The sequence below is a fragment of the Paenirhodobacter enshiensis genome, assembly GCF_000740785.1.
GTDB lineage: Bacteria > Pseudomonadota > Alphaproteobacteria > Rhodobacterales > Rhodobacteraceae > Rhodobacter > Rhodobacter enshiensis.
The window spans coordinates 1-55,993 of sequence record NZ_JFZB01000029.1 but is presented as its reverse complement, the minus strand read 5'-3'; the positions used below and the strand labels follow the sequence as shown (position 1 = coordinate 55,993).

Here is a 55,993-nt window from a genome sequence, read left to right as displayed (position 1 = left end):
TCGTCCTGCCGGTCCCGACAGAGCGCACCAAGGGCATCGTGATCTGTCCGACCGCCTTCGGCAACGTGCTGGTCGGCCCGACCGCCGAGGAACAGGCCGACCGCATCCGCGCCACCGTCGAGACCGGGACCTTGCAGATGCTGCAGGCCCATGGCGAGAAACTGATCCCGGCGCTGCGCGGCATCCCCGTCACCGCGACCTATGCCGGCCTGCGCCCGGCGAGCGAGGAAAAGCATTACCGCGTCAGCGTCCACCCCGAGGTGCGCGCCATCGTTCTGGGCGGCATCCGCTCGACCGGGCTGAGCGCCTCTCTCGGCCTCGCGCGCCATGCGCTGCGGCTCTACGAGGGCTTCGCCGCGCCGCTCGATTCGCCCGCCACGGTGCCCGCCTGTCATGTGCCGAACCTGACCGGGACCGAGCCGCGCGACTGGCAGGCCCCCGATCATGGCGAGATCGCCTGTCATTGCGAGAGGGTCACCCGCCGCGAGATCGAGGCGACCTTCGCCAGCCCCTTGCCGCCCGGCGATTTCAACGGGTTGCGCCGGCGCACCCGGGCCTGCATGGGGCGCTGTCAGGGCTTTTGCTGCGCTGCGCGGCTGGCCGCGATGACCCGCGGCCGGATCGAGCCGCCGCTGATCGTGGCGACGGAGGACGGGAAATGACCGCAGCCGAGACCGGGATCGCGGATGTCGTCGTGGTGGGCGGCGGCCCGGCTGGCGTGGCGGCGGCGCTTGAATTGCGCCGCGCCGGGATCGGGCGGGTGGTGCTCCTCGACCGCGAGGGAGCGCTCGGCGGCGCGACGCGGCATTGCACGCATTCGCCCTTCGGGATGCGCGAATTCGGCCGGGTCTGTCTCGGCGGGGCCTATGGCCGGCGACTGGCGCGCGAGGCGCAGCGCGCCGGGGTCGAGGTCCGGCTGAACTGCTCTGTCACCGATCTCGGTCAGGACGGAACCCTCGCGCTGAGCACGCCCGAGGGCGCCGGGCGATCCGGGCCAAGCGCGTCCTCGTCGCCACCGGCACCCGCGAGATGAGCCGCGCGCAGCGGATGCTGCCGGGCGATCGCCCGCTTGGCGTGCTGACCACCGGCACCTTGCAGGCCCCTGTCGCCTTCCATGGCACGATGCCGTTTCGACGCCCGGTGATCCTCGGCTCGGAACTGGTGTCGCAATCGGCGGCGCTGACCTGCCTGAGCCACGGCGCGCGCCCCGTCGCGATGATCGAGACCGGGCCGGACCCTCTCGCCCGCGCGCCGTTTCGCTGGTTCCCGCGCCTTGCCGGGATCGAGATGCTGTGCGGCGCGCGCATCCTCGACATTCGCGGCGCGACGACCGGCGCCGTTGCCGGCCGGGTCGAGGCGATCCGGATCGAACACCGCGGCATCCAGCGCGAGATCGCCTGCGACGGCGTGCTGCTGAGCGGTCATTACACCCCCGATGCGACGCTGTTGCGGATGTCGGGTCACAGCCTCGCGCAGGGGGGCAGGGGGCGCGCTCGTCGATGCCGAGGGGCGCATGGAGAACCCGCTCTATTTCGCCGCGGGCAACGTGCTGCGCCCGGTCGAGACCGCCGGCTGGTCGTTTCGTGAGGGCCGCGCCGTCGGGCGTGCCATCGCCGCCGATCTTATGGCCGATGACGATGTGGGGCCGGTCTCGGCCCCGGCGGTGCGCGTCGAATTCGCCGCGCCGCTGAAGGCGGTGGTGCCGGGTCTGATGCGTCCGGGGGTGCAAGGCGCCCCCGGACGGTTCCAGCTGCGGTTCGAGAGTGCCGTCACCGGGCGCCTGTGCCTGATCGCCGACGGGCGCGAGTCTGGGCGCGGGACGGCCGGTTCCTGCCCGAACGCCGGGTTCCGCTGCCGATCCCCGAGGGGCTCGATACCGCCTCCGTGATCCGGTTCGACTTCCACCCCGCGCCGCGCGGTGCCGCCTGATGCGGGTCGCGGCCGTCGATCAGGGCACCACCTCGACCCGCTGTCTGGTCATCGTCGACGGCGGCGCGTGGCAGCTCGCGGCAAGCCGGCGTCACCGTCAGTTTCATCCCACCCCCGAGCGGGTCGAGCATGATCCCGAGGAGCTTCTGGCCTCGCTGCGCCATGTCCTCGCCGCGCCATGTCCTCGCCGCGGCGGGGCCGGTCGATGCCATCGCGCTCGCCAATCAGGGGGAAAGCTGCCTTGCCTGGGACGCGCGAAGCGGCCGGGCGCTGTCGCCGGTGATCGTGTGGCAGGATGCGCGCAGCCGGGCGGACCTCGCCGCCCTCGGCCCCGGGGCGGCGGTGCTGCCGCTCGCGGTCTGCGGTCTGCCGCTCGATCCCTATTTCTCGGCGAGCAAGCTCGGCTGGCTGCGGCGCGAGATCCCGGCGGTGGCCGAGGCCCATGCCGCGGGGCGATTGCACCTCGGCACGACGGATGCGTTCTTCCTCGACCGGCTGTGCGGGGTCTTCGCGACCGATGTCGCCACCGCCTCGCGCACCGGGTTGCTGGATCTGGCGACCGGCGGCTGGAGCGAGGCGCTGTGCGCGGTGCACGGCGTGCCGCTCGCCTCGCTGCCCGAGATCCGCGCCTGCGATGCCGGCTTCGGCCGCCTGAATGGGGTGCCGGTCCGCGCCTCGATCGTCGATCAGCAGGCGGCGCTGCTCGGCCATGGCTGCACCCGGCCGGGCGAGGCCAAGATGACCTTCGGCACCGGGGCGTTCCTGCTGGCCTGCGCGGGCAAGGCGCGGGTCCATGTCCTCGAAGGCGGGGTCTACGACGCGGGGGCGGCGCTCGAATGGGCGCGGCGGATCGGGCTGATCGACGATCCGGCGACGCTTTCTGATCACGAGGGGCCGACGGCGCTGTCGCGCGGGCTGGTGTTCGTGCCGGCGCTTTCGGGGCTTGCCGCGCCCGACTGGGACCGCACTGCTGCGCCGGTGTTCATCGGCATGGATCACGCCACCACGCGCGAGGACATGGCGCGCGCGGTGCTCGAAGGGGTGGCGATGCTGTCGGCGCGGCTGATCGCGGGGGCGGCGGCCTCGGGCCTCGCGGTGCAGAGCCTGTCGATCGACGGCGGGCTTTCGGCCAACCGCTATTTCGCCCGGCTGCTCGCCGCGGCGACCGGGCTCAGGGTCGAGATCCCGCAGATGCGCGAGCTGACCGCGCTCGGTCTTGCCGAACTCGCCGGTGTCGATACCGTCCCGATCCGCGCGCCGCGCGCCGCGCGACACCGTCGAACCCGACCCCGCGCTGATCGCCGCGTCAGACCGCGCCCGTTTCGCGGCGGCGCTGGACAAGGTGCGGGGATGGCGCGACATTTCCGCCGAAAGTTGATACCGAACATTGCTGCCGATATTCCGCCATCCCCCGGATGGCCCAAGCGATACCGACCTGTCAGGAGTTCCGATGCCCCCAGCCGTCCAGCAGATCCGGCACTTCCGCAAGATGCGCGGGCTGAGCCTGCGTGCGCTGTCCGAGCGGATCGGGGTCTCGGTCTCGCAGCTGTCGAAGATCGAATCCGGCAAGGCGCGGCTGACGGTCGAGATGGCGCTGAAACTCGCGGGCGAGCTTGAACTGCCGGCGGCGAGCTTTCTCAACGATCCCTCGCCCGCGCCGCGCGCGCGGCGCACCATCACGCGCGCGCGCGGGCACCGGCACCCGGCATCATTCGCCCGGCCTCGAACACGAGGTGCTGTGCTCGGACTTCAAGGAAAAGCAGAACCTGTTCTGGCGCATGACGGTGGCGCCCGGCGCGGTCGAGGACAATGGCGGAATGCGCCAGCATCCGGGACAGGAGTTCATCCATGTCCTGTCGGGCCGGCTGGAGCTGCACAGCGCCTATTACGATCCGCTGGTGCTCGAGACCGGCGACAGCATCCTGTTCGATTCGGATCAGCCGCATGGCTATGTCGGCCTCGACGGCCCGGCGGAATTCCTGCTGATGAACAGCTTCGTTCATCCCGACCCCGAGGCATGAGCGCCCGCTCCCCATTCGCCCGATCCGGGCTCACAGGAGAAACCGCATGATCATCGCAGTGTCGATGCTGAACCCCGAGGCGCAGGACTGGTGGTGCAAGGAGCTGTCGCGCCTGATGCCCGAGGATACCATCGTGCCGCGCGACGGGATCGAGAACCCCGAAAGTGTCGATTACGCGCTGGTCTGGCGCCCGGCGACGGGCTGGATCGCCAGCTTGCCGAACCTGCGCGCGGTGATCTCCTGCGCGGCGGGCGTCGATCATATCTTCGCCGACAGCGCGCTTCCGGCCGACATGCCGGTGATCCGCACCATCGGCGACGATCTGACCCAGCGGATGAAGGAATACGTGCTGTTGCACGTGCTGCGCCATCACCGCCGGATGCCCGACATCTGCGCCGCGCAGCGCAACCGCGAGTGGAACCAGATCGTGACCCCGGTCGCCTCGGAACGGACGGTGGCGATCCTCGGCCTCGGCAATCTCGGGGCGACGGCGGCCGGGGCGGTCTCGGCCATCGGGTTCCGCACGCTCGGCTGGTCGCGCAGCCTGAAGCGGATCGGGGGCGTCGAATGCCATGCCGGCGAAGAGGGGCTGCGCGCGGTGATCGGCGCGGCCGACATCGTGGTGAACCTGCTGCCCTTGACCGACGAGACCCGCGGGCTGATCGACGCCGCTTTTCTTGCCGCGATGAAACCCGGCGCCTCGTTCATCAATGCCGGCCGCGGCGGGCATGTGGTCGAAGCGGATCTGCTTGCCGCGCTCGATGCCGGGCAGCTGTCTCATGCGACGCTCGATGTGTTCGAGACAGAGCCCCTTCCCGATGACAGCCCGTTCTGGAGCCATCCTTCGGTCACCGTCACGCCGCATATCGCCTCGATGATCGACCCGATGACCGGGGCGCGGATCGTCGCGCGCAACATCCGCGAGCATCGCGACACCGGGCGCTCGCCCTTCGAGGTTTCGGCCGAACGCGGTTACTGATCCGGCATGTCTTCGGTTCCGGCCGGGGGCACCCCGGCGCGCTGTCGTCCGGGCATCTGAACGGCGGCTGAGGGCGTCAGCGCATCGTCTTGTCGAGAACGCGCTCGTGCCAGCCGGTCGCGGCCGGGGTGAACAGGATCGGCGTCGCGTTGGGGGCCGAGGGGCCGCCGTCGCTGCCCCCGCTCAGCAGGCGCAGGATGCGGATGACCCCGGAATGGGCGACCAGAACGGGCAGCCGGTCGCCCGCGCTTTCAAGCGCGAGGCAGGTCGCGGTCGTGACGCGGGCGAGCATTTCCTCATAGGGCTCGCCGCCCTCGGGGCAGGCATGGCGCGGCGGCAGGGTGCTGACCGGCGCGCCCTCGTGGCAGCCCCAGTCGCGTTCCCGCAGCCCCGGCAAGATCCGGGCGCTCCGGCGCGGGAAGGCGAGTGCCGCCGTGTCGCGGGCGCGGCGCTGCGGGCTCGCGAACAGGGCAAGATCCGCGGGCCAGGACCATTGTGCCAGCCGTGCGGCGGCGGCGCGTCCGGCCTCGGTCAGCATGGCTTCGGTCCGGCCGGCGATCAGCCCGGCGCGGTTGGCATCGGTCTCGCCATGGCGGATCGCGACGAAGGCGCGGCGGGGCAGGGTCACACGATCACCTTTCCGCTCAGGGCCGGCACGGCGCCGGTCCGGGTAAGGTCCGGATAGGCCTCCGGCCGGGCGCAGAACAGCGGCACGAAGCGGCGCGCGCCGATCCGGTCGAGCATCCGGATCTGGTCGCTGAGCGGCGGATGCACGTTCCAGCGCAGGAAGGTCCCGCCCTGTGCCGCGATGGCGCGGGCGGGCGCGGTCATGTGGCCGGTGAACAGCACCGCCGCATCGCGCCCGAGGCGCCCGGCCGCGCGCCATTCCCCGACGATCCGCCCCGCCATGCCGCCGTCCGCGTTCGGTGTGTCGCACAGCAGATAGCGCGCCGCGGGGTCGAACGGCCGGCCGAGCAGCGGCGCCAGCGCCTGCGCCGCGGGGGCGAGGCCGCCCGCCTCCAGCGCCGCGGCGACGGCCGCCTGACAGGCCGGATCGAGCGAGACTTCGCCCCGTCCGCGCGCGAGCAGCATCAGCGCCAGCTCTCCGGCCCGGCCCGAGGGCGGCACCGGAAACAGCACCTGTCGCGCGTCCAGCGCGTCGAGCCAGCGCCCGATCTGCGCCCGGCGTTCGGATTGCGGCACGTCGTCGGTGCCGTAGGAGGCGTCGATCAGCGCCGTCGCCGCGGCGGGCGGCGGATCGAAGGCGAACCAGTCCGATTCCTCCGACCAGTCGCCCGAGTAGAACAGCCCCTCGCCGAGGCCGAAATGCAGCCAGACCCCGCCGAGCGCATGGCCGTTCCGCCCGGTGGTGACGGTCACGCCCGCGACCTCGGTCCGGCCGTGCTCGGGCAGGATGTGGACCTGCTCCCCGGCGGGCAGGGCGCGCGCGGTCTGCCGGGTGCAGTGGATCGGCAGGCCCGCCGCCACGACCTCGGCCGCGCCGCCGATATGGTCGATGTGGTCATGGGTGATGAACACCCGCTCCGCCCCGAGGAGCCATTCGCGCCGGAACGGATCGCCCGCCTCGGGGCCGAAGCCCGCATCGAGCAGCCAGGTCCCCGCCGCGCTGCGCAGCCGCAGGCAGGCAGGCCCCTTGCGACCGAGACCGGAGAGCACCTCGACCTCGGCCTCGCGTGTCGTCAGATCACGCATCGGCCAGCACCCGTGCCATCAGCGCAGCGCTGTCCGGGTCGCGAAACGCCCAGGGGTCGCGGATCTCCACGCCGAGCGTCTCGCCCGGCCGGGCGCGGCGGGGGGACATGGCGATCAGCGTCTCGCCCGCGACCTCGATGGACAGTCGGAACCGCCCGCCGAGATAGGTCGCCTGAGTGACGATGCCGCGCATCGGGCCGGCGTCCGACAGGATCACGTTCTCCGGCCGGATGCTGACATGGCTCGGCGCGGCGCTGTCGGCGCGTGCGGCGATGCGCTGACCGAGCACCTCGACCGTCGTGCCCTGCGCCGTCGCCTCGCCGGTCGGGCGGGCCGAGACCACCGCGCCCTCGCCGACGAAGCCCGCGACGAAGCAATCGGCGGGTTGGGAATACAGCACCTCCGGGGCCGCGAACTGGCGGATCCGGCCGCCCTCCATCACCGCGATCCGGTCGGCCAGCGCCAGCGCCTCCGTCTGGTCATGGGTCACATAGACCATCGTCGCCCCGGTGCGGCGGTGGAACATGCGAAACACCTCCTGCATCGAGGCGCGCAGCGCGAGGTCGAGATTCGCGAGCGGTTCATCGAGCAGCATGGCGCGCGGCTCGAACACCAGACAGCGCGCGAGGGCGACGCGCTGGCGCTGCCCGCCCGAAAGCTGCGCGGGCATCCGCGCGGCCAGATCGCTCAGCCCGGTGAGGGCCAGCGCCTCGGCGACGCGGGCCTCGCGCTCGGCGCGCGGCAGGCGGCGCACCTCGAGCGGATAGGCGACATTGCCCGCGACGCTCATGTGCGGCCAAAGGGCGTAGGACTGGAACACGATGCCGATCTCGCGCGCCTCGGGCGGCACGAAGCGGTGTGCATCCGCCATCACCCGACCGCCGAGCGAGATGCTGCCCGCGCTCGGCCGCTCGAACCCCGCGGTCAGGCGCAGCAGCGTTGTCTTGCCGCAACCCGAGGGGCCGAGGAGCGCCACGAACTCGCCCGAGCGAATGGTCGCGCTGACGGCATCGAGGGCCGGGGTGCCGTCGAAACTCTTGCCCAGACCGGAAAAGCTCAGCTCTGCCACGGGATGACTCCTTTCGGGAAATGCCGTGCGCTGATCTGCACCGCCGCCATCAGCGCGACGATCAGCCCGACGATCGACATCGCCACGGCCGAGGCCATCACGGTCTCGCCGCTGTCCTCGAGGTTGAAGATGACGACGCCGAGGGTCTCGGTCCCCGACGACCACAGCAGCGCCGAGACGGTGAGTTCGTTCACCGCGGTGAGGAAGACGAGGATCGCGCCGGCGGCCGCGGCCGGGGCGGCGAGCGGCAACACGATGGTGCGCAGCCTGCGCCCGAGGCCCGCGCCCACGCTGGCCGCCGCCTCTTCCATCGCCGGATCGAGCTGCGCGATGCTCGACTGGATCGGGCGCAGCATGACGACGAGGAAGCGCGCGAGATAGGCGAGCAGGATGATCCAGATCGTGCCGTACAGCGTCAGTCCGGTGAACGGCAGCCGCATGAAGGCGAGGATGCAGGCGATCGACAGCACCACGCCCGGAAGGGCGTAGGGCAGTTCGACCAGCGCGTCGAGGGCGCGCGAGAGCACGCTCGGCCGGCGCTGCATCAGCCAGGCGAGCGGCAGCGCCACCGCCATCAGCACGAGCGCCGCCGCGATCGAGAGAAACAGCGAATTCGCATAGGCGCGCCGGGTCACCGGCTGGACGAACAGCGCCTCGTGCCAGGCGCGGAAGGTCAGCGTGTCGGGCGTCAGCGGCACGCCATAGGCCGGGATCAGCGAAGTCGCCAGAAGTGCGATGAGCGGCACCACCAGGATCGCGCCGATGAAGGCCCAGAGCGCGATCTCGACCGGCAGTCGCGCCCGGCCGAGCGACAGCGCGAGAGGCGCCCCCGACAGCCCGATCAGCCCGTGCCCGCCGCGTTTCAGCGCCAGCCGGCCGAGCAGCACCCCCGCGATGGCGACCGCGCCGATCAGCAGCGACAGCACCGCCACCTCGGGCAGAACGCCCGGGCCGAAGCCGACGAGGCGGCGATAGATCAGCGTCGGCAGGGTGGAATATTGCGCCGGAATCCCCAGCATGGCGGGGATGCCGAAATTGCCGAGCGCGGTGACGAAGGCCATCGCCGCCCCGGCGATCAGCGCGGGCAGCGACAGCGGCAGCACCACCTGCGCCCAGACCCGCACCGGGCCCGCGCCCGACATGCGCGCCGCCTCCACGAGATCGGCGGGGATCATCCGCAGGCCCGCACGCAGCGTCAGGAACACCAGCGACGCGTGCTGAATGCCCAGAAGAAGCACGATCCCGCCGGCCGAATACAGCGGCTGCGGGCTGCCCATCGGCGGCGCCATCCCGAGCGTCTTCAGCAGCACCGAGGACGGCCCGGTGACCTGCATCCACGCAAGCGCGGTGATCTGCGGCGGGATCATCATCGGCACCATCAGGCAAAATACCAGCGCCGCCTTGGCCCGGATGTCGGTCAGCGCGACGACGAAGGCGAAGCCCGCCCCGATCAGAACCGACAGCACCGTGCCGCCGGCCGCGGTGACCAGCGAATGGATCAGCGCGATGCGCGTGCTGTCGCGCCCGAGCACCGTGGCGACGGGCGCGAGGCTGAAGCCCGAGCCATAGCCCAGCCCCTCGGCCATCAGCCGCACCACCGGCCCGAGCGAGATCAGCGCGACCGGCAGCAGCAGCAACGGCAACAGCCGGTCGAGGGACCGGCTGCCATCCGTGCGGAACGCGAGATCGCTCATTGGATGCCGAAAATCTCGGAGAAGCGGGCCTTGTTGGCATCGGCATCGGCCAGCGCCTTCGCCGGATCGAAGGCCATCAGCTTGATGTCGGCGCGCGCCGGGAAGCCTTTGGGGCTCGCCACGCCGTTGCGCGCCGGGATGTAACCCATGTCGACGACCAGATCCTGACCGGCCTTCGACAGCAGGAAATCGACGAATTTCTCCGCCGCCGCCTTGTGCGTGCTGCCGGCGAGGATGGCGACCGGCTCGGTCACATAGGACACGCCTTCCTTCGGGAAGACGAAATCGACCGGCGCACCCTCGGCCTTGGCGCGCAGCGCCATGTAATCGACGAGCACGCCATAGGGTTTCTCGCCCGCCGCGACGGCCTTGAACACGCCGCCGTTGCCGCCCTCGGCCACGGTCTTGTTCGCCGCGAGCGCCTTGTAATAGTCCCAGCCCAGCCCCTCGGCCCCGGTCAGCGTCGCCAGATGGATCAGCGCCGCACCGGAATAAAGCGGCGAGGGCATGACCACCTTGCCCGCCATTTCGGGTTTGGCGAGATCGGCCCAGGAGGTCGGAACCTCCTTCACCGCGGTGTTGTAGACGATGCCGGTGGTGATCAGCTTGGTCGAGTAATAATAGCCCTTTGCGCTGTACAGCGCCGGATCGTAGGCCGCGGCCTCGGGCGATTTGTAGGCGGCGAGCTGACCTTGCTGCGCCATCCCCTCGAGCGTCACCGTGTCCGAGATCAGCAGCACGTCGGGCTGAACCGAACCCGCCGCGGTCTCGGCGCTCAGCCGCGCCATCAGCTTGGTGGTGCCGTCGCGCACCCAGTTCACCTCGATGCCGGGATTGGCGGCCTTGAAGGCGTCGACGGTCTTCTGCGCGTCCTCGTTCGGCTGCGAGGTGTAAAGCGTCAGGCTCTCGGCCGAGGCGAGGGTGGGCACGATCAGCGCGAGGGCGGCAAGGAACAGGGAACGCGGCATCTGGGTCTCCGTCAGGACTGTCTGGCGAAGAGGGAACCCGGATGGCGCCCTCTCGCGATGGCGCAGGGTCTAGGCGAGTCGCGTGACATGCCGGTGACAGAGGGGAGGGGGCGCGCGTCCGGCCGCGCCCCCGGTCGTCGTGCCGGCTCAGGTGCGGGGGAAGTCCGCGACGGGGAACACCTGCTCATGCGTCGCGACGAAGGCCGCGCCCTCGGGCGTGACCCAGCCGCGGAACATGCCGGGGGTGTTGTAGACGGCGGCGATCTCTCCGTGCGGGCCGAGCGCCACCACGCCCGCGCCGATCAGCCCGGTGGTGTGGCGCGATCCCGCCAGATCCTCCATCACCACATGCTCGCAGGCGGTGCCGAGATCCTCGCCCAGATAGGCGATGCGCGAGGCGATCTCGTGGCCGACGACATGGCGGATGAAGAACTCGCCCTTGCCGGTGCCCGAGACAGCGCAGACCCCGTCGCGCGCATAGGTGCCGGCGCCGATCACCGGGCTGTCGCCGACCCGCCCGGCGGGCTTGTTGTTGTAGCCTCCCGTCGAGGTCGCCGCCGCCAGATGGCCCGCACGGTCGAGCGCGACCGCCCCCACCGTGCCGTGCTTCTCGTTTTCGGTGCTTTCGGTGCTTTCGGTGCCGGCGGCGGCATGGGCCTTCATCGCGGCGAGCGCGGCAACCCGGCGCGGCGTGGTGAAATAGCTTTGCGGCTCCACCGCCAGCCCGGCGTTGCGGGCGAAGGCGTCGGCCGCTTCCCCGGTCAGAAACACCGCCCGGCCGTCGTCCATCAGCGCATGGGCCGCCCGCACCGGGTTGCGGATCGTGCGGGCCGCGCTGATCGCGCCCGCCGCCAGCGTCTCGCCGTCCATGATCGAGGCATCGAGTTCATGGATCCCGTTTTCGTTCAGCGCGGCACCGTGGCCGGCGTTGAAATGCGGGCTGTCCTCCATCGCGGCGACGGCGGCCTCGACCGCATCGACGGACCGGCCGCCGCGCGTCAGCACCGTCCAGCCCGCCGCCAGCGCCCGGCCGAGGTCGGTCCGCGCCTCGGCCCATTCGGTTTCCGTCATGCCATCGAGCGGCAGCACGCCGCAGCCGCCATGGATCGCGAGGGCGATGGTGTTCATCTTCCGGGTCTCCTTGTCAGTATGCACGAAATCAGGGGTCATCGCCCGGCGTCGTCTTCCGCCGTCCCGGCCCCGTCGATGGTCTCGGGCCAGCTTTCCGAGGCCGCCACCAGCTTGGTCAGGATATCGGACAGCATCAGCCGCTCGGACGGGTTGAGCGTTTCGAGCATCCGCCGCTCCTGCGCGATCATCTGGTCCTGCACTGCGGCGATGGCATCGCGGCCGGCCGCGGTCAGGCTGAGGGTGACGCGCCGCTGATCGGCCGGATCGACCTCGCGCGAGATCAGGTTCAGCCGGGCGAGCTTGTTCGCCGCGCGGCTGAGCGTGTTCTTCGGGAAGCCCGAGGACTGCACCACCTCGGTCAGCGTGCCGTCGCCGCCCACATGCAGCGACCACAGCACCGCGAAATCCGGCCGCTGCAGGTCGAGCCGCGCATTGATGAAGCCGTAGACCGGGTTGTTGAAATGCAGGCTGAGGTAATTCAGCCGGAACGAGAACCAGCACGGATTCGCCCACAGCTTGGCGCGCAGCATCGCCGCATCGGCAAGTTCCGGCAGCTCGGGCGGTGTCTCGCGTCCGCCCCGGCCCTCCATGAGGGCCCGGGCGTGCAATGCGCTGGCCTGCGGCCTGTCCATCTGCCTCCCCTTTGTGCAAATCACTTCCATGTGGAACTATAATATCAGATTAATTTGGAAATTACGCATTAAATTAGTTCCATAAGGAACAATATTACCGGATGCGTGCCCTGTGCACGAACCCGCGGCGCGATGCCGCTGCGGGGCTGTCCGGGGCCGCAAGGAGACGGGAAACGATGCGTATTCGCGATATGAACTGGAGCCAGGTCGAGGCCCGCGTGGCCGGCGACGACCGTTGCGTGCTGCCGATCGGCTCGGTCGAGCAACATGCTTATCTGAGCCTCGCGACGGATATGATCCTGGCCGAGAAGGTCTCGGTCGAGGCGGCGGAGCCGCTCGGCGTGCCGGTCTATCCCTGTCTGCCCTTCGGCATGGCATCGAGCTTCGCGGCCTATCCGGGCACGATCTCGATCACCTTGCGCAGTTACATCGGGGTGATCGAGGATATCCTCGACAGCCTGCATCGCGGCGGGTTCCGGCGCATCCTGATCGTCAACGGCCATGGCGGCAACACGCCGGTCAACCCGCTGTTGTCGGAATGGATGAACCGCCATCCCGACAGCTCGGTGAAGCTGCACGACTGGTGGCGGGCGCCGGCCACCATGGCGAAGGTTCTGGAGACCGACGCCCAGGCCTCGCACGCGAGCTGGATGGAGAATTTCCCCTGGACCCGCATCGAGGGCGCGCCGATCCCGAATACCGTCAAGCAGCGGATCGACTTCGCCGCCGTCGGCCGGGTCGATGCGCTGCGCAAGCGCGAGCGGATCGGCGAGGGCAACTATCACGGCCGGTTCCAGCGGCCCGATGACGAGATGGCGGCGATCTGGCAGGTCGCCGTCGAAGAAACGCGCCGGGAGATCGCCGAAGGCTGGCACTAGACCGGCCATTCTTCCGCACGCGGCCTTCTGAACCTGGGCAGCCGTCGCGCTCCGGCCGCTGCCGTCCCTTCCAACAGACCAACATGGAGACGCCCCGATGCCTAACCGTCGCAATACGTCGCTGCTCGCCCTCGCGGTGGCCGCAGTGCTGGGCCTGTCCGGCCCGGCCCCCGCCGCGGCCCAGCAAATGGGCGGCACGCTGAATTTCGGCCGCTATGCCGACAGCATGCTGCTCGATCCGGTGATGAACGAGAACAACGTCGATATCTGGATCCTGACCAATCTCTACAGCGGTCTGCTGCGGCCGACCGACGATGGCGCGGGCGTGGTGCCGGCGCTGGCCGAGTCGCGCAGCTGGGCGCCCGATCACCTGTCGGTCACCTTCACCCTGCGCCCGGGGATCAAATTCTCGGACGGTTCGCCGATCACCGCGGGGGACGTGAAATGGTCGCTCGACCGGGCGCGCAACCCAGACAACGGCGTGTGGAACTTCATGCTCGGCTCGATCGCCTCGATCGAGACCGAGGGCGCCGACAAGGTGACGCTGAAGCTGAAGAACTACGATCCGACGCTCGAGGCCGCGCTCGCCACCTTCAACGCCTCGATCATGCCCGAGGCCGCCTATGAGGCCGCCCCCGGCACCACCGAGGCCGAGAAGGCGCAGGCCTTCTCCGAACATCCGGTGACCTCGGGGCCGTTCACCCTCGCGAGCTGGACCCATGGCACCGACATGGTGCTGAAGCGCAACCCGAACTATTACGCCAAAGACGACAAGGGCAATCCGCTGCCCTATCTCGACGAGGTGCATTTCGAGGTCATCCCGGACGATGCGACCCGCATCCTCAAGCTGACCTCGGGCGAGATCGACGGCACCGAGATGGTGCCCTATTCGCGCGTCGGCGAGCTGAAGAAGAACCCCGCGCTGAACATGGAGCTGTTCCCCTCGACCAAGATCACCTTCCTGAACTTCAACTCGCGTCCGACGGTCGGCGACAAGCCCAATCCGCTGGCCGACGTGCGGGTGCGCCAGGCGCTGAACTATGCGCTGAACAAGGAAGCGCTGATCAAGATCGTGACCCATGGCGTGGCCCAGCCGATGCAGAGCTACATGGCGACGACCACGCCGCTCGCGATGAAGAACGGCCCGCTTTACGCCTATGACATGGCGAAGGCCAAGGCGCTCATCAAGGAAGCCGGCCTGCCCGCCGGGACGGAGCTGCATATCCTCAGCCTCAGCGGCAACCAGGATTTCATGCAGATCGCCACCGCGGCGCAGCAGATGTTCGCCCCGCTCGGCATCAAGCTGGTGATCGAGCAGCTCGACAAGCCGACGATCGCGGCGCGCCAGAAGGCGCATGATTTCCAGATCGTCGTCACCACCTGGACCAACGACATCGCCGATCCGAGCCAGCTGACCTCTTACATGGCCTATTATCCGCTGATCCAGTCCTATCGCGGCGGCTGGCAGAACAAGGAGGTCGATGCCCTGTTCGAGGAAAGCCAGAAGGAAGTCGATCCGGCCAGGCGCGCCGGGGAATACGCCACGATCCAGAAGATCTACACCGAGGCGGCGCCCATCGGCTTCCTCTACGAGAGCCCCTATCCGGTGGCGCTGAGCAAGAAGGTCAACGGTTTCGTCCAGATCCCGCTCGGCAACAACATCTTCGACCGGACCTGGATCGGCAAGTGATCCGCCCTGCGCTGCGCCTCCGTCCGGTTTCGTGACCGAAGGCGCGGCCCATGAGATGGCCCGGCGCGCTCGCTCCGGTCCGGCCCGCCGGGCGATCCCGTCGCCCGGCCGCCAGTCAAAGGAGTTCCCCATGCCAAGCGGCAATCTGGTTCTCAGACGGGTCGTGCAACTCGTCCCGACACTGTTCTTCGCGCTGCTGTTGCTGTTCGTGATGGTGCGTCTGCTGCCCGGCGGGCCCGCTACGGCCGCGCTCGGCGACCGCGGCACCGATGCCGATATCGCGCGGATCGAGGCCTCCTACGGGCTGAACCGCAGCATCGCCGAGCAGTTCCTGTCCTATCTGTGGCAGATCGCGCATGGCGATCTGGGGGTCTCCTATTCTCTCAAGGTGCCGGTGACCGAGCTGGTGTTGCAGCGCCTGCCGGTCACGCTGACGCTGACCGCCTGCGGCTCGGTTCTGGCGCTGGCGATCGCGGTGCCGCTCGCGGCGCTTGCCGCCTCGCGCCGTGACCGGACGACCGATCTGATCCTGCGCGGGTTGTTCCAGCTCGGTCTGTCCTCGCCGGTGTTCTACATCGGCATCCTGCTGCTGACGCTGGTCGCGGCGAAGACCGGGCTGTTTCCGGTGGGCGGCTACGGCAGCGGGTTCCTCGACAACCTGCATCATCTGGTGCTGCCCTCCTTCGCGCTGGCGCTGAACTTCGCCGCGGTGCTGTTTCGCAACCTGCGCAGCGCGATGATCGAGGCGATGGATGCCGATTACGTCACCTTCGCCATCGCGCGCGGTCTGTCGCCGCGGGTGGTGCTGTTCGGCCATGTGCTGCGCAACGCACTGATCTCGACGGTCACGCTGTTCGGTCTGAACGTCGGCTGGCTGATCGGCGGCGCGGTCATCACCGAGTCGGTCTTCGCCATTCCGGGCGTCGGGCGGCTGATGATCGACAGCATCTTCGCGCGCGACTATCCGGTGATCCAGGGGCTGTTGCTGGTGCTGGTGCTGACGGTTTCGGTGGTGTTCCTGCTGACCGACATCGTCGAGGGCCTGCTCGACCCGAGGCTGAACCGATGAGCGCCGTCGCCGCCATCGCCCGCCGGCGCGGACGCATCAGCCTGCCGTTGCTGATCGGCGCGGGGATCGTGCTGATCTGGATCGTCGTCGGGCTGTTTCCGGGGCTGTTCGCGCCCTATGACCCCGACGCCTTCGATTACGACGCGCTGTTGCAGGCGCCGGGCCTCGCCCATCCCTTCGGTACCGACAGTTTCGGGCGCGACATCCTCAGCCGGGTGATCTGGGCGGCGCGGCTGGATATCCAGATCGCGGTGTTCTCGACGATCTTCGCGCTCGGCTTCGGCACCGTCCTCGGTGCGCTGTGCGGCTTTTACGGCGGCTGGTTCGACGCCATCGTCAGCCGGGTGATCGACGTGGTGGTGATCTTTCCGTTCCTCGTCCTCATCATCGCGATCATCGCCTTCCTCGGGCCGGGGCTGTTCAACATGTATGTCGCCCTCGCGGCGATCAACTGGGTGTCCTACTGCAAGCTGATGCGCGGCGAGATCCGGTTGCAGAAGCAGCTCGATTACGCCGCGGCGGCGCAGGTGCTGGGATACCGCGACCTGCGCATCCTGTTCCGCCATCTGGTGCCGAACGCGATGACGCCCATCGTGGTGTTCTGGATGACGGACATGGCGCTCGCGGTGCTGCTGGGATCGAGCCTCGGCTATCTCGGCCTCGGCGCGCAGCCGCCGGAAGCCGAGTGGGGCGTGCTGATCGCCGACGGCAAGAATTACATCGAGACGGCGTGGTGGATGTCGGTCTGGCCGGGTGTCGCGATCATCACTCTCGGCTTCGGGCTCAGCCTGCTGGGGGACGGTCTGGTGGTGTATTTCGGCAAGAAAGAGCGCAGCTGATGGAACGGGAACGTCATGAGACCCCGCCCGCGGTGCTGAGCCTGCGCGATCTGACCGTCTCGCTTCCGGGCGGTGCGGGGCGGTTCGACATCGTGCGGGGCGTGTCGCTCGATCTGCGGCGGGGCGAGATTCTGGGGCTGGTGGGCGAATCTGGCTCCGGCAAGAGCCTGACGCTCAAGGCGATCATGCGGCTTCTGCCCGGGGCGATGCAGACCCGCGGTTCGGTGATCTGGAAGGGGCAGGACGTTCTCGCCGCCGATGCCGGCACGCTGCGCCGGTTGCGCGGCGCCGAAATGTCGATGATCTTCCAGGAGCCGATGACCGCGCTGAACCCGGTGCTCAGCATCGGCCGCCAGATCGACGAGAGCCTGAAGGCGCATACCGCGCTCGACCGCCGGGCGCGGCACCGGCGCGCGGTGGAGCTGCTGGATCTGGTCGGCATCCCCTCGGCCGAGCGGCGGTTGCGCGATTACCCGTTCCGGTTCTCGGGCGGGATGCGGCAGCGTGCGATGATCGCCATCGCGCTGGCCTGCGATCCGCAGCTGGTGCTGGCCGACGAGCCGACGACCGCACTCGATGTCACGATCCAGGACCAGATCCTGCAATTGCTGCTGCGGCTGCGCGACGAGCTGGGGCTGAGCGTGATCTTCGTCACCCACGATCTGGGCGTGGTGTCCGAGATCTGCGACCGAACCGCGATCATGTATGCCGGCGAGATCGTCGAGACCGGGGCGACGCGCACCGTGCTGTCGGCGCCGCTGCACCCTTACACGCAGGGGTTGTTGCGCAGTATGCCGGGGGCGGCCTCGGCAGACGGGCGGCTGAACGCCATTCCGGGCCAGCCGCCGCAGCCCGCCGCAAGAGCGCCGGGTTGCGCCTTCGCGCCGCGCTGCGCGATGGCAGGGCCGGCGTGTTCCGTCACCGATCCGGTGCTCGGCCCGGTGCTTGGTTCGGTCCGGGCGGGCCATGCCAGCGCCTGCCTGCGCGCCACCGATCTCATCGCCGAGGGAGGCCAGCCATGACGCCCACCGGACACCCGCCGCTGATCGAGGTTCACGGCCTCGCCAAGCGTTTCGCCGTCGAGCGCGGCCTGATCGAGCGTCTTGCGGGGCGCCCGCGCCGTCAGGCCGCGGCGCTCGACGGGGTGTCGCTGCGGCTCGAGGCGGGCGAGACGCTCGCCATCGTCGGCGAGTCCGGCTGCGGGAAATCGACGCTGGCGCGCTGCCTCGTGCGGCTCCATTCCGCCGACGAGGGCTCCATCGCCTATCTCGGCCACGATGTCGGGCTGATGCGCGGCGAGGAGCTGCGCGACTATCGCCGCCACGTCCAGATGATCTTTCAGGACCCCTACAGCTCGCTCAATCCGCGGATGACGGTCGGCCAGACGCTGAGCGAAGCCATCGTGGTCAACGGTCTGCGCCCGCGCGCCGAGGCCCCCGCCCGCGTGGCGGAGCTGCTCGATCTGGTGAACCTGCCGCCCGACGCCGCCACCCGCTACCCGCGCGAGTTCTCGGGCGGGCAGCGTCAGCGCATCGGCATCGCCCGCGCCCTCGCGCTGGAACCGAGCTGCATCATCGCCGACGAGATCCTCTCGGCGCTCGATGTCTCGGTGCAGGCGCAGATCATCAACCTGCTGATCTCGCTGCAAAAGCGCCTCGGGCTGAGCATGATCTTCGTGTCCCACGATCTGCGGGTGGTGCGGTTTCTGTCGCATCGCGTGGCGGTGATGTATCTCGGCCGCGTCGTCGAGGAGGGCGAGACCGAAGCGGTGTTCTCGGCCCCGGCGCATCCTTACACCCGCGCGCTTCTGGCCGCCGCCCCCGAGGTCGGCCTCAGCCGGGGTCGGCACGACAGCGCGATGACGGGCGAATTGCCGAGCCCGATGAACCTTCCCCCGGGCTGCGTGTTCCACCCGCGCTGCCCGCTTGCGACCGGGCTGTGCCGCACCGAGGTGCCCTGGCTGCTCGGCACGGAAACCGGGCGCTCCGTCGCCTGCCATCTGGCGCCGGGGAGGGCGCCGCGATGAGCGGCGGGGATCCGATCCTGATCTGGGGTGCGGGCGCGATCGGCGGCGTTCTGGGCGCGGTCTTCGCGCGCGCAGGGCATGAGGTCCATATGGTCGACATCGTGGCCGGGCATGTCGCGCGGATCCGCACCGAGGGGTTGCGCATCGAAGGCCCGGTCGAAACCCTCACGCAGATCCTGCCCGCCAGCACCCCCGAGGAGCTGACCGGCCGCTATCGTCGTGTCTTCCTCGCGGTCAAGGCGCATCACACGGAAGCGGCGCTTCAGGCGCTCGTTCCGCATCTCGCGGAGGACGGCTTCGTCGTCTCGGCGCAGAACGGGCTGAACGAGCGGGTCATCGCCGAGGCGGTGGGGGCGCATCGCACCATCGGCTGTTTCGTGAACTACGGCGCGGACTGGCTCGGCCCCGGTCAGATCCTGTTCGGCAATCGCGGCGGTATCGCGGTGGGAGAGCTCGACGGATCGCTGACCCCGCGGGTGCGCGATATCCACGCGCTGCTGCGGCTGGTCGAACCGGATGCGGTGCTTACGGAAAACATCTGGGGCTATCTCTGGGGCAAGATGGGCTATGGCGCGCTGCTTTACGCCACGGCGCTGACGCCGCTGTCGATGTCGGACGCGATGGAACGGCCTCAGGCGCGGGCCGCGCATGTCGCCATCGGGCACGAGATGATGGTTCTCGCCAGGCGTCTCGGGGTGACGCCGGTCGGGATCTACGGTTTCGATCCGGAGGCGTTCCTGACCCGCGATCGCGCAAGGCTCGATACCTCCTTCGCGCGGATGATCGCCAACAACCGACGCACCGCGAAGACCCACTCGGGCATCTATCGCGACCTCGCCGTGCGCCGGCGCAAGACCGAGGTCGACGCGCAGATCGGTATCGCGCCGGTTCTCGGCGCCGGGGTCGGGGTGCCGATGCCGGCGGTCTCGCGGCTGATCGAACGGATTCACGACATCGAGGAGGGGCGCTGCGTGCAGCACGAGGCGCTCGCCGACACTCTCGCGGAAGGGTTGGGAACGGAATGGAGCTGAGGTTCGACGGACAGGTTTTCGCGGTGACCGGTGCGGCGCAAGGCATCGGCGCGGCCATCGCGCGCGAGCTGACGCGCTCGGGCGCGCAGGTGGCGGCGGTCGATATCGACGCGACGGGCCTTGCCGCGCGCGCGGCCGAGGGGATGAGCATCCATCCCGCCGATCTGGGCCAGCGGGCCGGGGCGGCGGCCGCGATGGCGGAGATCGTCGCGCGCCACGGCCGGATCGACGGGCTGGTGTGCTCGGCCGGAGGGGTGCGCGGTCAGCTCGGCCGCCCGATCGAGGAAATCGCCGAGGCCGACTGGCAGGCGATCTTCGATGCCAATGTGAATGCCGCGATGTGGTGCGCGCAGGCCGTGGTGCCGGCGATGAAGGCGGCGGGGCGGGGGCGGATCGTCACCATCGCCTCGGGCGCCGGGCTGAGGCCGAGCCTGACCGGCATTCAGGCCTATGCGGCGGCGAAACATGCGCTCGTCGGGCTGACGAAGCAGCTTGCACTCGAACTCGGACCGTTCGGGATCGCTGTGAATTCGGTCGCGCCGGGCTTCGTGCGCTCGAACCCGACGACCGAGAAGCAGTGGCAGGCGATGGGGGCCGAGAAACAGGCGGCGGTGATCGGGCGGATCAACATGCGCCGCCTCGGCCGGGCCGAGGACATCGCCGACGCGGTGGCGTTCCTGGTCTCGGACCGCGCGGGCTGGATCAGCGGGCAGATCCTGTCGGTCGACGGCGGGCATCAGTGAGGGCGGGGCGCCCCGGCTTGCACCACCCCGTCCGAAACGAGACGCGGTCCGGAACGAAAAGCGGGGCCACCGATCCGGGGCCCCGCTTCGTGGTTCCTGTGCCTGCGCTCAGTTCACCCTCTCGGGGCCGGCGCTGTCTTCGCGCGGCAGGGCCCAGGGGTTGAAGCCGGTGCGACGATACTCCTCGTTCGCGACCGCATCGTCGAGATCGAGCGTCGCCAGATCGTCGGCCACCGCCTCGGCGGTGCGCTCGCGCTCGGCCGAGACGATCTTCAGATAGCCGTGGCAATGGTCGCAGCACTCGGCGCGGACCACGGCCTCGGCCGTGTCGAAGCTGAGATATTCGACATCCTTGCCGTCGCCGCAATTGCTGCACACCGCGCGCACCACGTGCCATTCGCTTTCGCACAGCGCGCAATGCAGATAGCGCAGGCCGCGCATCTCCATCCCGCCATAGACCATCGAGGCGACGGGGGCCGTGCCGCAGACCGGGCAGAAGCCGCCGTCATGCGGGCCGGCATGGACCGGCGCCGCATCTTCGGCCCGGACCGAAACCGCGACCTGTTCCGACAGCGCCGCCCACAGGATCGGCGCGATCGCCGCATCGACCTGCGAGAACCGCCCGGTGGCGAGCGCCACGCCCGCCGCCTGACGCGCCGCGCGGTCCATCGCCGCAATCGCGTCGAAGTGCGGTGCAACCGCGGCCGGGGCATTGTCCTTCAGTGCCGTCATCAGCCGGTCGAGCAGATCGAGCCAGCCCGGTTCCGACGCGGCGGTCGCCGGATCGGTCGAACCGGCGCTGACCTGATCGAGCAGCCCCGCCTGAGCATGGGTCACATCCGCGACGAAGCGCAGGTAGTCGCCGGCGGGATGATCCGCGGCCAGAGCGTTCAGACGCGCTTCCCGCGCCGCGTAAAGCGGCGCGAGGTCGGGTTTCAGAACCGGGTCGAAGTGGCGCGTGACGATCTCCGGAGGGACCGAACGCGAGACCGGAGAGACGCTCATGCCTTCGGAGCCTCTTCCGCGGCCTTGATCTCGTCATACCAGCGGTCGTGGTGGTGATGCGCCCACTTGCGGCTGACATAGCCCGTCGCCATGCCGCTGATCGAGCCGCGCACCCACAGGCCCATGTAGATATGGCCGAGGATCAGCAGGATCAGACCGATACCCGCGATGGAATGCGCGAGAATCGCCAGACGCAGCGCCCAGATCGGGAAATATTCGGCGAAATAGGCACGCCACATCATCAGACCCGACACCAGCAGCACGCAGATCGCCGCCATGATCAGCCAGAACAGCACCTTCTGACCGGCATTGTACTTGCCGATGTAAAGACGCGGTCCCTTGCGCATCATCAGCACGTTCCCGATGTTCCTGAACCAGGCGAGGTCCGTCTTCCGGAACGTGTTGTGATGGGCGAAGCGGATGAACATGAAGCACAGCGCCAGGAACACCGCGATGCCGAGGAACGGATGCAGGATCCGCGCCATCTGCGGCGTGCCGAGAACGCTGTTGAGCCAGCTCAGCGAGGGGAAGAACCACGACAGCCCCGACAGGGCGGTGAACATGAAGCAGGCGACCAGCGTCCAGTGGCAGAGCCGCTCGACGAACTTGGTGCGCAGGATGCGATCGTTCTTGTCAGTCATCTCGCGTCTCCTCACTCGGCCGCGTCGCGGTGGTTGGGACCCGCGGTGCCGTCATCGTCGTGATCGTCGTCATCGGTGGTGTTCGGGCCGACGCCGATGAAATGCGTCGCCATCGCCGCCACCGCGCCGACCGCCGCCACCGCGGCCACGGGTTTCAGAACGTCCTTCCAGCCGGTGACCACATCGCTGATCTGCGGATCCTTCGGCAGGCCGGCGTAAAGCTGCGGCTCGTCGGCGTGATGAAGCACATACATCACATGTGTGCCGCCCACGCCCTGCGGATCGTAAAGACCGGCGTTCTCGAAGCCGCGCTCCTGCAGCTCGGCGACGCGGGTCGCGGCCAGTTCCTTCATCTCTTCCTTCGAGCCGAAGCTGATCGCGCCGGTCGGGCAGGTCTTGGCGCAGGCCGGTTCCTGACCCACCGACACCCGGTCCGAGCACAGCGTGCACTTGTAGGCGCGGTTGTCGGTCTTCGAGATGCGCGGCACGTCGAACGGGCAGCCCGCCACGCAATAGCCGCAGCCGATGCAGTTGTCGGACTGGAAGTCGACGATGCCGTTTTCATACTGCACGATGGCGCCCGGCGCCGGGCAGGCCTTCAGACAGCCCGGATCCTCGCAATGCATACAGCCGTCCTTGCGGATCAGCCATTCGAGGCCGTTGTCCGAAGTCTCGACCTCGGTGAAGCGCATCAGCGTCCAGGTCTGCGCCCCGAGGTCGGCCGGGTTGTCGTAGACACCGGCGTTGGTGCCCACTTCGCCGCGCAGGTCGTTCCACTCGTTGCACGCCACCTGACAGGCCTTGCAGCCGATGCAGGTGGTGACGTCGATGAGCTTCGCCACCTCCATCTGGTGGTTGCGCCCCTTGGGCGAGGGCGTCAGGCCGTTCGTCGCCGAGGCGCGGATGATGTTTTGCGTGTTCATGCCGCGGCTCCTTGCACTTTCTCGACGTTGACCAGGAACGCCTTGTATTCCGGCGTCTGCGAGTTCGCGTCACCGATGCCAGGCGACAGCGTGTTCGCCAGGAAGCCTTTCTTGGTGGCCCCGTTGAAGCCCCAGTGCACCGGCACGCCGATCTGGTCGACGGTCTGGCCGTCGATCTCAAGGCGGCGCATCCGCTTCGTCACAACGGCCTTGCCGGTGATGAAGCCGCGCTTCGACGACACCTTGACCACATCGCCGTGGCCGATGCCCTTCGCCGCCGCCAGCCCCTCGCCGATCTCGATGAACTGTTCGGGCTGCAGCATCGCGTTCAGATACGAATGCTTGGTCCAGTGGCGGAACAGCTCGGTCACCGAATAGGTGGTGGCGACATAGGGGAATTCGCTGCGGTCGCCGAAGCGGGCCGCATCGTCGGCGAAGACACGCACGGCCGGGCTGTGCACCACCTTCGGATGCAGCGGGTTCGTGGCGATCGGGCTTTCGGTGGGCTCGTAATGCTCGGGGAAGGGACCGTCGACCATCTTGCCGCAGGAGAACAGCCGGCCCACGCCCTCGGCGTTCATGATGAACGGGGCGGCCTTCGATCCCGGCGGCAGCGCGCCGTAATCGGGCACGTCGATCCCGACCCAGGCCTTGCCGTTCCATTCGAGCACCTTGCGCTCCGGATCCCACGGCTTGCCGTCGATGTCGGCCGAGGCGCGATTATACAGGATGCGCCGGTTGGCCGGCCAGGCGAAGGTCCAGCCGGGCGTGCTGCCCAGACCGACGTCGGTGTTGTCGCGCCGCGCCATCTGGTTGCCCGCCTCGGTCCAGGAACCGGTGAAGATCCAGCAGAAGCTGGAGGTCGTGCCGTCGTCGCGCAGCTGCGCGAAGGAAGACAGCAGCGAGCCCTTCTTGGCGATCAGATTGCCCTGCGCGTCATAGAGATCCTCGAGCGCGTAGCCGTTCGATTCCTTTGCCAGTTCCTTCGGTTCCGGGTCGTGCGGGTCGTGGTAGGTCTTCTCGTCCCAGGTCAGGTTCAGAACCTGCTCGGGGCAGGCGCCGCCCTCGGCTTCATACAGCCGGCGCAGCTCCATCATGATATCGCCGAGGATCTTGCCGTCGTTGCGGGCCTGATATTTCGGCTTCTGGCCGGCCCAGTGCCACTGCATCCAGCGGCCCGAGTTGTTGACCGATCCCTCTTCCTCGGCAAAGCACGAGGACGGCAGGCGGAACACCTCGGTCTGGATGTCCTTCGGGTTGACGTCGTTGAACGGCCCCTCGTTGTGCCAGAAGTTCGAGGTCTCGGTGGCGAGCGGGTCGATCACCACCATGAACTTCAGCTTCGACAGCGCGGTCGAGACCTTCTTCACGTCGGACATCGCCGCCATCGCGTTGAAGCCCTGCACCATCAGGCCGTTGACCTTGCCGCGATACATCGCGTCGAACAGCGACAGCATATCGTAGGACTTGTCCCACTTCGGCAGCAGGTCATAGGCGAAGTCGTTCGCCGCGGTGGCGTGCTCGCCAAACATCGACTTCAGGAACGAGATGAAGAACTTCGGCGTGTTCTGCCAGTAGTTCACCTGACCGTCCTGCAGCGCGGCAGGGGTGTTCGCGTCCAGATAATCCTTCAGCGTCGCCAGCTTCTCGTTCGGCAGCGGCATGTAACCCGGCAGGTTGGTCGACAGCACGCCGAGGTCGGTGAAGCCCTGCACGTTCGAATGCCCGCGCAGCGCGTTGATGCCGCCGCCGGGCATACCGACGTTGCCGAGCAGCAGCTGGATCATCGCCGAGCCGCGGATCACCTGCGAGCCGTTGGTGTGATGCGTCCAGCCGAGCGCGTAGAGAATCGTCGCGGTGCGGTCCCTGGCCGAGCATTCGCCGAGGATCCCGGCGATCTTCTCGAAATCGGCAACCTTCACGCCGCAGATCCGCTCGACCATCTCCGGGGTGTAGCGCGAGACGTGCTCCTTGAGCAGCGACAGCACGCAGCGCGGATGGGTCATCGTCGGGTCGCTCAGCGCATGGCCGTCGGCGTCGAGCTCGTAGTTCCACGAGGTCTTGTCATAGACCTTCTTGGCCGCATCATAGCCCGAGAACAGCCCTTCGTCGAAGCTGTAATCCTCGCGCACGATCAGCGGCGCGTTGGTATAGGCGCGCACATAGTCGTGCTGGATCTTGTCATGCGTCAGCAGCCAGTTGACCATGCCCATCAGGAAGGCGGCATCCGAACCCGCCCGGATCGGCGAGAAGATGTCCGCGACCGAGGCCGAGCGGTTGAACCGCGGATCGACGACGATCACCTTGGCCTTGTTCTTGGTCTTGGCCTCGATCACCCACTTGAAGCCGACGGGGTGGGCCTCGGCGGGGTTGCCGCCCATGATGAACACCACGTTGGCGTTCTTGATGTCGACCCAGTTGTTGGTCATCGCGCCGCGACCGAAGGTCGGGGCGAGGGCCGAAACGGTCGGGCCGTGGCACAGGCGCGCCTGATTTTCCAGCGCGACCATGCCGAGGCCGCGGGCGAACTTGACGTCGAGCACGCCGGTCTCGTTCGAGGCGGCCGAGGAGCCGAGGAAGCCCGAGCTCAACCAGCGGTTGACGGTCGTGCCCTTGTCGTTCTTGGCGATGAAGTTCGCATCGCGGTCGTCCTTGAGCAGGCGCGCGATGCGTTTCGTGGCGTCGTCCCAGCTGATCGGCACCCACTCGTCGGAGCCGGGAGCGCGGTATTCGGGGCGCTGCAACCGGTCCTTGGCGTGGATCATGTCGATCAGGCCCGCGCCCTTCGGGCACAGCGAGCCGCGGCTGACCGGATGATCGGGGTCGCCCTCAATGTGGAAAATCTGTTCCTTGGCGTTCTTCGACCCGTCGCCCATCGAATACATCAGCAAGCCGCAACCCACCGAGCAATAGGTGCAGTTGTTCCGGGTCTCCTTCGCGCGCAGCAGCTTGTAGGGTCGGACGGAAGCGGAGACCTGAGCTTCGGCCGTCGAGAATCCCATTGCCGTGGCGGAGGCGGACATCGCGCCGGCGCCGAGGATCTTGAGAAACTGACGCCGGCCAAGAGTGAGGGCGGTGTCGTTCATTTTTATAACCTGCCTGAAAGTTGGCTTTGGTGGGTCGTGCAAGCATAATCCGAATGCAGAGAAGATGCGACCGGAATTCTTGGCGGGGGATTAAATCAGGTAGTTTGAATTTAAACTATTTTTGTCGGAAAGTTCGCGCGGCGATGCCCGCCCGGCGATGCCCCGGCCGGGGACTGCGTGCCGTGGGGCGCGGCCGGACCTGCGGGCGGCGCAAGGAAGGGGGCTCTGCCCCCTCGGGCCTTCGGCCCTCACCCCCGGGATATTTTCGGCGAATCGAAAGGAAAAGCCGCGGTCCGGCGGCCGCGGCTTTCGGGGATGAGGTCGGCGGAAAACGATCAGAGCGCGCGCCAGCCGATATCGCGCCGGCAGAAGCCCCCGGGCCAGTCGATGCGGTCGATCATCTCATAGGCGCGGGCCTGGGCTTCCTTCAGCGTGGCGCCGCGGGCGGTGACGTTGAGCACGCGCCCCCCCGTCGCGATCAGCGCGCCGTCCTTCAGCGCTGTGCCGGCGTGGAACACCATGTGGGTGCTGTCCTCGGGCAGGGTGTCGAGGCCCGAGATCACCGTTCCCCTGGCATAGGCGCCCGGATAGCCGTTCGCGGCCATGACCACGGTCAGGGCGTGATCGTCGGCCCATTGCGCGCGGGTCTCGCCAAGGCGCCCCTCGGCGCAGGCGAGCAGCAGATCGAGCGCCTGAGCGCCGAGCCGCATCATCAGCACCTGGCATTCCGGATCGCCGAAGCGGACGTTGTATTCGACGAGCCGCGCCCGGCCGTTCTCGATCATCAGCCCGGCGTAAAGCACCCCCTGGAACGGCGTGCCTCGGCGCGCCATCTCGGCGACGGTGGGGCGGACGATCTCGGCCAGAACCTGCTCCTGGATCGCGGGGGTGAGGACGGGGGCGGGCGAATAGGCGCCCATGCCGCCGGTGTTCGGGCCGGTGTCGCCGTCTCCCACGCGCTTGTGGTCCTGTGCGGTGCCGACCGGGAGCACCTCGGAGCCGTCCGAGAGGATGAAGAAGCTGGCTTCCTCGCCGGCCATGAACTCCTCGATCACCACCTCGGCCCCGGCTGCGCCGAAGGCACCGCCGAGGATGTCGTCTACGCCCGCCAGTGCCTCGTCGAGCGTCATGGCGACGATCACGCCCTTGCCGGCGGCGAGGCCGTCGGCCTTGATGACGATGGGCGCGCCCTTGGCGCGGACGTAATCGCGGGCGGCCTCGGCATCCGAGAACCGCGCCCAGCCGGCGGTGGGGGCGCCGCAGGCGTCGCAGATTTCCTTGGTGAAGGCCTTCGATGCCTCTAGCTTCGCCGCCTCGGCCGAGGGGCCGAAGGTCAGCACGCCTTCGGCGCGCAGCGCATCGGCGACACCAGCGGCAAGCGGTGCCTCGGGCCCGACGATGACGAAGTCGATCTTGTTCTTGCGCACGCAGCCGAGGACCGCGCCCGCATCGCAGGGGTCGATCGCCGCGAGTTCGGCGATCGCGCCGATGCCCGCATTGCCCGGCGCGACGATCAGCCGTTCGCATTTCGGGTTCTGCTTGACGGCCCAGGCCAGCGCATGTTCGCGCCCACCGCTGCCCAGAATGAGAATGTTCATCGCCGCACCCCCTTGGCCTTCGCTTTCCGGGCTTCTAAGGTCTCGCCCGAATTCAGGCAAGGCGCAGCATGGACCTTATCGACGACAGTTCCGAAGGAAACGCCCATGAATACACCGTGTCGGAGATTTCCGGCGCGGTGAAACGGGTGATCGAGGGCGAGTTCGGCCGGGTGCGCGTGCGCGGCGAGGTCGGCCGGGTGTCGCGCCCGTCCTCAGGGCACATGTATTTCGATCTCAAGGATCAGGGCGCGGTGATCGCCGCGGTCAGCTGGAAGGGGCAGGTCGCGCGGATGCAGGTCCGCCCCGAGGAGGGGATGGAGGTCATCGCGACCGGCCGTCTGACCACCTTTCCGGGCCAGTCGAAATATCAGCTGATCGTCGATGCCGTCGAACCCGCCGGCGCCGGCGCGCTGATGGCGATGCTCGAGGCGCGCAGGAAGGCGCTCGCGGCCGAGGGGCTGTTCGATGCCGGACGCAAGCGCCCCTTGCCGTGGCTGCCCGAGGTGATCGGCGTCGTCACCTCGCCCTCCGGCGCGGTGATCCGCGACATCCTTCACCGGCTGCGCGAGCGCTTCCCGCGCCGGGTGCTGATCTGGCCGGTGGCGGTGCAGGGTCAGGCCTGCGCCCCCGAGGTCGCCCGCGCCATCCGCGGTTTCAATGCTTTGCCCGAGGGCGGCGCGATCCCGCGCCCCGACCTCATCATCGTCGCGCGTGGCGGCGGCTCGCTTGAGGACCTCTGGGGCTTCAACGAGGAAATCGTCGTCCGCGCCGCCGCCGAAAGCCGGATCCCGCTGATCTCGGCCGTGGGTCACGAGACCGACACCACGCTGATCGACCATGCCTCGGACCGGCGCGCGCCGACGCCCACCGCCGCGGCCGAGATCGCGGTTCCGGTCCGGGCCGAGCTTGCCGCAAGGCTGGGCGAGGCCGGCGTGCGCATGGCGCGCGCGGCTCAGGCCCGGCTCGATCACCGCAGCCAGCGGCTCAGCGATCTGTCGCGCGCCCTCGGCCGGCCCGAGGCGCTCACCGCGCCGGCGCGTCAGCGCTTCGATCTGGTGTCGGACCGGCTCGACCCGGCATTGCGCATGGTCACAGTGCGCGGCCGCGAGCGGCTGGTGAGGGCAGGCGCGGGTCTGTCGCTCGGCACGCTGAAGGGCTTTCTCGCGCGGCATTCCGACCGGGTCGGCGATCTCGGCAAGCGGCTCGACAATGCGCAACTGCGCCGCCGGGCCGAGGCAACGCGTGCCGCGAAGGACAACCGGCTCCGCCTCGATGCGCTTGGCGAAAGGCTCTCCCATGCCGGTCCCGCGAGGCTCGCGCTGCTGCAAGACCGCCTCGACCGTCTCGACCGGATGCGTCAGACGCTCGGCTATACCGAGACGCTGCGCCGCGGCTATGCGGTGGTGCGCGCGGGTGAAACCCTCGTCACCACGGCGGATGACGCCCGCCGTGCGCCGGCGCTGGAAATCGAGTTCCGCGACGGCCGCGTGACGGTCGCACCCTCCGGCTCCTCCCCGGCCGAACCGCACGCCCCGTCCCGTCCGCGCCGCACCCGCCGCGAAGATCCGCCGGAACAGGGCGATCTGTTCTGAGAGCCAGAGCCGCACTTTCCCTTTCGATTCGCCGAAAATATCCTGGGGTGAGCGCGGCACGCGCGAGGGGCAAAGCCCCTCCCTTCACCGCAGCTAGACGCCCAGATCCGGCGCCGGGCAGTCGAGGCCGTCCTTGCTGTCGCTCAGTCCGACCAGAGGCGATTGCACGCCGCCCTCCGGGTCCTGAAACTGCGCCACCAGCCCCGACGGCGTGTCGTGGAACTGCCAGCACTGCAGCGGCGTATCGTCGTGATAGTCGAAGCAGATGTCCTCGCCGCGCTGGAACCAGTCGCCTTCCCGGCATTCGCTCTCGGTGAAGGCCCAGATCACCTTGTGGCCGGGGCGATAGGCCTCGGTGCCATAGGGAACGCCGTCCTGCGCATAGGTGATGGTGCGACCGAGCGTCAGGGCATCGAACTGCGCGGCATCGAGCGGCGCGCCGAGGTCGGTGCCCGTGTCCTGTGCGACCGCCTGCGCCGCGGCGAGCACCGGCAACAACGCCAGAACGATCAGTGCGACGGCCCGGCGCATCTCAGTCCTGCCCGGTCGCGGCATGGAGCCGGCGCACGCGCGGATCCATCACCTTGCGCCACAGCCGCGGGAACAGTGCGAGCGTCGCCATGACGGGCAGCGAGCGCGGCAGCATCGGCCGCTCGGGCCGCGGCACCTCCGGGTTGTCCAGACGCAGCTCGGGGTAAGGCCGGCCCGGATGGGCGTGATGGTCGGAGTGTCGCGGCGCATTCAGCATCCACAGCGAGGACAGCGGCTCGCGCGCGTCCCAGCTGTGGCGCGCGGTGACCGGCTCATAGCTCAGCGGGCCGGTGCTGCGCCGGCGCAATCCGTAGTGTTGCACGTAATCCGCCAGAAGAATCTGCGTCTGTGCATAAGCGCAGATCAGCAGATAGGCGATCAGCCCGCGCCAGCCGAACAGCACCGTCACCAGCAAAAGGCAGGCCAGCGCGCCGCCGACGTAGGAATAATACGGGTTCAACGCGCGCAGCCATGCCTTGAAACTCGCCGCTTTCGGGCGGCCGCGGGCGCGGATCGCCTCGGCTTGCCAGCCGGCCCGGAACGATCCGGTCCAGGCCTGCGGCGCGAAATCGTAGAAGCTCTCGCCCAGAACCGCGCTGTTCGGATCCTCGGGCGTGGCGACGAAACGGTGATGGATCAGCCGGTGCGCCGAGACGTGATGGCCGAACAGCAGCGTGATGTAGACCCATTTGCCAAGGTCGAACAGTCGCCGGTCGCCGCGGTGGATCAGCTCATGAGCGTTCGAATTGGACACCTGCCCGAAGAACAGGCTGAATCCCATGAACAGCGCGAAGCGTCCGCCCCAGCCGACGCCGGTCTCGCCCGCGACCGAGGCGACGGCGAGCAGCATCAGCACGAAATGCGCCACGGCAAGCGCGGCAGACAGCGCATCCGCCTCGGCGAAGATCGTGCCCTCGGGCGCATCGGGCGAGGCACGGCCGATCAGCCGGTCGAACAGCGCGATCACGATGGCGATCCAGCCAAGCGCCAGCCATGGCCAGATCCCGCCCATCAGCGCGCCGATCATCAAAAGCGGCACCGGCGCGAAACTCGCCACGGCGAAAACGTCGACCTGCGGCACATCGCGGCCGATCCGCATCAGGCGGCGAAACAGCGGCGCCTCGGTCTCGTCCGGGATCTGCTCGCTCATCTGTGTCGCCTCCGTCTCGGGCCCTTTCGGGGGCCGTTCCGATGCGCATGTTGAACAGATTTCGTGCCGCTGCGCCAGTGCCCGGCCTTCCATCGCGGCCGCGCATCCATTAGGTGAAAGGAAACCCGGAGTGTGCCATGTCCTTCTTCGCCAAGCTCAAGTCACGTCTGACGCGCTCTTCGTCGAAACTCGGCGAGGGGCTCGATGCCATCGTGGCCGAGGCTCCGGCCGCGCCCGAGGCGACGCCCGAAGCTCCCGCCTCCGCCCCCGAGCCGGCGCGCCCCGGCCTGATCGGGCGGCTGTTCGGTCAGGGCCCGGCGGCGGAACCGCGCCGGGTGCTCGATGACGAGATGCTCGAAAGCCTCGAGGATCTGCTGATCTCGTCGGACATGGGCGTGGACACCGCCTTGCGCGTCACCGCGAACCTCGCCGAGGGGCGCATGGGCAAGCGGCTGTCGGTGAGCGAGATCAAGGCGTTGCTGGCCGCTGAAATCGCCCGGATCATGGAGCCCGTCGCCCGCCCGATGCCGATCTATCCCAAGCGGCCTCAGGTCGTGCTGGTGGTGGGCGTCAACGGCTCTGGCAAGACCACGACCATCGGCAAGCTCGCCTCGCAGTTCCGCGCCGCGGGCAAGACCGTGGTGATCGCGGCCGGCGACACCTTCCGCGCCGCGGCGGTCGAACAGCTGAAGGTCTGGGGCGAGCGCGCCGACGTGCCGGTGCTGACCGCGCCCGAGGGCTCGGACCCGGCCTCGCTCGCCTTCGACGCGATGACGCGGGCCGAGGCGGACGGGGCGGATCTGTTGCTGATCGACACCGCCGGGCGGTTGCAGAACCGGCAAGATCTGATGGAAGAGCTCGCCAAGATCGTGCGGGTGATCCGCAAGAAGGATCCCGAGGCGCCGCATAACACGCTTCTGGTGCTCGATGCCACGACCGGGCAGAACGCGCTCAACCAGGTCGAGATCTTCTCGAAGATCGCCGATGTCTCGGGTCTGGTGATGACCAAGCTCGACGGCACGGCGAAGGGCGGCGTGCTGGTGGCGCTGGCCGACCGTTTCGGGCTGCCGATCCATGCGATCGGCGTGGGCGAGCAGATCGACGACCTCGCCCCCTTCGATCCCGAGGAGTTCGCCCGCGCGCTGGTCGGCGCCGAGGGCTGAAGCGTCAGGCGCAGAGGCCGCGGGAAAGCCTGCCGAACCGCCTCGCATCGTCGCATTCCGATAGGTGAATTCGGCGGCATTCGGGGCGCGCCGGTCAATTCGGGAAAATATTCTTCCCCGCGGATCCCTGTCACTCGTCGGATACGGTCCGGTGACGGGTCTTCGAGATCGGATCGTTGCGCAGCGGCGCCTCGAAATCCGGGTCTGGGTGCTTGCGCTCGATCTCTTCTTCCAGCTTGTCGACGCGGGCTTCGATCTTGCGAAAGATCCACAGCACCAGCACGGTCAGCAGCGTGGCGAGGCCGGCGAGCCCGATCCGCCCGCAACCGCAGGCGAGACCCACGGCACCCGCAAGCCACATCCCGGCACCCGTGGTCAGCCCCTTCACCCGCTGCCCCGAGATGATGATCGTTCCCGCCGCCAGAAATGCCACCCCCGATGTCACCGAGCTGATCAGCCGCGTCAGATCCGAGCGCGCGCCGCTTTCCGGCCCTTCGGCGCGGGTGATGTCCACGAGCTCGAAGGTGATCAGCGCGAACAGCGCCGAGGCGATGGCGATCAGCATATGGGTGCGCAGCCCGGCCGGCTTGTGATGCCATTCGCGCTCGAAACCGATGGCACCGCCGAGGATCAGTGCCGCGATCATCCGCAGCGCGGCGACCGAGGGCGGCGTCGCGGTGAAGGAGGCGGCAAGGTCGGACCACATATTGGCAAGAGGGGTCATCGGGGGGCTCCGTTGAACGTCGGGTGACAGTAGCCTCGCCGGCCGGCGCGCGAAAGGGCCTGTGCATGAGCGGGCCCCGCACCTCGGCAGGCCGGCGCCACACGCAGATTTGGCTGGCGCGAGGCGCGCGGTGCGCTATGTCTGAGCGGATCGAATGGCACGGAAGGGCGGGCGAATGGCAGAGCGGCGCAAGATCAATCCCTGGGTCAAGCTGGGGCTGGAACTCGGCCCGCTGGTGGTGTTCTTCATCGCCTTCTCGCGGCTGCGCGAGGCCCATGTGCAGATCGGCGCGACGAGCTATTCCGGCTTCATGATCGCGACGGCGCTGTTCATTCCGCTGCTGGCGCTGGCGACGCTGATCCTGTGGCGGCTGACCGGGCATCTCGCCGCGATGCAGATCGCCACGCTGGTTCTGGTCGTGGTGTTCGGCGGGCTGTCGCTGTGGTTCAACGACGAGCGCTTCTTCAAGATGAAGCCGACGCTGATCTATCTGCTGTTCGCCGGTGCGCTGGCGCTTGGGCTGGCGCGCGGCAAGTCCTGGCTGCAACTGGTGATGGACGAGATGGTGCCGATGCGCCCCGAGGGCTGGACCATCCTGACCAAACGGCTGATCGCCTTCTTCGTCGGCCTCGCCATCGCCAACGAGGCGATCTGGCGCACCATGTCGGATCAGGCCTGGGTCAATTTCAAGACCTTCGGTCTGACGATTCTGATGTTCGGATTTTTCATCGCGCAGGGGCCGCTGTTCCAGCGCTACGGTCTCGAAAAACCGAAGAACGAGGAATAACCTTCTCCGCCGGTCCGGTTGACGCCCGAAGCTTGCGGCGTTAGCCATCCGCACCCTTTCAAGGCGGTTCAAGGAGGCCCCGATGGTCAAGGACTGGAACACCCGCACGAAGCTCGTCCACGAAGGCATTCGCCGCAGCCAGTATGGCGAGATGGCCGAGGCGCTGTTCCTGACCCAGGGCTTCGCCTATCCCTCGGCCGAGGTCGCCGAGGCGCGGTTCATCTCCTCGGGGCCGGACGAATTCATCTATGCCCGCTACGGCAACCCGACGACGCGGATGTTCGAGGACCGGATGTCGGCGATCGAAGGCACCGAGGACGCGTTCGCCACCGCCTCGGGCATGGCCGCGGTCAATGGCGCGCTGATGGCGCTGGTGAAGGCGGGCGATCATATCGTCGCGGCGCGGCAGATGTTCGGCTCGTGTCTGCATGTACTCAAGGTGCTGTCGCAGTTCGGCGTCGAGATCACGCTGATCGACGGCGCGGTGAACGAGAACTGGGCCGCGGCGGTCAAGGAAAACACCAAGGTCTGCCTGTTCGAGAGCGTCTCGAACCCCGGGCTCGAAGTCATCGACATCGCCGCCGTGGCCAGGGCCGCGCATTCGGTGGGCGCGATGGTGGTGGTCGACAACGCCTTCGCCTCGCCGATCTTTTCGCGCGCGGCGGAGCTTGGCGCCGATGTGATCGTCTATTCGGCGACGAAGCACATCGACGGCGGCGGGCGGGCGCTCGGCGGCGTGGTGCTCGGGCGCAAGGAGTTCGTGCGCGGCCCGCTCGAGACCTATCTCAAGCACACCGGCGGCGCGATGAGCCCGTTCCACGCCTGGATCATGCTCAACGGTCTGACCACGCTCGATCTGCGGGTGCGGGCGCAGGCCGCGAATGCCGAGGCTGTGGCGCGCGCGACCGATCATCACCCGAAGCTCGCCCGCGCGATCTATCCGGGCCTCGAGGACCATCCGCAGCACGATCTGGCGATGCGTCAGATGGGCTCGGGCGGCACGATGATCTGCCTCGATCTGAAGGACGGGAAGGCGGAGGCGTTCCGCTTCCTCGACGCGCTCCGGATCGTGACGATCTCGAACAACCTCGGCGACGCGAAGTCGATCGCCACCCATCCGGCGACCACCACGCACAAGAACCTCAGCGACGAGGAGCGCGCCACCATCGGCATCACGCCCGGTCTGGTGCGGATCTCGATGGGGATCGAGGACCGCGACGATCTGGTCGCTGACATTCTGGGCGCGCTCGAAGCGGTCTGAACTGCGCGACAGGGTTGGAAATTTCCCGCACCCGGCCCATATGAGGCCGGGTGTTTCATATCCGGCGCCTGAAACGGAGACTGCCATGACCGTTCATCCCCCGAAGCCCGAAGCCAGCCCGGACATGGAGGCGGCGAAGGCCGCCCCTGACGTTCATGCGGCGAAGGCGGCGCTTGCCACGCTGCGGGCCTGGGCCGAAAGCGCCGATCCGACCGAGGTCGCCCGTCTTGACCCCGCCATCGCGCGGCTGCTGCCGGGCCACGAGCTGGCGAATTATCCCGACCTCAGCCGGCGCTACGATCCCGAGTTCCGTGCGGATCCCGGCTATATCGCGACGCTGCCCGATCTGCAGAACGGACCGGCCTCGCTGATCGTGGGCGCGCGTGCGCGCATCGAGCATGTCGGGATCTCGAATTTCCATCTGCCGATCCGCTACCGGCTGCGCAAGGGCGGGGACATGCCGCTCGAGACCTCGGTCACCGGAACGGTGAGCCTCGAGGCGACGCAGAAGGGCATCAACATGTCGCGGGTGATCCGCGCCTTCTACACCCATGCGGAAAGCGCGTTCTCCTTCGAGGTGATGGCCGCGGTGATCGACGGCTACAAGGAAAAGCTCGGCGCCTTCGATGCGCGGCTGATGATGCGGTTCCGCTATCCGACGGAGATCCGCTCGCTGCGCTCTGGCCTGACGGGGTGGCAGTATTACGATATCGCGCTGGAGATGGCGGACACCGACGGCCAGCGGCTGAAGGCGATCCATCTCGATTACGTCTATTCCTCGACCTGCCCGTGCTCGCTGGAGCTGTCGGAACACGCCCGGCGCGAGCGCGGTCAGCTGGCCACGCCGCATTCGCAGCGTTCCGTCGCGCGGATCTCGGTCGCGCTGGCGCCGGGGCAGGGCGCGCTGTGGTTCGAGGATCTGATCGACATCGCCCGCAAGGCGGTGCCGACCGAGACCCAGGTCATGGTCAAGCGCGAGGACGAGCAGGCCTTCGCCGAGCTGAACGCGGCCAACCCGATCTTCGTCGAGGATGCCGTGCGTGCCTTCGCCGAGGGGCTGCTCGCCGAGCCGCGGATCGGCGATTTCCGCGTGGTGGCAAGCCATCAGGAAAGCCTGCACAGCCATGACGCGGTGGCGGTGCTGAGCGAGGGGCCGACGTTTTCGAGCCAGAGCATCGACCCGCGGCTGTTCGCCTCGCTGGTGCATCAGGGCTGATCCACGCGGGCTGAGCGGGTCCGGGACGTGAGGGGAAGAGAGGGGGCGCTGCCCCCTCTTTGCCTTTCAGGCAAATTCACCCCCGGGATATTTTCGGAAAGATGAATGGAAGGGAGCGGGTCCCTGCTTCGCGAAGCGTCGCCTTCGCAGGGGGGACGATTCCTTGCGTCGGGGCGGGGGAACGGGAGTATGGGCCCGGACTTGCGGAAATGATGAATCCGCCGCCGATCTTTCTGTGCGAACGGGCAATTTATCATCGGTTTGAGATCGATCTTTCGATTGACCGATGATCATGGTGGCGACACTATCAGACCAAGCGTTCGATAATAGACCAAAGTGTCGTGTGGCACGACGGTCGGCACTTGAGAAGGACCTCGCCAATGATCAGCCAGGAACAGAACGACCTGCTCACCCGTGTCGGGCCCGGCACGGCCTGCGGCAAGCTGATGCGCAGCTACTGGCAGCCGGCGGCACTGGTCGACGAGCTGGAGGGCGAGCGCAAGGCGGTGCCGGTGCGGTTGCTGGGCGAGGATCTGGTGCTGTTCGTCTCGGGCACGGATGCGACGGGCGGCAAGACCTACGGGCTGGTGCGGCGCGATTGTCCGCACCGGGGCGCGGATCTCGCCTATGGCCGGGTCGAGGAAGGCGGCATCCGCTGCGCCTTCCACGGCTGGAAATTCGATGCCGAGGGCAATTGCGTCGACACCCCGGCGGAACCCGTCGGATCGAAGCTCTGCGCCCATATCCGCCAGCCGGCCTACAGGACCGCGGCGAAGGGCGGTATCGTCTGGGCCTGGATGGGCGAGGGCGAGGCGCCGGAGTTCCCCGAACTCGATTGTTTCGCCGCGCCCGACAGCCATGTCTTCGCTTTCAAGGGGCTGTGGGAATGCAACTGGCTGCAGGCGCTGGAGGTGGGGATCGACCCGGCCCATGCCTCGTTCCTGCATCGGTTCTTCCATGACGAGGATCCGAAGGAAGCCTATGGCAAGCAGTTCCGTTCCGCCACGGCGGGGGCGGATCTGCCGATGACGCTGGTTCTGCGTGAATACGACCGGCCGCTGATCAACATCGAGAGCACCGAATACGGGTTGCGGCTGATCGCGCTGCGCGAGATCGACGCGGAGCGCACCCATGTGCGGGTGACCAATCAGGTGTTTCCGCATGGCATCATGATCCCGATGAGCCAGGAGATGACCATCACCCAGTGGCACGTTCCGGTCGATGACGAGCATTGCTACTGGTATGCGATCTTCACCAGCTACACCCAGCCCGTCGACAAGGAGAAGATGCGCGCGCAGCGTCTGGCCGCGCATGAGGGGATGTTCTACCGCCCGCGCCGCAACAAGCGCAACGAATACGGCTTCGATCCGCAGGAGCAGGCCGAGGAGACCTATACCGGCATGGGCTTCGACATCAACGTCCACGACCAGTGGGCCTGCGAGTCGATGGGGACGATCCAGGACCGCACGCGCGAGCATCTGGGCACCTCGGACAAGGGCATCATCGCCTATCGCCGGTTGCTGAAGGAACAGATCCGCCGCGTCGGGGAAGGCGAGACCCCGATCATGGTCTTCGACAAGCGCACCGCGAAATCGGTGCAGGGGCCGGCGACGATGGACGGGATCGGGCCGACGCGCGGCTGGGAGCTCTACTGGATGGAGGTCGACGTGCGCCGGCGCCGCAATGCGCCCTGGGATGTGCCGGTTCCGGCCGACATCGCCGAGGGCACGGCGCATATCGTGATCGCCGACTGAGGCCGGCGTCGCCCCGCCTGCGGTCTGGACGCAGCGGGGGCGGGCCGCGTAAGAGATCTGACATCATCGAATCCGGCACCGGGGCGCAGATCGCCGGGCCGGGCCCCGGGGGGCGTGTCGCACTTCGGGGGAAGGTGTCCTCATGTCCGCGAAGCCGGGCAGGGGGCGACGAAACCGAGACCAGCATGACAGGGAAAACACCATGACCACACCGCGTTCCAATCCGCCGGCTCCGCTGAACCTCACCGTCGCCGTGCACGACCCGGCCCGGCGCCGGGCGCTGAAGCTCGTGGGGGCAGGGGCGCTCGGGGCCGCACTGAGCCAGGTGGCGGGGGGCATCGCCTTCGCCGCCGATGCCGAGCCGCTGAAGATCGGCCTGATCGTCACCTATTCCGGCCCCTATGCCGATTACGGCAAGCAGATGGACAACGGCATCGCGCTGTGGCTGAAGCAGAACGGCGAGCGCGTCGCCGGTCGCGCGGTCGAGATCGTGCGCCGCGACACCGCCGGCCCCGCCCCCGACCTCGCCGCCCGTTTCGCGCGCGAGCTGATCACCCGCGACAAGGTTCAGGTCATCATCGGCCTCGATTTCAGCCCGAACGCCATGGCCATCGCCCCGGTTCTGAGCCAGGCGAAGGTGCCCTGCATCATCCTGAACGCCTCGGCCTCGGACATCCCGAAGAAGTCGGATTACATCGCGCGGATCTCGTTCACCGTCGGGCAGGTCTCGGCGCCGATGGGGACCTGGGCGGGCCGGCAGGGCATCAGGACGGCAATGACGGTGGTGGCGGACTATTCCTCGGGCGCCGATGCCGAGACCGCGTTCAAGACCACCTTCGAGGCCGGGGGCGGCAAGGTCGTCGACAGCCTGCGCGTGCCGATGAACAACCCGGACTTCTCGGCCTATGTCCAGCGCATCAAGGACACCAGGCCCGAGGCGGTGTTCTTCTTCTTCCCCTCGGGGGATCTGCCGAACAACTTCCTGAAGGCGGCGAAGGAGCGCGGCCTCGCCGAGGCGGGGATCCGGCTTCTGGCGACCGGCGAGGCGATGGATGACAGCTACATGCAGGCGGCGGGCGATGCCGGCCTCGGGCTGATCACCACGCATCACTATTCGACGGCGCACGAGTCCGATCTGAACCGCAAGTTCATCGCGGGCTATGCCGCCGACAATGGCGATTACGCGCCGAATTACATGGCGATGACCGCCTATGACGGGATGGCGGTTCTGGACAAGGCGCTGACGGCGACGGGCGGCAAGACCGATGGCGCCACGCTGATGGGCGCGCTGAAGGGGCTGAGCATCGAGAGCCCGCGCGGCCCGATCGAGATCGGCGACAAGACCCGCGACATCATCCAGACGGTCTATGTCCGGCGCACCGAGCGGCTGGAAAACGGCAAGCTCGCCTGCATCGAGTTCGACAAGTTCGAGAAGGTGCAGGATCCGCGCGCCTGATCCGGCGCGACGGTGACCAAGCCCGGAGCGGGTGATCCGCTCCGGTCCGGGGCCAGGGACGGCGTGGCCGGCCCAAGCGGAGGATGCGATGTCTGGTCTGCCCATCGTGCTGTTCGACGGCACGGTCTACGGGATGCTGCTGTTTCTGATGAGCGTCGGGCTGTCGGTGACGCTCGGGCTGATGGGGGTGGTGAACCTCGCGCATGGCAGTTTCGCGGCCATCGGCGGGTTCGCCTCGGTCGTGCTGGTGCACCGGCTGGGGATGCCGTTCCTGCTGGGCGTGCCGCTTGCCGCGCTGATCACCGCGGCGATCGGCGGCGTGCTGGAGGCGGTGCTGTTTCGCCGCCTCTACCGGCGCGGGCCGCTCGATCAGGTGCTGTTCACCATCGGCATGGTCTATGTCTGGATCGCGGTCTCGACGCGGATCTGGGGGGCGGGGCAGCAACCGGCCGATCTGCCGGCGTTTCTGCAGGGCCAGATCGCGCTTTGGCCCGGTGCCGAGGTCGGCGCTTACCGGCTGTTTCTGCTGATCCTCGGGGGAGTGCTGGCGGCGGGTATCTTCTTCGGGCTCGAACGCACGCGGTTCGGCGCGCGGGTGCGTGCCGCGCAAAGCGATCGCGACATGGCGGGCGGTGTCGGCATCAATGTCGACCGGCTGTTCCTGCTCAGCTTCGCCATCGGGGCGGGGCTGGCGGGCGCGGGCGGCGCGCTGGCCATTCCGGTGATCGGGCTCGACCCGAGCTTTCCGCTGAAATACCTCGCCTTCTTCCTGATCGTCGTCAGCCTCGGCGGGCCGGGGACGGTGACGGGATCGCTCGTCGCGGCGCTGATCGTCGGCATCGTCGATGTGGCGGGCAAGTATTACCTGCCCGGGGCGGGCGGGTTCCTGATCTATGCGCTGGTCGTCGCGATGCTGATCTGGCGCCCGCAAGGACTGGTGGCGCGGACATGAGCGATCTTCATTCCTCCATCTCGTGGCGCAGGCCGGTGGCCGAGGCGGCGGTCCTGGCCGCGCTCGCCGCGCTGCCGCTGGTGTCGCAGGATTATCTGCTGTTGCTGACCCAGGTCGCGGTGCTGGCGCTGTTCACCCTGTCGCTGGAGCTGCTGGTCGGTCAGGCGGGGATCCTGTCGCTCGGCCATGCGGCGTTCTTCGGCATCGGCGCCTATGCGGCGGCGTTTCTGGCGCTGGCGGGCTGGGAAGAGCCGATCTCGGGCCTGCTGATCGCGGGCGGCATCGCCGGTCTCGCGGGGCTGGCGATGGCGCCTCTGGTGCTGCGCGCGAGCGGGCTGACCCAGCTGATGGTGACGCTGTGCCTCGGGCTGATGCTGCACGAGGCGGCCTCGCGCGGGCGGGACTGGACCGGGGGCGACGACGGGCTGTCGGGGTTTCTGAACAGCCCGGTGCTCGGTCTGTTCGAGTTCGATCTGTTCGGGGTGACGGGCTATCTGTATGCGCTGGCGGTGCTGGGGATCTGCTTCGCGGCTTTCACGCTGATGCGGGCGGCGCCCTTCGGCACGGCGCTGCGCGGCATCCGGCAGAACCCGGTGCGGATGGCGGCGCTCGGCACGCCGGTCGGGGCGCGGCTGGCGCAGGCCTATGCGCTGTCGGCGGCGATGGCGGGGCTCGCGGGCGCGCTGATGGCCGAGACCACGCAGTCCGTCGCGCTTGAGGCGCTGAGCTTCCAGCGCTCGGCCGAGGTGCTGATCGTGCTGATCCTCGGCGGTGTCGGCTCGCGTTACGGCGCGTTGATCGGGGCGGCGGTCTATGTGCTGGCGCGCGATTGGCTCTCGGCGCTGAGCCCGGAATACTGGCTCGGCTGGCTCGGTCTGCTGATGATGGCGGTGGTGCTGGTCGCGCCGCGCGGCATCGCCGGGCTGCTGGCGCGGGTGCGGCTGCCGCGCGCCCGGGCGAAGACGGAGGATCGGGCATGAGCGACGGAGCGCGGCTGAACGATTATGCGCTGTCGGTCGAGGATGTTTCGATCCGCTTCGGCGCGTTGCAGGCGGTCGACGGCGTGTCGCTGCAACTGCCGGCCGGAGCCCGCCACGCGCTGATCGGGCCGAATGGCGCGGGCAAGAGCACCTTCGTCGGGCTGATCACCGGCACGTTGCGGCCCGACAGCGGGCGGGTGCTGCTGGGGGGGCATGACGTGACGCGGACGGGGTTCTCGGCGCGGGTGCGGCGCGGGCTGGTGCGCAGTTTTCAGGTGACCTCGCTGTTTGCCGAGATGTCGGCGCTCGATTCGGTCCTTCTGGCGATCGCCGAGCGCGAGGGGCGGAGCGCGCGGATGCTGCGCCCGCTCGGCCGTTACGGCGCTTTCGTCGATGAGGCGGGCGAGATCCTGCGTTCGGTCGGGCTGATCGGCGTGGCGAAACGGCCGGTGTCGGATCTGGCTTACGGGCAGCAACGCGTCGTCGAGATCGCGCTGGCGCTCGCGGCGCGGCCGCGGGTTCTGGTGCTCGACGAGCCGGCGGCGGGGATCCCGGCGGGCGAGAGCACGCGGCTGTTCGAGGTGCTGGAGGGGCTGCCGGCCGAAGTGGCGCTGCTGTTCGTCGAGCATGACATGCACCTCGTGCGCCGGTTCGCGCGGGCGGTGACGGTGCTTGCGGGCGGCAAGGTTCTGGCCGAGGGCACGCCCGCCCATGTCGCCGCCGACCCGGCGGTGCAGGACGCCTATCTTGGCCGCAGGGGGGCGGGGCTTCATGCTTGAGCTGGAAAACGTCTCGGCGGGCTATGGCCGCGCCACGGTGATCGAGGACGTGTCGCTGAGCCTGCCCGAAGGCGGGCGGCTGGCGCTTCTGGGGCGCAACGGGGTGGGCAAATCGACGCTGATCCGCACCATCATGGGGCTGACCGATCTGCATGGCGGCAGCCTGCGCTGGCGCGGTGCGGAGATCGGCGGCGCGGCCATCGCGCGGCGCACGGGACTGGGCATCGGCTGGGTGCCGCAGGAGCGGCGGGTGTTTCGCAACCTGACGGTCGAGGAGAACCTGACCGTGGGCGCGGTGCCGGGGGAATGGACGCTCGGCCGCGTCTACGCGCTGTTGCCGCGGTTGCAGGAGCGGCGGCGCAACCTCGGCTGGCAGTTGTCGGGGGGCGAGCAGCAACTGGTCGCCATCGGCCGGGCGCTGCTGCTGAACCCGGCGCTGCTGCTGCTCGATGAGCCATTGGAGGGGCTGGCGCCGGTGATGGCGGAGCTGGTTCTCGCCACGCTGCGCGAGGTGGCGATGGGGTCGGGCGTCGGGGTGGTGATCGTCGAGCAACATGCGATGGATGCGCTGGGCCTCGCCTCGGAGGCGGTGGTGATGGACCGCGGCCGGATCGTCGCGGCCGAGCCCGCCGTGCGGCTGATCGGCGATCCCGAACGGCTCGATGCGCTGACCGGGGTGGGGCTCGGAGGAGAGTAGCGGGTTCGCGGGCCGCCGAAGGTCGTGAGAGGCTGCCAGGGGTCTGAAAACGAGAGGGCTTTGCCCCCGCAGAAAGCGGAAGCGATGGGGGCTCTGCCCCGCAGATACCAAGGGGAGGGGGGCTCTGCCCCGCAGATACTATAAGGGGAGGGGGCTCTGCCCCCTCGGGCCTGCGGCCCTCACCCCCGGGATATTTGCGGCGAATCGAAAGGGAAAGAGGGGCGCCCGTCGGGCGCCCCGTTCGTGTTTCGGAAGGCTGGGGTCAACCGTCGATGCGGATGCGCGCGTTCTGCGGATCGAAGGGGCTGTCCTCGGTGACGAGGGCATCCCATTCCTTCATCTGCATCTTGACCTTCAGTTTCGTGCCCGGCTCAGCCAGATCGGGGCGGACGTAGCCCATGCCGATCTGCTTGCCGAAGGCCGCCGAATAGCCGCCCGAGGTCAGACGGCCGACTTTCTCGCCATCCACGAACAGCGCTTCCTTGCCCCAGGGGTCGCTGTCCTCGGGCCCGTCGATCAGCACGGTGACGCATTTCGACCGCACGCCGGTGTCGAGCATCGCCTGCTTGCCGAGGAAGTCCTTGCCGAGGTCGACGAAGCGGTCGAGGCCGGCTTCGAGCGGCGTCGCATCGCGGCCGAGTTCGTTGCCGAAGGCGCGGTAGCTTTTCTCCTGACGCAGCCAGTTCTGCGCCCGCGCGCCCACGCCTTTCAGGCCGTGCTTCTCGCCCACCGACCAGATCAGGTTCCACAGGTAACGCGACATTTCGATCGGGAAGTGCAGCTCCCAGCCGAGTTCGCCGGTATAGGCGACGCGCACCGCGCGAACCGGCGCCATGCCGAGCTCGATGTCGCGATAGCTGAGCCAGGGGAAGCGCTTGTTCGACAGCACCGTTTCGGGGTTGGCGTCGCGCACCAGTTCCGCAAGCAGTGCGCGCGCGTTCGGACCGGCGAGCGCGAAGACGCCCCACTGGTTGGTGACCGCCTTGACCTCGACGGGCGCGCCGCCCGCGGCGAGGAAGTCCTCGACCGATTTCAGCAGGAAGTCCTCGTCATAGGTTTCCCAGGCACCGGCGGAGACGAGGTAATATTCATCCTCGGCCAGACGCACGATGGTGTATTCGGTGCGCACCGTGCCCTTGACGGTCAGCGCGTAGGTCAGGTTGATGCGCCCGACTTTGGGGAGCTTGTTGCAGGTGAACTGGTCGAGGAAGGCGGTCGCGCCGGCCCCTTTCACCACATGCTTGGCGAAGGCGGTGGCGTCGATGATGCCGACGGTCGAACGGATCGCCTCGGCCTCGGCCCTGGCATATTGCCACCAGCCGCCGTGGCGGAAGCTGCGGCTGTCGTGGTCGAAGCCTTCGGGGGCATCCTTCGGGCCGTAGTAGTTCGGCCGTTCCCAGCCGTTGACCTGACCGAACTGCGCGCCCATCGCCTTTTGCGCGTCATAGTTCGGCGTGGTCTTGAACGGGCGGGCGGCGGGGCGCTCTTCGTCGGGGTGGTGGCAGATGAAGACGTGCTCGTAGCACTCTTCGTTCTTCTTGATGGTGTATTCGGTGGTGATGTCCTTGGAGTAGCGCTTCGGATCGAGCGAGGACATGTCGATCTCGGCCTCGCCCTCGGTCATCAGCTGGGCGAGATAGTAGCCCGTGCCGCCGGCCGCGGTGATGCCGAAGCTGAAGCCCTCGGCGAGCCACATGTTGCGCAGTCCGGGCGCCGGGCCGACCAGCGGGTTGCCGTCGGGGGTGTAGCAGATCGGGCCGTTGAAATCGTCCTTCAGGCCGACATGTTCGACGCTCGGCAGGCGGTGGATGAAGGACATGTATTCTTCCTCGATCCGTTCCAGATCGAGCGGGAACAGATCGGCGCGGAAGCTGTCGGGGCAGCCATAGGCGAAGCGCGCCGGGGCGTTCTTCTCATACGGGCCGAGGATCCAGCCGCCGCGTTCCTCGCGCACATACCAAAGCGCATCCGAATCGCGCAGCACCGGGTGCTCGGGGTTGCCTTCCTCGCGCCATTTGACGAGGGCGGGATCGGGCTCGGTGACGATATACTGATGCTCGACCGGGATCGCCGGGCTCTTGATGCCGAGAAGGCGCGCGGTGCGCTGCGCGTGGTTGCCGGTCGCGGTGACGACGTGCTCGGCGTGGATCTCGTACTTCTCTTCGCTCGGCACCAGCATGCCGCCCTTCTCGATCATCCTGGTAACCGAGACGATCCATTCCGACCCGGTCCAGCGATAGGCGTCGACCTGGATCCGGCGCTCGATCGTCACGCCGCGCTGGCGCGCGCCCTTGGCCATGGCCTGGGTCACGTCGGCGGGGTTGATGTAGCCGTCCTGCGGGTGGAACAGCGCGCCGACCAGATCCTCGCAATTCATCAGCGGCCAGCGGTCCTTCATCTCCTTCGGAGAGAGGAACTCGTGATACACGCCCGTGGTCTCGGCGACCGAGGAATAGAGCATGTATTCGTCCATCCGCTCCTGCGTCTGGGCCATGCGCAGGTTGCCGACGATGTGAAAGCCCGGGTTCAGCCCGGTCTCTTCCTCGAGCGTCTTGTAGAAGTCGACCGAGTATTTGTGGATGAAGTTCGAGGCGTAGTTCATGTTGAACAGCGGCAGCAGGCCGGCCGCGTGCCAGGTCGAACCCGCGGTCAGCTCGTCGCGCTCGACGAGCATGACGTCTTTCCAGCCGGCCTTGGCCAGATGGTAGGCGATCGACACGCCGACGGCACCGCCGCCGACGACCAGAGCTTTGACATGGGTCTTCATGAACTGCTTCCTTGCGAGGTTTCCTCCGGTCGGAGGTTGCCCCGATTAGAGCGCAGTCGCCGGCGCCCGGGCACAGAGACCCGACACTTGCCAGCCAAAAGCGACATCGGCGAGATATAGCGGCGGGCCCGGCGAGGGGGCGGAATGCGCACGGCCGCCGGATGGTCCGGCGGCCGTGCGATGTTCCTCGCGATGCAGGGCGCTTACTGCCGGCGGGCTTTCAGCCAGGCATACCACACGTCGGTCGAGCCGCCGAAGGCGTTGACGTCGGTGATACCGCCTACGCCCGGCACCACGCCGGTTCCGGTCCATTGCCAGAAGCTCCACCGCTCGCCCGGATAGCGCGCCGAGGGGTGCGCCGCCGTCGAGCGCAGCCAGAACTCGACCCCGCGCAGCTGTCCGAGCGCGTTGTCGGCATAGAAATCGGGCGTCGTGTAGACCAGCGGCCGGGTCTTGTAATAGGCGCCGACGATGGCGGCATATGCGCTGATTTCCTTGCGCACCGTGGCTGGATCCGGGAACCGGCGGCAGCTGCGTGACTGGTGATTCCACTCGATGTCCAGCACCGGCGGCAGATCGCCCGACACCCGCGGCACGTTCCGGATGAACCAGTTCGCCTGCTCCTGCGGGGTGCGGCAGAAATAATAGAAGTGATAGGCGCCGACCGGCACGCCCGCGGCCCGGGCCTGAGGGGCGTTCGCGCTGAACCCCGGGTCGATGTAATTGCCGCCTTCCGTCGCCTTCAGCCAGGCGAAGTTCACCCCCGAGCTGCGCGCCTTCGGCCAGTCGATGCGGCCCTGATAGCGCGCGGCGTCGATGCCATGCACCGGCAGCATTGCCGGATGGACCTCTTGCCAGGGATGCGGTTTGGTGTCGCCGAACTGTGCCGGAACGCCGGGGGCGCGATAGGTCGCCGGGTCGATCTGCTTCGGAGCCATCAGCGTTCCGCGCATCGGCCCCCCTGAGTCGCGCCCGCTGTGCCCGCCGCACCCCGCGAGTGCGGCAAGCGCCATGATTGCAGCTGTCACCTTGATGAACGACATCGCCTGTCCCCCTTGGCCTGTCCCGCTGCGGGCCGGCCGCTGATGTTTTTCGACACGTTCCCGCAAAACCGCGGGAATGTCACGAGGGACTGTGGGCGATGTGCGCCGCTCAGGCGGCGGTCAGCTCGTCCCAGCAGGCCAGCGTCTTAGAGGCATACATCAGCGCCGGTCCACCGCCCATCTGCACCGCGAGGCCAAGCACCACGCCCAGCTCCTCGCGGCTGGCGCCGGTTTTGCGCAGCGCATCGACATGGAGCATGATGCACGGCTCGCACCGCGAGATCACCGCCATGCCTAGCGCGATCAGCTCCTGCGTTTTGGCATCGAGCGCCTCATTTTGCGACACCGCCTTCGACAGCGCGCCGAAGCCTGCCATCATCTCGGGGACGGTCTTGTTGACGGTGCGCAGATCGCCGCGCAGCGCGGCCAGGTTTTCCTTGTAGCTCATGGGCTATCCTCCGGGGTTCCAGGTGCCGCACTCCGGAGAATTCCGGGGATGGCGGCGCAAGCGACACAATTATATTCATTTTTGTGAATGCAATTTCAAGGCCGCATCCGTTGCTGCGTCACAACGTCGTGTGCCGGCGGTTGCGGTGCCCCGGGGGTGCCGGGCCGCATTGCCTTGCGCCGCCGCCTTGGCTAGGGTCGGCCTCGATATTCGGAAAGGATCTGCCCGTGCCGCTCAGCAACACGTTCCTGCGCAAGGTCTGTCTGGTTTCCGCGCTGGCGCTCGGCACGACGCCGGCGATGGCCGACACGAACCCGGCCGGGGCCTATCTCGCGGCGCGCATCGCGACCTTCGAGAACGATTACGCCGCCGCGCGCGATTATTACGACCGGCTGCTGCTGTCGGATCCGACCCAGCCCGCCTATCAGGAGGGGGCGCTGGTCAGCCATATCGCGCTTGGCGAGTATGCCCGCGCGACGGCGGTGGCCGATGTGATGATGCAGCAAAAGCCGCTCAGCAGTCTGGCCTCGCTGACCGAGCTGGCGGCGGCAGCCGAGGCGGGCGATTACCAGAAGGGGATCGCGCTTCTCGATGGCGGGGCGACGCCCGGGGCGCTGGTCAGCGGGATCTACCGGGGCTGGGCGCTGGTCGGGCTCGGGCGGATGACCGAGGCGGCGAAGACCTTCGACGATCTGGCCAAGACCCGGGAGATGGCGGCGATCGCGCTGTTTCACAAGGCGCTGTCGCTGGCGATGGTGGGCGATTACGAGGGCGCCGACGAGATCCTGTCGGGCCGCTTCGCCGATGTGTTCCACAGCACCCGCCGTGGTGTGATGGCCCATGCCGAGGTGCTCTCGCAGCTCGAACGCGACCCCGAGGCCCTGCAACTGATCGACTCGACCTTCGGTCAGGGGCTGGACCCGGAGCTGACGGCGCTGCGCGACCGGCTGACGAAGGGCGAGATGCTGCCCTTCGATCTGGTGCCGAACGCGAAGGCCGGCATTGCCGAGATCTATCTTTCGGTCGCTCAGGCGCTGCAAAATGGCGCCGAGCCTTCGGCTGTGGCGTTGGTTCACGCGCGGCTGGCATCCTGGATCCGTCCCGATTTCGGCGAGCCGGTGCTGGTTTCGGCTTCGATTCTGGCGGCACAGAAGCAATACGATCTGGCCATCGCGGCCTTCGATTCGATCGATGCGGCGAACCCGACCTATCCTTCGGCGCAGCTTGGCCGGGCCGAGGCGCTGCGCGAGGCCGACCGCGCCGACGAGGCCATCGCGGTGTTGCAGGACCTGTCCCGCGCGCGCCCCGATCTGGCGGCTGTGTGGGTGTCGCTCGGCGACGATCTGCGTCGCGAGAACCGCTTCAAGGAGGCGGCCGATGCCTATGACAAGGCGGTGGGGCTGACGCCCTCGCCCGGCAAGCGCGACTGGTTCCTGTTCTACGCCCGCGGTATCTCGCGCGACAAGTCGGGCGACTGGACCGGGGCCGAACAGGATCTGAAGGAAGCGCTGGTGCTGTCGCCCGATCAGGCGACCGTGCTGAATTACCTCGGGTATTCCTATGTCGAGCGCAAAGAGAACCTCGACGAGGCGCTCGACATGATCCGCCGGGCCGTCGCGGCGGCGCCCGATCAGGGCTATATCACCGACAGCCTCGGCTGGGCCTATTTCCGGCTCGGCCGCTATGACGAGGCGGCGACAGCGATGGAAAAGGCGTTGTCGCTCGACCCGCGCGAGCCGTTGCTGAATGACCACATGGGCGATGTCTACTGGGCGCTCGGGCGCAAGCGCGAGGCGGAATTCCAGTGGCGCCGGGCGCTGAACCTCGGTCCCGGGGTCGAGGACGATCTGGATCTCGACCGGGTGAAGCGCAAGCTCGAGGTCGGTCTCGATCAGGTGCTGAAGGACGAGGGGGCGCCCCCCCTGCATCCGGCGGCCCCCGCAGGCCCCGACGCTTCCGGCCCCGCTGCTCCGGCGCAGAACTGAGCCTGCGCCCGGCGATGATCGAGGTCTTCGCACCCGCCAAGATCAATCTGGCGCTGCATGTCACCGGCCGTCGCGAGGACGGCTATCACCTGCTCGATACGCTGGTGGCTTTCGCTCCGGTCGGAGACACGCTGCGACTGCGCCCGGCGCCGGGGCTGTCGCTGACGGTTTCCGGCCCGGAAGGGGCGGCGGTGCCGGCGGGGCCAGAGAATCTGGTGCTGCGCGCCGCGGCTTTCGTGCCCGGTGCGGGGGGGGCCGAGATCGAGCTCATCAAGCGGTTGCCGACGGCTTCGGGCATCGGCGGCGGCTCCTCCGATGCGGCGGCGATGCTGCGCGGGCTGGCGCATCTGCGCGCGGTGACGGTGCCGGCCGAAGGGCTGGAGCGACTCGGCGCCGATGTGCCGATGTGCCTGAGCCCGCATCCGGCGCGCGTCACCGGCATCGGCGAGCGGATCGTTCCGGTGACGCTGCCCGAGCTGCCGGCGGTGCTGGTCAACCCGCGTGTCGCGGTGGCGACGCCCGCGGTGTTCCGTGCGCTCAGCCGTCGCGACGGGGCGCCGATGCCGGACCTGCCCGTTTTCGCCCGCGTCAGCGATTGCATCGACTGGCTGAGCGCTCAGCGCAACGATCTGGAGGCGCCGGCGGTCGCACTGGCGCCGGAAATCGGGGCGGTGCTGGGTGCTCTTCGTCAGACGGCAGGCTGCCGTCTGGCGCGGATGTCGGGCTCCGGCGCCACCTGTTTCGGCCTGTTCGCCACGATGGCCGAGGCCGAGGCCGCCGCCGATGCCCTGCGCGCCACGCATCCCGGCTGGTGGATCGCGTCGGGTGCGCTTGGCGATCAGGCGGTGCGCTCGGCTCCGAAACCCGTCTGAACGGCCTCCTCGCAACGAAAAACGGCCCCCTGAGGGACCGTTCCTGCAAAGCCGTCAGGGCAGGGCGGGCTTATTTCAGCCGCGCCACCACGTAATCGGCCAGATCCGCCAGCATGTCGCGCAGCTCTCCCGCGGGCATGATGTCGAGCGAGGCCCGCGCCTTCGCCCCCCAGTCGAGCGCCGTCTTGCGCGTCGATTCGAGCGCGCCGTGACGGTGCATCAGCTCAAGCGCATGGTCCAGATCGCCCTCGCGCTGGTCGCCCTGTTCGATCACCCGGCTCCAGAACGCGCGCTCGGTCGCGTCGGCCGCGGCCACCGCACGGATCACCGGCAGCGTCAGCTTGCGCTCGCGGAAATCGTCGCCGGTGTTCTTGCCGATCGCGGCGCTCGACCCGCCGTAATCCAGCAGATCGTCCGCCATCTGGAACGCGATGCCGAGCGCGTCGCCATAGTCGAACATCGCGCGGACCTGCGTCTCGGGCGCGCCGGCCAGAACCGCACCGACCTCGGTCGCGGCCGAGAACAGCGCCGCCGTCTTGCCGCGGATCACCTGCAGATAGGTGTCCTCGCCCGTCGCCAGATCCTGCGCCGCGGTCAGCTGCAGAACCTCGCCCTCGGCGATCACCGCCGAGGCGTCGGCGAGAATGTTGATCACCCTCATGCTGCCCGGTGCGGTCATCAGCTGGAAACCACGCGCCAGCAGATAGTCGCCCACCAGAACCGAGGATTTGTTGTCCCACAACAGGTTCGCCGTCGGCCGGCCGCGGCGCTGCTGACTTTCGTCGACCACGTCGTCATGCAGAAGCGTCGCAGTGTGGATGAATTCGACCGTCGCCGCCAGGTGGATGTGATAGGGGCCGGTGTAGCCGCACAGATGCGCCGAGGCGAGGGTGAGCATCGGGCGCAGCCGCTTGCCGCCGGCCTCGACCAGATGGGCGGTGATCTCGGGGATGCGCGGCGCGTGCTCCGACTTCATCCGCTCGTGGATCAGGTCGTTCATCGCGGCCATGTCATCGGCCAGGGCCTGTGCGAGGCGGTCGTGCGGCTTCGTGGCCTTGTCGTCGAGGCTCATCTTCTTTCCTTCCCGGGCGCCCCCGTCTCGACAGGGCGCAGGCGTGCCCGTAAACGAGGATCATGAAAGAGCTTTTGCGCAGCACGGACCCGGTGAAACTGGCTCTGGCCACTGCCCTTCTTGAGGGCGAGGGTATAACGGCCTTTGTGCTGGACGTCCATATGAGCATCCTCGAAGGGAGCCTCGGAATGTTGCCGCGGCGCATGATGGTGGCGGACCGCGATCTGTTCCTGGCGCGGGCGATTCTGACCGATAACGGACTGGGGCCGGAGGCATGAGAACCGAGCCGTTTTCCGAGGCGGAGCTGAGCCATGACCGCTTCCTCGACGGCCGGGTCATGGTGTCGCAGCCGCGGGCGGGCTACCGCGCGGCGATGGACCCGGTGTTGCTTGCCGCGGCCTGTCCGGCGCGGGAAGGGGAGAGGGTGCTCGAACTCGGCTGCGGGGCGGGACAGGCGAGCCTGTGCCTCGGCCGACGGGTCGCGGGGCTGGCGCTTGCCGGGCTGGAGCTGCAACCGGCTTATGCCGATCTCGCGCGCCGGAACGCGCGGGTGAACGATCTGGAGTTCGAGGTGTTCGAGGGCGATCTTGCCCGGATGCCGAAGGCGCTGCGCGCGCTGCGCTTCGATCAGGTGATCGCCAATCCGCCTTATTACCCGCCGGGACAGGGCACGGCCGCGACCGATGCCGGCCGCGAGCGGGCGCAGCGCGAGGCGACGCCGCTCGCCGACTGGATCGCGGCGGGGTATCGGCGGCTGGAACCCGGCGGCTGGCTGACGGTGATTCAGTCGGTCGACCGTCTGGCGGATCTGCTGGCCGCGATGGCGGCGGGGGGCGGGGCGCTGAGCGTGCTGCCCGTCGCGCCGCGCCCCGGTCGCGACGCCGGTCGGGTGATCGTGCGGGCCCGCAAGGGGGCGCGCACGCCACTGCGGTTACTTGCGCCTTTCGTGCTGCACGGCGCCGCGCAGCATGACCGCGACGGCGAGGATCTGAGCCCCCTAGGTCGCGCGGTTTTGCGCGATGGCAGGGAATTGCCGTTCGCCGGGCAATGATCGGCTGATTTTTACCATGGCTTGCGACATTTTCGTGACACGACTCGGGTTTCGTGCTGCACTGGAGTTACCGAAACAGAAGAGGAAGCTGCCATGTCCATGACGTCGCACATCACCGAACTGCGAAGGAAACACGAGGTCCTTTCGGACCAGGTCAATCGGGCGTTGAAGAGCCCGGGCGCGGATGCGCTGACCATCGCTGCCCTCAAACGCGAGAAGTTGCGCCTCAAGGACCAGATTTCGCGTCTGGAACAGCCGGCTGCCGCGATGTGAGGGCCATGCCCCGGCGCATGACCGGACCGGGGCCAACCGACATTCACCCACGGATCCATCTCAACCCATGAGGGTGCGAAAGGCACCCACCGAGACGAAACCGGGGGCGCCGTCGTGACGTGCGCTCAGCGAGGACGGCTTGCCCAGGCCGCGACCAGCGCCCCTGCCGTGATCAGCGCGGCCGCCAGAACCAGAATCGGGCTGGCGGCCGTGGCCCCCGCCGCGATCATCGCGAGCGTGGACAGCAAAGGCGCGGCGTAAGACGTCGTGCCGAGGAGCTGGATATCGCCCTTCTTCACGCCGATGTCCCAGGTGAAGAAGGCGATGCCCACCGGGCCGACGCCGAGCCCAATCACCGCGAGCCATCCCAACGGCGCGGTGGGCCAGCGGGTTTCCTCCATCGCCAGATGCGCGCCGAGCGACAGCACGGCCGTTGCCAGACAATAGACGACGACCGCCGCCGTCGGCACCGCGCCGAGCCGGCGTGAGATCAGCGAATACCCCGACCAGATCAGCGCGCAGAGAAACGCCAGCGCATAGCCCGGCAGCGCCGATGCGCCGCCGATGCCGCCTGCCTGTCCGCCGCGCAGCACGATCATCGCCGCGCCGACGAAGGCGATGGCGGCGCCCAGCACATGCAGCTTGCGCAGATGCTCGCCCGGCAACAGGCCGGAGAAGACCACGATCAGCAGCGGCCAGAGATAGGCGATCAGGCTGGCCTCGGCCGGCGGGGCGAGGCGCAGCGCGGTGAAATAGATGAAATGATAGCCGAACAGCCCCGCCGTGCCGAAGGCATAGACCGACAGCGGGATCGTCTTGAGCTGCCCGAGCCCGCCGCTGAGCACAAGCCACACCAGACCGATGCTGCCGCCGATGGCGAAGCACAGCGCATTGAGCTGCAGGGGCGGAACCGGCGCTGTGCCGACGGTGAACAGTGCGAGCAGTGCCCACAGTCCGATTGCGATGAAGCCGATGGCGGTGGCCTGAACTTTGGTCATTCCGTTCTCCTGTGTCGGCGGCACGATGCGGGAGAAGGGCAGAATTTCCAAGGGATTGCGCGATCCGGGGGGGATCTTTCCGGTCTCTTGGGGGCGACGTGCCGAAATTTGCATCATCGCGCGGGGTGTGGCGCGGGGTGTCCCCCGCGCCCAGTGTCAGATCAGAGCCCTTCGAGGCACATCGCGACGCCCATGCCGCCGCCGATGCACAGCGTGGCGAGGCCCTTCTTCGCGCCCGACCGCTTCATCTCGAACACGAGCGTGTTCAGGATGCGGCAGCCCGAAGCGCCGATCGGGTGGCCGATGGCGATGGCGCCGCCGTTCACGTTGACCTTCGACGTATCCCAGCCGAGTTCCTTGTTCACCGCGAGAGCCTGGGCGGCGAAGGCCTCGTTCGCCTCGATCCGGTCGAGATCGCTGGCCTTCCAGCCCGCTTTCTCCAGCGCCTTGCGGGACGCCGGGATCGGTCCGGTGCCCATGATCGAGGGATCGACGCCCGCCGTGGCATAGGACGCGATGCGCGCGAGCGGGGTCAGACCGCGCCGCGCGGCCTCTTCCTCGGTCATCAGCAGCACCATCGCCGCGCCGTCGTTGATCCCCGAGGCATTGCCCGCGGTTACCGTGCCGTCCTTGATGAAGGCGGGTTTCAGTTTCTGCATCGCCTCGATCGTGGCGCCGTGGCGGATGTATTCATCGGCATCGACCACGGTCTCGCCCTTGCGGGTCTTGACGATGAAGGGGACGATTTCGTCGGCAAATTTGCCGGCTTTCTGTGCCGCTTCGGCCTTGTTCTGAGAGGCAAGCGCGAATTCGTCCTGCATCTCGCGGGTGATCTGGAACTTGGCAGCAACGTTTTCGGCGGTCTGGCCCATGTGATAGCCGTTGAACGCGTCCCACAGGCCGTCCTTGATCATCGTGTCGATGAACTTCAGATCGCCCATCTTGTGGCCGGCGCGCAGATGCGCGGCATGAACCGACATCGACATCGATTCCTGACCGCCGGCGACGACGATCGCCGCATCGCCCAGCATCACGTGCTGAGCGCCGAGCGCAACCGCCCGCAGACCCGAGCCGCAGACCTGGTTGATCGTCCAGGCCGAGGATTCGATCGGCAGGCCGGCATTGATATGCGACTGGCGGGCCGGGTTCTGGCCCTGCGCGGCGGTCAGCACCTGGCCGAGGATCGTCTCGGACACTTCGGCCTTGTCGATGCCGGCGCGCTCGACCACCGCCGAGATCACGGCCGAGCCCAGCTCGTGCGCCGGGGTGGCGGCGAAAGATCCGTTGAAACTGCCGACGGCCGTGCGGCCTGCCGAGACGATGACGACATTTGTCATGGGGTATCTCCTCACAGGGGGTTCGGCTGCCCGGAGGGGCGCGAACCGCTGCGCGAAGGATGCCGTCGGGGGGGGGCAGGTCAAGCGGATTGCCCGAAGCCGGTGCTGTGAAGCATCACTTTGACGCAACGTCGCGGCTTCGGGGGCGCGGCTTCAGGCCCGGCGTGAGTTGCGCGGCCCGTCGCGTTGCCAGGGGACTGCGATGGCCGGGGCGCCGAAGTGATAACCTTGCAGACAGTCGATTCCGAGATGTGTCAGATACGCGGCCTCGGCCGCGGTTTCGACGCATTCGGCGACGGTCAGCATCTCGAAATGCTCGGCGATGGACAGAAGGGCTGCCATCAGAACCTGATTGTCGGGATCGTGGTCAATTCCGGAGATGAACTGCCCGTCGATCTTCAGGATATCGAAGTAGAAATCGCGCAGATAGCGAAACGAGGTGTAGCCGGCCCCGAAATCGTCGAGCGCGAAGCTGACGCCGCGGCTCTGCATTCGCGCCATGAACGCGGCAACCTGTTCTGGCATCTCGATCGCAGAGCTTTCGGTGATTTCGAGAATCAGCCGCTCCCCCAGTGTCGGATCGCGGCTCAGCCCGTCGTCGAGCACCTGGAGCCACAGCGCATTTCCGATCGAGCGTGCCGACATGTTGATCGCCAGACGCAGTGCCGGCGTGCGCGCCAGCGCATCGAGGCCGAGTTCCAGCGCCAGCGTGTCGAGGTGTCTGCCGAGGCCGCCCTGTTCCACTCGCGAGATGAAATCCCGCGCCGGGATGATCCGCCCGGCCTCGTCCAGCACGCGCAAGAGCCCCTCGTAGAATGCGACCTGATCGGGTTGGGCGGCGCGCACCACGGGTTGATAGGCCAACATCACGTTGCGCCGCCGGATCGCGGTTTCCACCATGTCGATCACGTCCTGATCGCGCAGCGCGATGGCGACGTCGAGCGGGTTGGCATGCGGTTTCCCCGCAAGGATCGCGCTTTCGCGGTTCCGAACGAACTCCCTGTCCTTCATGCCATCCTCCATCAGATGAAGGCAGCTTGCGGCCCCGGGGCTAACATGACGTTAACGCCAGCGGAAAAACGGAATTCCGCCGCGGGTTGTGCTCAGCGCCGGGGGCGTCCCAGCGGGATCAGCGCCCAGGCCCGTTCATGCAGGTAATACAGAACGATTTTGGTGAAGACTTCGATCGAGGCGATGGAGCCGGCGAATTTCACGCTGCCGGTGATCAGCCAGCTCAGCACGAATGTGTCGACAGAGCCGGTCACGCGCCAGCTGATGGCTTTGGAAAGGGACCGGGTGTGGCTGTCGCCTGTCGCTGCTGGCATGATGGCTCCTTCGGTTGACCTCTGCCGAGCATGGGTATTTCCACGCAGATTTTCCAGCGTCATTCATGTGCTGGGAACGATGATATGGTGCGGGCGACCGGACTCGATATGTAAG

At 68.1% G+C, this 55,993-nt stretch carries 53 protein-coding genes and 2 pseudogenes (1 of these 55 cut by a window edge); 32 read left to right on the top strand and 23 right to left on the bottom strand.

The genetic code is table 11. The features are described from left to right. The 8 genes and pseudogenes from CG50_RS12565 to CG50_RS12545 all read left to right on the top strand — a co-directional run. On the top strand, positions 1-662 hold the 3' portion of the coding sequence (locus tag CG50_RS12565; protein WP_051909981.1) for an NAD(P)/FAD-dependent oxidoreductase. Its footprint begins 703 nt before the window's first position; only the last 662 of its 1,365 coding nucleotides appear in the window; the start codon falls outside the window, past its left edge; the stop codon is at positions 660-662. Further along, on the top strand, positions 659-1,033 hold the full coding sequence (locus CG50_RS17335; RefSeq protein ID WP_211248618.1) for an FAD-dependent oxidoreductase: 375 nt from the start codon (positions 659-661) through the stop codon (positions 1,031-1,033). Before CG50_RS12565 ends, CG50_RS17335 begins: the two co-directional genes overlap by 4 nt. Further along, the gene (locus CG50_RS17330; RefSeq protein ID WP_211248617.1) at positions 1,030-1,587 is read left to right on the top strand and encodes a hypothetical protein; all 558 of its coding nucleotides are present in this window, start codon (positions 1,030-1,032) and stop codon (positions 1,585-1,587) included. The genes CG50_RS17335 and CG50_RS17330 overlap by 4 nt, the downstream gene beginning before the upstream one ends. Continuing rightward, positions 1,514-1,888, top strand: a complete 375-nt coding sequence (locus CG50_RS17325) for a hypothetical protein (RefSeq protein WP_211248616.1) — start codon at positions 1,514-1,516, stop codon at positions 1,886-1,888. Before CG50_RS17330 ends, CG50_RS17325 begins: the two co-directional genes overlap by 74 nt. A 170-nt stretch (positions 1,889-2,058) precedes the next feature. Beyond that, positions 2,059-3,105 (top strand): annotated as a pseudogene (locus CG50_RS12555) (FGGY family carbohydrate kinase); the annotation flags it as partial. A gap of 274 nt (positions 3,106-3,379) precedes the next feature. After that, positions 3,380-3,508: pseudogene (locus tag CG50_RS17545) on the top strand (helix-turn-helix domain-containing protein); the annotation flags it as partial. 154 nt (positions 3,509-3,662) lie between these two features. Then, a complete protein-coding gene (locus CG50_RS17315) occupies positions 3,663-3,950 on the top strand; it encodes a cupin domain-containing protein (protein ID WP_245615719.1) in 288 nt (95 codons plus the stop codon). A gap of 46 nt (positions 3,951-3,996) precedes the next feature. Beyond that, entirely contained in the window at positions 3,997-4,929 is a 933-nt protein-coding gene (locus CG50_RS12545) for a 2-hydroxyacid dehydrogenase (RefSeq protein ID WP_036638937.1), read from the top strand. A 76-nt stretch (positions 4,930-5,005) separates the two neighbouring features. On the opposite strand, the gene CG50_RS12540 is transcribed toward CG50_RS12545, so the two are convergent. The 7 genes from CG50_RS12540 to CG50_RS16290 all read right to left on the bottom strand — a co-directional run bounded on the left by CG50_RS12540 (position 5,006) and on the right by CG50_RS16290 (position 12,136). Beyond that, a complete protein-coding gene (locus CG50_RS12540; protein ID WP_036638935.1) occupies positions 5,006-5,557 on the bottom strand; it encodes a histidine phosphatase family protein in 552 nt (183 codons plus the stop codon). Continuing rightward, a complete protein-coding gene (locus CG50_RS12535) occupies positions 5,554-6,642 on the bottom strand; it encodes an MBL fold metallo-hydrolase (protein WP_152559510.1) in 1,089 nt (362 codons plus the stop codon). Before CG50_RS12535 ends, CG50_RS12540 begins: the two co-directional genes overlap by 4 nt. Continuing rightward, a complete protein-coding gene (locus CG50_RS12530; protein ID WP_036638932.1) occupies positions 6,635-7,711 on the bottom strand; it encodes an ABC transporter ATP-binding protein in 1,077 nt (358 codons plus the stop codon). The genes CG50_RS12535 and CG50_RS12530 overlap by 8 nt, the downstream gene beginning before the upstream one ends. Then, positions 7,699-9,405 carry an ABC transporter permease gene (locus CG50_RS12525; protein ID WP_036638929.1) on the bottom strand — a complete coding sequence of 569 codons (1,707 nt, stop codon included), beginning with the start codon at positions 9,403-9,405 and terminating at the stop codon, positions 7,699-7,701. Before CG50_RS12525 ends, CG50_RS12530 begins: the two co-directional genes overlap by 13 nt. Next, positions 9,402-10,373 (bottom strand): ABC transporter substrate-binding protein, encoded by a 972-nt coding sequence (locus CG50_RS12520; protein ID WP_036638926.1) that lies wholly within the window; start codon positions 10,371-10,373, stop codon positions 9,402-9,404. Before CG50_RS12520 ends, CG50_RS12525 begins: the two co-directional genes overlap by 4 nt. 147 nt (positions 10,374-10,520) lie before the next feature. After that, positions 10,521-11,501: an isoaspartyl peptidase/L-asparaginase family protein gene (locus CG50_RS12515; protein ID WP_036638973.1), complete on the bottom strand. Its 981-nt coding sequence runs from the start codon at positions 11,499-11,501 to the stop codon at positions 10,521-10,523. Positions 11,502-11,539: 38 nt separating this feature from the next. After that, the gene (locus tag CG50_RS16290) at positions 11,540-12,136 is read right to left on the bottom strand and encodes a MarR family winged helix-turn-helix transcriptional regulator (RefSeq protein WP_161785407.1); all 597 of its coding nucleotides are present in this window, start codon (positions 12,134-12,136) and stop codon (positions 11,540-11,542) included. 176 nt (positions 12,137-12,312) lie between these two features. Here CG50_RS16290 and CG50_RS12505 point away from each other — a divergent pair, with 176 nt between their 5' ends. The 8 genes from CG50_RS12505 (at position 12,313) to CG50_RS12470 (ending at position 20,412) form a co-directional block, all read left to right on the top strand. Continuing rightward, positions 12,313-13,014: a creatininase family protein gene (locus tag CG50_RS12505; RefSeq protein WP_036638923.1), complete on the top strand. Its 702-nt coding sequence runs from the start codon at positions 12,313-12,315 to the stop codon at positions 13,012-13,014. A 97-nt stretch (positions 13,015-13,111) separates the two neighbouring features. Next, positions 13,112-14,704, top strand: coding sequence for an ABC transporter substrate-binding protein (locus tag CG50_RS12500; RefSeq protein ID WP_036638920.1), 1,593 nt, complete (start codon positions 13,112-13,114; stop codon positions 14,702-14,704). Positions 14,705-14,834: 130 nt separating this feature from the next. Beyond that, positions 14,835-15,773, top strand: a complete 939-nt coding sequence (locus CG50_RS12495; protein ID WP_036638918.1) for an ABC transporter permease — start codon at positions 14,835-14,837, stop codon at positions 15,771-15,773. Continuing rightward, on the top strand, positions 15,770-16,612 hold the full coding sequence (locus tag CG50_RS12490) for an ABC transporter permease (RefSeq protein WP_036638915.1): 843 nt from the start codon (positions 15,770-15,772) through the stop codon (positions 16,610-16,612). The genes CG50_RS12495 and CG50_RS12490 overlap by 4 nt, the downstream gene beginning before the upstream one ends. Then, entirely contained in the window at positions 16,612-17,634 is a 1,023-nt protein-coding gene (locus tag CG50_RS12485) for an ABC transporter ATP-binding protein (RefSeq protein ID WP_036638913.1), read from the top strand. The genes CG50_RS12490 and CG50_RS12485 overlap by 1 nt, the downstream gene beginning before the upstream one ends. Next, complete coding sequence (locus CG50_RS12480) at positions 17,631-18,638, top strand: ABC transporter ATP-binding protein (RefSeq protein WP_036638911.1); 1,008 nt, start codon at positions 17,631-17,633, stop codon at positions 18,636-18,638. Before CG50_RS12485 ends, CG50_RS12480 begins: the two co-directional genes overlap by 4 nt. After that, positions 18,635-19,669 (top strand): ketopantoate reductase family protein, encoded by a 1,035-nt coding sequence (locus tag CG50_RS12475; RefSeq protein ID WP_036638909.1) that lies wholly within the window; start codon positions 18,635-18,637, stop codon positions 19,667-19,669. The genes CG50_RS12480 and CG50_RS12475 overlap by 4 nt, the downstream gene beginning before the upstream one ends. Continuing rightward, positions 19,660-20,412: an SDR family NAD(P)-dependent oxidoreductase gene (locus CG50_RS12470; RefSeq protein WP_036638906.1), complete on the top strand. Its 753-nt coding sequence runs from the start codon at positions 19,660-19,662 to the stop codon at positions 20,410-20,412. The genes CG50_RS12475 and CG50_RS12470 overlap by 10 nt, the downstream gene beginning before the upstream one ends. Before the next feature lie 108 nt (positions 20,413-20,520). On the opposite strand, the gene fdhE is transcribed toward CG50_RS12470, so the two are convergent. The 5 genes from fdhE to purD form a co-directional block, all read right to left on the bottom strand. Then, complete coding sequence (fdhE, locus tag CG50_RS12465) at positions 20,521-21,417, bottom strand: formate dehydrogenase accessory protein FdhE (protein ID WP_051909979.1); 897 nt, start codon at positions 21,415-21,417, stop codon at positions 20,521-20,523. Further along, a complete protein-coding gene (locus tag CG50_RS12460; RefSeq protein ID WP_036638904.1) occupies positions 21,414-22,058 on the bottom strand; it encodes a formate dehydrogenase subunit gamma in 645 nt (214 codons plus the stop codon). Before CG50_RS12460 ends, fdhE begins: the two co-directional genes overlap by 4 nt. An 11-nt stretch (positions 22,059-22,069) precedes the next feature. Then, the gene (gene fdxH, locus CG50_RS12455; protein WP_036638902.1) at positions 22,070-22,981 is read right to left on the bottom strand and encodes a formate dehydrogenase subunit beta; all 912 of its coding nucleotides are present in this window, start codon (positions 22,979-22,981) and stop codon (positions 22,070-22,072) included. Next, complete coding sequence (gene fdnG, locus CG50_RS12450; RefSeq protein ID WP_081880425.1) at positions 22,978-26,067, bottom strand: formate dehydrogenase-N subunit alpha; 3,090 nt, start codon at positions 26,065-26,067, stop codon at positions 22,978-22,980. The genes fdxH and fdnG overlap by 4 nt, the downstream gene beginning before the upstream one ends. Positions 26,068-26,402: 335 nt before the next feature. Continuing rightward, positions 26,403-27,665, bottom strand: coding sequence for a phosphoribosylamine--glycine ligase (gene purD, locus CG50_RS12445; protein ID WP_036638900.1), 1,263 nt, complete (start codon positions 27,663-27,665; stop codon positions 26,403-26,405). A gap of 68 nt (positions 27,666-27,733) precedes the next feature. Here purD and xseA point away from each other — a divergent pair, with 68 nt between their 5' ends. Then, the gene (xseA, locus tag CG50_RS12440) at positions 27,734-29,257 is read left to right on the top strand and encodes an exodeoxyribonuclease VII large subunit (RefSeq protein ID WP_036638897.1); all 1,524 of its coding nucleotides are present in this window, start codon (positions 27,734-27,736) and stop codon (positions 29,255-29,257) included. Positions 29,258-29,350: 93 nt separating this feature from the next. Here the strand turns inward: xseA and CG50_RS12435 are convergent, their stop codons facing one another. Together CG50_RS12435 and CG50_RS12430 are read right to left on the bottom strand one after the other, a co-directional pair. Continuing rightward, a complete protein-coding gene (locus tag CG50_RS12435; RefSeq protein WP_036638893.1) occupies positions 29,351-29,788 on the bottom strand; it encodes a hypothetical protein in 438 nt (145 codons plus the stop codon). Between the two features lies 1 nt (position 29,789). Further along, on the bottom strand, positions 29,790-30,938 hold the full coding sequence (locus CG50_RS12430; RefSeq protein WP_245615717.1) for an alkane 1-monooxygenase: 1,149 nt from the start codon (positions 30,936-30,938) through the stop codon (positions 29,790-29,792). A 137-nt stretch (positions 30,939-31,075) separates the two neighbouring features. Between CG50_RS12430 and ftsY the strand changes: the two genes are divergently transcribed. Further along, complete coding sequence (gene ftsY / locus CG50_RS12425; protein WP_036638891.1) at positions 31,076-32,101, top strand: signal recognition particle-docking protein FtsY; 1,026 nt, start codon at positions 31,076-31,078, stop codon at positions 32,099-32,101. Positions 32,102-32,231: 130 nt separating this feature from the next. On the opposite strand, the gene CG50_RS12420 is transcribed toward ftsY, so the two are convergent. Continuing rightward, complete coding sequence (locus CG50_RS12420; protein WP_081880424.1) at positions 32,232-32,825, bottom strand: MgtC/SapB family protein; 594 nt, start codon at positions 32,823-32,825, stop codon at positions 32,232-32,234. Positions 32,826-33,000: 175 nt separating this feature from the next. Here CG50_RS12420 and CG50_RS12415 point away from each other — a divergent pair, with 175 nt between their 5' ends. The 9 genes from CG50_RS12415 to CG50_RS12375 all read left to right on the top strand — a co-directional run bounded on the left by CG50_RS12415 (position 33,001) and on the right by CG50_RS12375 (position 42,707). Then, complete coding sequence (locus tag CG50_RS12415) at positions 33,001-33,612, top strand: inner membrane-spanning protein YciB (protein WP_036638890.1); 612 nt, start codon at positions 33,001-33,003, stop codon at positions 33,610-33,612. 82 nt (positions 33,613-33,694) lie between these two features. Further along, positions 33,695-34,873, top strand: coding sequence for an aminotransferase class V-fold PLP-dependent enzyme (locus CG50_RS12410; protein WP_036638889.1), 1,179 nt, complete (start codon positions 33,695-33,697; stop codon positions 34,871-34,873). A gap of 85 nt (positions 34,874-34,958) precedes the next feature. Then, positions 34,959-36,089: a GTP cyclohydrolase FolE2 gene (gene folE2, locus CG50_RS12405; protein WP_081880423.1), complete on the top strand. Its 1,131-nt coding sequence runs from the start codon at positions 34,959-34,961 to the stop codon at positions 36,087-36,089. Between the two features lie 380 nt (positions 36,090-36,469). Then, positions 36,470-37,843, top strand: coding sequence for an aromatic ring-hydroxylating dioxygenase subunit alpha (locus CG50_RS12400; protein WP_036638888.1), 1,374 nt, complete (start codon positions 36,470-36,472; stop codon positions 37,841-37,843). Between the two features lie 202 nt (positions 37,844-38,045). Continuing rightward, positions 38,046-39,299 (top strand): ABC transporter substrate-binding protein, encoded by a 1,254-nt coding sequence (locus CG50_RS12395; protein WP_081880422.1) that lies wholly within the window; start codon positions 38,046-38,048, stop codon positions 39,297-39,299. 88 nt (positions 39,300-39,387) lie between these two features. Next, positions 39,388-40,251, top strand: coding sequence for a branched-chain amino acid ABC transporter permease (locus CG50_RS12390; RefSeq protein WP_211248615.1), 864 nt, complete (start codon positions 39,388-39,390; stop codon positions 40,249-40,251). Next, a complete protein-coding gene (locus CG50_RS12385; RefSeq protein ID WP_036638887.1) occupies positions 40,248-41,231 on the top strand; it encodes a branched-chain amino acid ABC transporter permease in 984 nt (327 codons plus the stop codon). The genes CG50_RS12390 and CG50_RS12385 overlap by 4 nt, the downstream gene beginning before the upstream one ends. Then, positions 41,228-42,010: an ABC transporter ATP-binding protein gene (locus tag CG50_RS12380; RefSeq protein ID WP_036638885.1), complete on the top strand. Its 783-nt coding sequence runs from the start codon at positions 41,228-41,230 to the stop codon at positions 42,008-42,010. Before CG50_RS12385 ends, CG50_RS12380 begins: the two co-directional genes overlap by 4 nt. Beyond that, the gene (locus CG50_RS12375) at positions 42,003-42,707 is read left to right on the top strand and encodes an ABC transporter ATP-binding protein (RefSeq protein WP_036638883.1); all 705 of its coding nucleotides are present in this window, start codon (positions 42,003-42,005) and stop codon (positions 42,705-42,707) included. The genes CG50_RS12380 and CG50_RS12375 overlap by 8 nt, the downstream gene beginning before the upstream one ends. A 262-nt stretch (positions 42,708-42,969) precedes the next feature. Here the strand turns inward: CG50_RS12375 and CG50_RS12370 are convergent, their stop codons facing one another. From CG50_RS12370 to CG50_RS12360, 3 genes are all read right to left on the bottom strand, one after another. Next, positions 42,970-45,474 (bottom strand): GcvT family protein, encoded by a 2,505-nt coding sequence (locus CG50_RS12370; protein WP_036638882.1) that lies wholly within the window; start codon positions 45,472-45,474, stop codon positions 42,970-42,972. A gap of 203 nt (positions 45,475-45,677) precedes the next feature. Then, the gene (locus tag CG50_RS12365; RefSeq protein WP_036638881.1) at positions 45,678-46,517 is read right to left on the bottom strand and encodes a GH25 family lysozyme; all 840 of its coding nucleotides are present in this window, start codon (positions 46,515-46,517) and stop codon (positions 45,678-45,680) included. A gap of 109 nt (positions 46,518-46,626) precedes the next feature. Further along, on the bottom strand, positions 46,627-46,965 hold the full coding sequence (locus CG50_RS12360; protein ID WP_036638878.1) for a carboxymuconolactone decarboxylase family protein: 339 nt from the start codon (positions 46,963-46,965) through the stop codon (positions 46,627-46,629). 227 nt (positions 46,966-47,192) lie between these two features. Between CG50_RS12360 and CG50_RS12355 the strand changes: the two genes are divergently transcribed. Together CG50_RS12355 and CG50_RS12350 are read left to right on the top strand one after the other, a co-directional pair. Continuing rightward, a complete protein-coding gene (locus CG50_RS12355) occupies positions 47,193-48,950 on the top strand; it encodes a tetratricopeptide repeat protein (protein WP_051909978.1) in 1,758 nt (585 codons plus the stop codon). A 14-nt stretch (positions 48,951-48,964) separates the two neighbouring features. Then, positions 48,965-49,822, top strand: coding sequence for a 4-(cytidine 5'-diphospho)-2-C-methyl-D-erythritol kinase (locus tag CG50_RS12350; protein WP_036638876.1), 858 nt, complete (start codon positions 48,965-48,967; stop codon positions 49,820-49,822). 70 nt (positions 49,823-49,892) lie between these two features. On the opposite strand, the gene CG50_RS12345 is transcribed toward CG50_RS12350, so the two are convergent. Further along, entirely contained in the window at positions 49,893-50,894 is a 1,002-nt protein-coding gene (locus CG50_RS12345; RefSeq protein ID WP_036638874.1) for a polyprenyl synthetase family protein, read from the bottom strand. Between the two features lie 62 nt (positions 50,895-50,956). On the opposite strand from CG50_RS12345, the gene CG50_RS12340 reads away from it, so the two are divergent. The 3 genes from CG50_RS12340 to CG50_RS12330 all read left to right on the top strand — a co-directional run bounded on the left by CG50_RS12340 (position 50,957) and on the right by CG50_RS12330 (position 52,218). Further along, on the top strand, positions 50,957-51,172 hold the full coding sequence (locus CG50_RS12340) for a putative signal transducing protein (protein ID WP_036638872.1): 216 nt from the start codon (positions 50,957-50,959) through the stop codon (positions 51,170-51,172). After that, a complete protein-coding gene (locus CG50_RS12335; protein ID WP_036638870.1) occupies positions 51,169-51,945 on the top strand; it encodes a tRNA1(Val) (adenine(37)-N6)-methyltransferase in 777 nt (258 codons plus the stop codon). Before CG50_RS12340 ends, CG50_RS12335 begins: the two co-directional genes overlap by 4 nt. A gap of 93 nt (positions 51,946-52,038) precedes the next feature. After that, a complete protein-coding gene (locus tag CG50_RS12330; protein ID WP_036638868.1) occupies positions 52,039-52,218 on the top strand; it encodes a YdcH family protein in 180 nt (59 codons plus the stop codon). Positions 52,219-52,343: 125 nt separating this feature from the next. Here CG50_RS12330 and yddG read toward each other — a convergent pair whose 3' ends face one another. From yddG to CG50_RS12310, 4 genes are all read right to left on the bottom strand, one after another. After that, positions 52,344-53,216 (bottom strand): aromatic amino acid exporter YddG, encoded by an 873-nt coding sequence (gene yddG, locus CG50_RS12325; protein WP_036638866.1) that lies wholly within the window; start codon positions 53,214-53,216, stop codon positions 52,344-52,346. 161 nt (positions 53,217-53,377) lie between these two features. Beyond that, a complete protein-coding gene (locus tag CG50_RS12320) occupies positions 53,378-54,553 on the bottom strand; it encodes an acetyl-CoA C-acetyltransferase (RefSeq protein WP_036638864.1) in 1,176 nt (391 codons plus the stop codon). Positions 54,554-54,706: 153 nt separating this feature from the next. Then, positions 54,707-55,564 carry an EAL domain-containing protein gene (locus tag CG50_RS12315; protein ID WP_051909977.1) on the bottom strand — a complete coding sequence of 286 codons (858 nt, stop codon included), beginning with the start codon at positions 55,562-55,564 and terminating at the stop codon, positions 54,707-54,709. Positions 55,565-55,656: 92 nt separating this feature from the next. Then, complete coding sequence (locus tag CG50_RS12310) at positions 55,657-55,878, bottom strand: DUF2061 domain-containing protein (RefSeq protein ID WP_036638861.1); 222 nt, start codon at positions 55,876-55,878, stop codon at positions 55,657-55,659. Positions 55,879-55,993 lie beyond the last annotated feature (115 nt).

Bases quoted from the DNA above. Each gene is read 5' to 3' on its own strand.
- CG50_RS17335 (WP_211248618.1), top strand. From the start codon at position 659: ATGACCGCAGCCGAGACCGGGATCGCGGATGTCGTCGTGGTGGGCGGC.
- CG50_RS17330 (WP_211248617.1), top strand. From the start codon at position 1,030: ATGAGCCGCGCGCAGCGGATGCTGCCGGGCGATCGCCCGCTTGGCGTG.
- CG50_RS17325 (WP_211248616.1), top strand. From the start codon at position 1,514: ATGGAGAACCCGCTCTATTTCGCCGCGGGCAACGTGCTGCGCCCGGTC.
- CG50_RS12545 (WP_036638937.1), top strand. From the start codon at position 3,997: ATGATCATCGCAGTGTCGATGCTGAACCCCGAGGCGCAGGACTGGTGG.
- CG50_RS12535 (WP_152559510.1), bottom strand. From the start codon at position 6,642: ATGCGTGATCTGACGACACGCGAGGCCGAGGTCGAGGTGCTCTCCGGT.
- CG50_RS12525 (WP_036638929.1), bottom strand. From the start codon at position 9,405: ATGAGCGATCTCGCGTTCCGCACGGATGGCAGCCGGTCCCTCGACCGG.
- CG50_RS12520 (WP_036638926.1), bottom strand. From the start codon at position 10,373: ATGCCGCGTTCCCTGTTCCTTGCCGCCCTCGCGCTGATCGTGCCCACC.
- CG50_RS12515 (WP_036638973.1), bottom strand. From the start codon at position 11,501: ATGAACACCATCGCCCTCGCGATCCATGGCGGCTGCGGCGTGCTGCCG.
- CG50_RS16290 (WP_161785407.1), bottom strand. From the start codon at position 12,136: ATGGACAGGCCGCAGGCCAGCGCATTGCACGCCCGGGCCCTCATGGAG.
- CG50_RS12505 (WP_036638923.1), top strand. From the start codon at position 12,313: ATGCGTATTCGCGATATGAACTGGAGCCAGGTCGAGGCCCGCGTGGCC.
- CG50_RS12500 (WP_036638920.1), top strand. From the start codon at position 13,112: ATGCCTAACCGTCGCAATACGTCGCTGCTCGCCCTCGCGGTGGCCGCA.
- CG50_RS12495 (WP_036638918.1), top strand. From the start codon at position 14,835: ATGCCAAGCGGCAATCTGGTTCTCAGACGGGTCGTGCAACTCGTCCCG.
- CG50_RS12490 (WP_036638915.1), top strand. From the start codon at position 15,770: ATGAGCGCCGTCGCCGCCATCGCCCGCCGGCGCGGACGCATCAGCCTG.
- CG50_RS12485 (WP_036638913.1), top strand. From the start codon at position 16,612: ATGGAACGGGAACGTCATGAGACCCCGCCCGCGGTGCTGAGCCTGCGC.
- CG50_RS12480 (WP_036638911.1), top strand. From the start codon at position 17,631: ATGACGCCCACCGGACACCCGCCGCTGATCGAGGTTCACGGCCTCGCC.
- CG50_RS12475 (WP_036638909.1), top strand. From the start codon at position 18,635: ATGAGCGGCGGGGATCCGATCCTGATCTGGGGTGCGGGCGCGATCGGC.
- CG50_RS12470 (WP_036638906.1), top strand. From the start codon at position 19,660: ATGGAGCTGAGGTTCGACGGACAGGTTTTCGCGGTGACCGGTGCGGCG.
- fdhE (WP_051909979.1), bottom strand. From the start codon at position 21,417: ATGAGCGTCTCTCCGGTCTCGCGTTCGGTCCCTCCGGAGATCGTCACG.
- CG50_RS12460 (WP_036638904.1), bottom strand. From the start codon at position 22,058: ATGACTGACAAGAACGATCGCATCCTGCGCACCAAGTTCGTCGAGCGG.
- fdxH (WP_036638902.1), bottom strand. From the start codon at position 22,981: ATGAACACGCAAAACATCATCCGCGCCTCGGCGACGAACGGCCTGACG.
- fdnG (WP_081880425.1), bottom strand. From the start codon at position 26,067: ATGAACGACACCGCCCTCACTCTTGGCCGGCGTCAGTTTCTCAAGATC.
- purD (WP_036638900.1), bottom strand. From the start codon at position 27,665: ATGAACATTCTCATTCTGGGCAGCGGTGGGCGCGAACATGCGCTGGCC.
- xseA (WP_036638897.1), top strand. From the start codon at position 27,734: ATGGACCTTATCGACGACAGTTCCGAAGGAAACGCCCATGAATACACC.
- CG50_RS12435 (WP_036638893.1), bottom strand. From the start codon at position 29,788: ATGCGCCGGGCCGTCGCACTGATCGTTCTGGCGTTGTTGCCGGTGCTC.
- CG50_RS12430 (WP_245615717.1), bottom strand. From the start codon at position 30,938: ATGAGCGAGCAGATCCCGGACGAGACCGAGGCGCCGCTGTTTCGCCGC.
- ftsY (WP_036638891.1), top strand. From the start codon at position 31,076: ATGTCCTTCTTCGCCAAGCTCAAGTCACGTCTGACGCGCTCTTCGTCG.
- CG50_RS12420 (WP_081880424.1), bottom strand. From the start codon at position 32,825: ATGACCCCTCTTGCCAATATGTGGTCCGACCTTGCCGCCTCCTTCACC.
- CG50_RS12415 (WP_036638890.1), top strand. From the start codon at position 33,001: ATGGCAGAGCGGCGCAAGATCAATCCCTGGGTCAAGCTGGGGCTGGAA.
- CG50_RS12410 (WP_036638889.1), top strand. From the start codon at position 33,695: ATGGTCAAGGACTGGAACACCCGCACGAAGCTCGTCCACGAAGGCATT.
- folE2 (WP_081880423.1), top strand. From the start codon at position 34,959: ATGACCGTTCATCCCCCGAAGCCCGAAGCCAGCCCGGACATGGAGGCG.
- CG50_RS12400 (WP_036638888.1), top strand. From the start codon at position 36,470: ATGATCAGCCAGGAACAGAACGACCTGCTCACCCGTGTCGGGCCCGGC.
- CG50_RS12395 (WP_081880422.1), top strand. From the start codon at position 38,046: ATGACCACACCGCGTTCCAATCCGCCGGCTCCGCTGAACCTCACCGTC.
- CG50_RS12390 (WP_211248615.1), top strand. From the start codon at position 39,388: ATGTCTGGTCTGCCCATCGTGCTGTTCGACGGCACGGTCTACGGGATG.
- CG50_RS12385 (WP_036638887.1), top strand. From the start codon at position 40,248: ATGAGCGATCTTCATTCCTCCATCTCGTGGCGCAGGCCGGTGGCCGAG.
- CG50_RS12380 (WP_036638885.1), top strand. From the start codon at position 41,228: ATGAGCGACGGAGCGCGGCTGAACGATTATGCGCTGTCGGTCGAGGAT.
- CG50_RS12375 (WP_036638883.1), top strand. From the start codon at position 42,003: ATGCTTGAGCTGGAAAACGTCTCGGCGGGCTATGGCCGCGCCACGGTG.
- CG50_RS12370 (WP_036638882.1), bottom strand. From the start codon at position 45,474: ATGAAGACCCATGTCAAAGCTCTGGTCGTCGGCGGCGGTGCCGTCGGC.
- CG50_RS12365 (WP_036638881.1), bottom strand. From the start codon at position 46,517: ATGTCGTTCATCAAGGTGACAGCTGCAATCATGGCGCTTGCCGCACTC.
- CG50_RS12360 (WP_036638878.1), bottom strand. From the start codon at position 46,965: ATGAGCTACAAGGAAAACCTGGCCGCGCTGCGCGGCGATCTGCGCACC.
- CG50_RS12350 (WP_036638876.1), top strand. From the start codon at position 48,965: ATGATCGAGGTCTTCGCACCCGCCAAGATCAATCTGGCGCTGCATGTC.
- CG50_RS12345 (WP_036638874.1), bottom strand. From the start codon at position 50,894: ATGAGCCTCGACGACAAGGCCACGAAGCCGCACGACCGCCTCGCACAG.
- CG50_RS12340 (WP_036638872.1), top strand. From the start codon at position 50,957: ATGAAAGAGCTTTTGCGCAGCACGGACCCGGTGAAACTGGCTCTGGCC.
- CG50_RS12335 (WP_036638870.1), top strand. From the start codon at position 51,169: ATGAGAACCGAGCCGTTTTCCGAGGCGGAGCTGAGCCATGACCGCTTC.
- CG50_RS12330 (WP_036638868.1), top strand. From the start codon at position 52,039: ATGTCCATGACGTCGCACATCACCGAACTGCGAAGGAAACACGAGGTC.
- yddG (WP_036638866.1), bottom strand. From the start codon at position 53,216: ATGACCAAAGTTCAGGCCACCGCCATCGGCTTCATCGCAATCGGACTG.
- CG50_RS12320 (WP_036638864.1), bottom strand. From the start codon at position 54,553: ATGACAAATGTCGTCATCGTCTCGGCAGGCCGCACGGCCGTCGGCAGT.
- CG50_RS12315 (WP_051909977.1), bottom strand. From the start codon at position 55,564: ATGAAGGACAGGGAGTTCGTTCGGAACCGCGAAAGCGCGATCCTTGCG.
- CG50_RS12310 (WP_036638861.1), bottom strand. From the start codon at position 55,878: ATGCCAGCAGCGACAGGCGACAGCCACACCCGGTCCCTTTCCAAAGCC.